Raw genomic sequence first — 54761 nt, 5'->3', positions numbered from 1 at the left:
AAACCTAAGATGTTGGGTGTGAAGGCCTTCGGCGGCCAGACCATCTCGGCGGGTTCCATCATCGTGCGTCAGCGCGGCACCAAGTTCCATCCCGGCACCAATGTCGGTATCGGCAAGGACCACACGCTGTTTGCACTGGTTGACGGCCAAGTGTCGTTCGCCATCAAGGGTGAGAAGAGCCGTCAAACGGTGTTCGTCACGCCGGTCTGATTGACCGCGTGTATCGCTGGCGGCAGCGCTGCAGCCGTTCGCCAGCGACCTGAAGCCCCGGCTCGCCGGGGCTTTTGCTTTTTGAGGCTGCGGCAGCGGGCGAGGTCGCGCAGGCCTTGCCTTACCATAGCCCTCAAAAGGCGCAGATAAGCATATGAAGTTCGTAGACGAAGCCACCATCGATATCGTGGCCGGCAATGGTGGTGCCGGTTGTGCGAGCTTTCGCCGCGAGAAATTCATCCCCTTCGGCGGACCCGATGGCGGTGATGGCGGTCGCGGCGGCAGCGTATGGGCCGTCGGTGATGTCAATCTGAATACCCTGATCGACTACCGCTACGCACGCCGCCACGAGGCCCGTAATGGCGAGGCCGGCCGCGGCTCCGACCAGTACGGCGCGGCTGCCGACGACATCGTGTTGCGCATGCCGGTCGGCACCATCATCAAGGATCTCGAGACCGACACCGTCATCGCCGAGTTGATCGAGCCGGGAGAGAAGATGCTGCTGGCCAAGGGTGGCGACGGCGGTTTCGGCAATCTGCATTTCAAGACCAGCACCAACCGCGCTCCGCGACAGAAGACGCCTGGCTGGCCCGGTGAAGCCAAGAAGCTCAAGCTGGAGTTGCGTGTGTTGGCCGATGTGGGGCTGCTGGGGCAGCCCAATGCCGGCAAGTCGACGCTGATCACGGCCGTCTCCAATGCCCGCCCGAAGATCGCCGACTACCCCTTCACGACCCTGCATCCGAATCTGGGTGTGGTGCGTGTTGCGCCCGAAAAGAGCTTTGTAGTCGCCGACATCCCTGGCCTGATTGAAGGCGCCTCCGAAGGGGCGGGCCTGGGCCATCAGTTCCTGAGGCATCTGCAGCGCACTCGGCTGCTGCTGCATGTGGTCGATCTGGCGCCGTTTGATCCCGAGGTCGATCCGGTTGTCGAGGCCAAGGCCATCGTCAACGAGCTGAAGAAGTACGACGAGTCGCTGTACAACAAGCCGCGCTGGCTGGTGCTGAACAAGCTGGACATGGTGCCGGAGGATGAGCGTGCCAAGCGTGTGAAGGATTTCGTCAAGCGCTACAAGTGGAAGGGCCCAGTGTTCGAGATTTCGGCGCTGACCCGAGAGGGCTGTCAGCCTTTGATCCACGCGATCTATGATCATGTGGCAGCCGAGCAGCGCGTCATCGTCGAGCCGGATATCCGCTTCACACCGGCGGAGGGTGGCGAGCGGGAGCAGGCATGAGCGGTCATGCGCTGAAGGACGCGCGTCGTATCGTCGTCAAGGTGGGGTCCAGCCTGGTCACCAATGAGGGGCGTGGTGTCGATGCCGAGGCCATCGGCAACTGGTGTCGGCAGCTTGCCGCACTCGCGGGTCAGGGGCGTGAACTGGTGATGGTGTCCAGCGGCGCAATCGCCGAAGGCATGAAGCGCCTGGGCTGGGCTACCCGGCCTAAGGAGATCCACGAACTGCAGGCTGCGGCTGCCGTCGGCCAGATGGGCCTGGCCCAGATGTACGAGACCAAGCTGCGTGAGCAAGGCATGGGTAGTGCCCAGGTCTTGCTCACGCACGCCGACCTGGCGGACCGCGAACGCTATCTGAACGCGCGCTCGACGCTGCTGACCTTACTGCAGCATCGCGTGCTGCCGGTCATCAACGAGAACGACACCGTCGTCAACGACGAAATCAAGTTCGGTGACAACGACACCTTGGGGGCCTTGGTGGCCAATCTGGTGGAGGCCGACGCGCTGGTGATTCTGACCGATCAGAAGGGCCTGTACTCGGCCGACCCGCGCAAGGACCCAAATGCGCGCTTCATCGACGAGGCGGTGGCCGGCACGCCTGAGCTGGAGCTGATGGCCGGCGGTGCAGGCTCGTCCCTGGGTCGCGGCGGCATGATCACCAAGATCTTGGCCGCCAAGCGCGCAGCCGGGTCGGGTGCGAGCACCGTGATCGCCTGGGGCCGCGAGCCCGATGTGCTGCTGCGCCTGGCGGCTGGTGAGGCCATAGGCACGGCCCTTCTGGCCAGTACGCCCAAGCTAGCGGCGCGCAAGCAGTGGATGGTGGACCATCTGCAGATGCGCGGTGCGGTGACGGTGGATGCCGGTGCGGCACTCAAGCTGCGCGAGGCCGGCAAGAGCCTGTTGCCCATCGGCGTCGTCGAAGTACAGGGCGAGTTTCATCGCGGCGATGTGATCGCGGTGCGCGATCCGGCCGGGCAAGAGCTTGCCCGCGGCCTGACCAACTACTCCAGCGCCGAGGCGCGCCTGATCTCGCGCAAGGCCTCCGGCGAGATCGAGCGGCTGCTGGGCTATGCCGCAGAGCCCGAGCTGATCCACCGGGACAATCTGGTGCTGGTCTGACGGCAGGCCGCTTGGGCTTCAGTCCCCCTCGGTACTGGTCTCCGGGGGCGGGGCGCAGGGGTCGGGCTGAGCGGCCGGGCCCGAATCGCGATGCTGCGGCCGCATGCCGGCACGCAGATAGCGGTTGTGGTGGTTGATCCGCGGCAGATAGCGGGCCAACTCGGTCAGTGCCATCTGATAGACGCCGCGTTTGAACTCGATCACCGCTTCCAGCGGTACCCAGTAATCATTCCAGCGCCAGGCATCGAACTCAGGGTGGTCGGTGGCGCGCAGATTCATATCGCAATCGCGACCCATCAACTGCAGCAAAAACCAGATCTGCTTTTGTCCGCGATAGTGACCGCGCGCATCGCGTCGTATGAAGTGCTCAGGCACCTCGTAGCGCAACCAGTCGCGGGTTCGCGCGACGATGCGCACATGGTCGGGCAGCAGCCCCACTTCCTCGTGGAGCTCTCGAAACATCGCCTGCTCAGGCGTCTCACCATGCTTGATGCCCCCTTGCGGGAACTGCCAGGAATGAGTGCGGATGCGCTTGCCCCAGAACACTTCATTCCTGTGGTTGAGCAGGATGATGCCGACGTTGGGCCGGAAGCCTTCACGGTCGAGCATAATCAACCTCAAATCTTTAGTTAGATCGATTATTGCATTGGGCCGCCCTTCGGGCATTACCCTCGCTAACCCTCACACCTTTTGACTCTGCTTGGCCTTGGGCCAGGCCTCGCTCTTGCCATGAAAGCCAGCCAGTTCTTCGTCTCGACCTTGAAAGAAGCGCCCGCCGATGCCGAGGTCGTTAGCCACAAGCTGATGATGCGCGCCGGCATGATCAAGCGCCTAGGCGCCGGTATCTACAACTACATGCCAATGGGGCTGCGCGTGATTCGCAAGGTCGAGGGCATCATCCGCGAGGAGATGAACCGCGCTGGCGCTGTTGAGCTGCTGATGCCCGTGGTCCAGCCGGCCGAGCTGTGGCAGGAGACCGGCCGCTTCGACAAGATGGGCCCGGAGCTGCTACGCGTGAAGGATCGCCACGACCGCGACTTCATCATCCAGCCAACCAGCGAAGAGGTGATCACCGATATCGCCCGCCAGGAGCTGCGCAGCTACAAGCAGTTGCCGAAGAACTTCTATCACATTCAAACCAAATTCCGCGACGAGCGCCGCCCTCGGTTCGGCATCATGCGGGGCCGCGAGTTCACGATGAAGGACGCCTACTCCTTCGACCGCGATGTCGAGTCGGCCGGTCGCAGCTACGAGACCATGTACGGCGCCTACTGCAAGATCTTTGATCGTCTAGGTCTGCAGTACCGTGCAGTCGCGGCCGATACCGGCGCCATCGGCGGCGACCGCTCGCACGAGTTCCAGGTCATTGCCGATACCGGCGAAGATGCCATCGTCTACTGCCCGACCAGCGACTTCGCCGCCAACATCGAGCTGGCCGAAGCCGTGGCCTTGCTGGCCACCCGTGGCGCTGCCACCCAGCCGCTGAGCAAGACGCCGACGCCGGGCAAGAGCACCTGTGCCGACGTGGCCGAGTTGCTGGCGTTGCCGCTTACCCAGACTGTCAAGTCCCTGGTGCTTGCCACCGACGAGCTGGACGACAAGGGCGACATCAAGAAGTCCACTGTCTGGTTGCTGCTGCTGCGCGGCGATCACGAGCTCAACGAGGTCAAGGCCGGCAAGCTTGAGGGCCTGAAGGCCGGTTTCCGTTTTGCCACCGTGACCGAGATCGAGGAGCACTTCGGTTGCAAGCCGGGTTATCTGGGCCCGATCAACCTGAAAAAACCGGTCAAGATCATTGCCGACCGCACCGTCGCCCATATGGCCGACTTCGTCTGCGGCGCCAATGAGGTCGACTTTCACTACACCGGTGCCAACTGGGGCCGCGACCTGCCCGAGCCCGACCTGGTGGCTGATATCCGCAATGTCGTGGTCGGCGACCCCTCGCCGGATGGTCAGGGCGTGCTGGCCATCCAGCGCGGTATCGAGGTCGGCCATGTGTTCTATCTTGGCACCAAGTATTCGCTGGCGATGAACGCCAACTTCCTCGACGAAACTGGCAAGCCCAAACCGATGGAGATGGGCTGCTACGGCATCGGCGTGACCCGCATCTTGGGCGCGGCCATTGAGCAAAACCATGATGAGCGCGGCATCATCTGGCCGGACTCGATGGCACCGTTCACCGTCGTCCTCTGCCCGATCGGCATGGATCGCAGCGAGGAGGTCAAGGCAGCCGCGACCCAACTGCATGATGAACTGCAGGCGCTGGGTGTCGATGTGCTGCTGGATGACCGTGGCGAGCGCCCGGGGGCGATGTTTGCGGACTGGGAGTTGGTCGGCGTGCCGCATCGCGTGGTGCTCTCGGACCGTGGGCTCAAGGAGGGGCAGGTTGAGTATCAGGGCCGTCGCGATGCCGAGGCTACCAAACTGGCGTTGAGCGAGGTGCTCGGCCTTCTGAAGGGCAAGCTCAAGCTTTGAGCGGGCTGCATCGACGCGGGCTGCTGCTGGGCGCGCTGCTGGCGCTGCCCGGTGGACGGGTGCTGGCGGGCGCCCAGGTCGAAGAGCCGCTGGCAGATGCTGTGCGCTCGGCCTTGTCGGCGGCCATCGCCAACAGTGCGCCGCCCAAACCTCGTTTCGATCGGGTCGAAGACCGGCTGGCCTATCTGCGCTGGCTGGGCGAGATGAGCGAGCGGCTCAAGCGCCGGCTCTCGGAGAGCCTGACCCGCATCGAGTTCCTCGAGACCCTGTGGTACGAGAGCAAGCGAGCGGGTCTGGATCCGGCCTTGGTGCTGGGGCTGGTGCAGGTCGAGAGTGGCTTCCGCAAGTACGCGATCAGCTCGGCCGGCGCTCGCGGTTATATGCAGATCATGCCGTTCTGGGCCCGTCTGATCGGCGATGGTCAGGCATCTCGGCTCTTCCATATGCAGACCAATCTGCGCTTTGGCTGCGTGATCCTGCGCCACTATCTGGATCGCGAGCGGGGCGACATGTTCCTGGCGCTGGGTCGCTACAACGGCAGCCGTGGCCGGGCCGAATACCCGAATGCGGTGTTCGGCAACCGCAAGCGCTGGCTGATGCCCGGGGAAGTCTAGGCCTTCAGCCCAGCCCAGGCCTTGGGCTTGGCACCAGTGACGCCGGCCAGTTCCAGCACCCGCTCGGCGCTTTCGTTCACCAGCTCCTCAATGCTTTGCGGGTGGTGATAAAAGGCCGGTAGCGGCGGGAAGACGATGCCGCCCATCTCGGTGACGGCCGTCATATTGCGCAGATGCGCCAGGTTGAAGGGCGTCTCGCGAACCATCAGAATCAAGCGGCGACGTTCCTTGAGCGTCACGTCAGCCGCGCGCGTCAATAGATTGTCGCCAAAGCCGTGGGCGATGGCCGCCAGGCTCTTCATCGAGCACGGGGCGATCACCATGGCTGCTGTGGCGAAGCTGCCGCTGGCCACGCAGGCGCCGACATCGGCCGGCGCATAGGAGAAGGAGGCCTCGGCCTCCAGTGCCTTGCGGTCCAGCCCGAGCTCATGGTGCACATTGAGCACGCCGGCCGGCGTGACGATCAGATGCGTCTGCAGGCCGAGCTCTCGGCCGCGGCGCAGCAGTCGCAGCCCGTATGCCGCGCCAGTGGCGCCGGTGATGCCGACGACCAGCCTCGGTTCGTTCATTGTGCGGGCGTCAAGACCTGCTGCAGTTCGCCAGCCTGGTACATCTCCATCATGATGTCCGAGCCGCCGACGAACTCGCCGTTGACGTAGAGCTGCGGAATGGTCGGCCAGTTGGCATAGTCCTTGATGCCCTGGCGCACGCCCTCGTCCTCCAGCACGTTGAAGGTCTTCAGATCGCTGACGCCGCAGGCCTTCAGTATCTGGATCGCGCGGCCCGAGAAGCCGCACATCGGAAACTGTGCCGTGCCCTTCATGAACAACACGACCCGGTTGTTCTTGACCAATTCGTCAATGCGTTGCTGTACGTCGCTCATATCGTCTCGCCTGAAGTGGTGGAAAGCGCGCCGACTCCGAGCCGGCACATGCCGCCCATTATCGGCGAGGGCGGCGATGCCTGCCGGCCCTGGGCTTTGCCCGCTCAGTAGCTGTAGCTCAGGCCCAGTTGCAGCACGGGTCGAAAGCGCATGTCCATCAGCAGGTCTTCCAGGCTCTGCGAGCCCAGCGCGCTGCGGCCCAGGCGCAACTCTTCGCGCGGACTTGACTTGGCGAGGCCGAGATCGGCACTGAAGCCCCAGCCACCGCGCAGCGACTGGCCGGTGTAGCCGATGCCCAAATAGGAGCGAGCATGGCCGGAATCGAAACCGGGGGGCAACGCGCTGCCAAGCAGGCTGACACTGCGCTGGCCCACCGCCAGGCTTTGGCCCATGCCCAGCGAGCTGTGACCCAGTGCGAGGCCGCCGCTGCTTTGCGACAGTGTTGGCGAGCCCATCAGCAGGCCACCGGTGGCACGCAGGCCGCCTTGGGTGTTGGGGCCTAGCAGGGAGCCGGTGAGGTAGTAGTCGCCCAGAAGATTGGCGCTGAGCACTCGCGAACTCCCGGTCACACTGTCCAGCTGGCTCAGTTGGACGCGAGTCTGCCAACGCAAGGAGCCCATCTCGGGGGCGGTGATCTTCAGGCCTTCCGCCTGGGCGCAAGTGCCAGCCATCAGCAACAGCGCCAATGGCATCAGCCAGCGCGGGTTCGCGGCAAGGACATGGGCGACGGTACTCATGGCGACCTCCTCGTGAGCTGGCGCCTGAGGTCCAGGCGTAGGTCATGCTAACCCGGTCAGCGAAAATCTGCAGACCGAACTGAGGCGCTATGGGCCGGCAGTTGTGGCTTTTTGGACAGTGTCAGCCCGGCCAGCGCCCGCCGCTGACGCGGGGCTGGCCGCCGAGGTCCCGGCGACACTCGATCCGCTCGAAACCCTGGGCCGCCAGGGCTTGGCCGACCGCCTCGGCCTGGTCGTAGCCATGCTCCAGCAAGAGCCAGGCACCGGGTCGCAGATGCCCGGGCGCGCCGGTGATCAGGGTCTGCAGCGCCGACAAACCGTCTCCACCGGGCGTCAGCGCGCCCTGCGGCTCGTGGCGCAGGGCTGGCAGATGTGGGTCGGTGCCGGCGATATAGGGCGGGTTGCTCACAATCAGGTCGAAGCGGCGGCCGCCCAGCGGTCGCCACCAGTCGCCTTGCTGGAACTCGACCCCCAGCCTCAGGGCGTGGGCATTGGCGCGGGCGACGGCCAGGGCGCCAGCGCTGAGATCGACTGCCGTAACGCGGGCCTGCGGATGCCGGTGCTTGAGCGCGAGCGCGATCGCACCGCTGCCGGTGCCCAGGTCGACCAAATCCGGCTGCGCCAGTCCGCGGGCCTGCAGCAATTCCAGCGCCCAATCGACCAAGACTTCGGTATCGGGCCGAGGCACCAAGGTGTCAGCATTGACCCGAAGGCGCAAGCCATGAAATTCCTTGTGCCCGCACAGATAGGCCAGCGGCACGCCCTGCAGGCGCTGCTCCAGCCAGTCCTCGAATCGGCTGGCCTGCTCCGCACTCAACAGGTCCTGGTCGTGCGTGATGAGCCAACTACGGTCGCGGTCGAGCAATTCGGCGAGCAGCAGCTGCGCTTCGAGCCGATCCAGCCCGCGCTCACGCGACAAAACCAGGGCGGTGGCCACGCTCAGACTCACCGGCCCTCCAGGCTGGCCAGTTGCTCTGCTGCCTGGGCCGCCTGCAGGCCCTGGAACACATCGTCCAGGTCCCCGTTCATGATGGCGTCCAGCTTGTAGAGCGTCAGATTGATGCGGTGGTCGGTCAGCCGGCCTTGTGGGAAGTTGTAGGTGCGGATGCGGTCGCTGCGGTCACCCGAGCCGATCAGGCTCTTACGCTGGGCGGCCTCCTTGGCGGCGCGCTCGTTCTTGTCCTTGTCGCGCAGCCTGGCGGCCAGCACAGCCATGGCCTTGGCCTTGTTGCGGTGCTGGCTGCGGTCATCCTGGCACTCCGCAACCAGGCCGGTAGGCAGATGGGTGATGCGGATCGCGCTGTCGGTCTTGTTGACGTGCTGGCCGCCGGCGCCACTGGCACGGAAAGTGTCGATGCGCAGCTCGGCCGGGTTCAGCTGGATCTCCTCGGCCTCGTCGGGCTCGGGCATCACCGCCACGGTGCAGGCGCTGGTGTGGATGCGGCCCTGGCTTTCGGTGGCGGGCACGCGCTGCACGCGGTGGCCGCCGGACTCGAACTTCAGCCGGCCATAGACCTGCTCGCCCTCGATGCGCACCACCAGTTCCTTGTATCCGCCAAGGTCGGAGTCGCTGGCCGAAAGGATCTCGGTCTTCCAGCCCTGGCGCTCGGCAAAGCGCAGATACATGCGGGCCAGATCGCCGGCAAAGAGGGCCGATTCGTCGCCGCCGGTGCCGGCGCGGATCTCCAGGAAGGCCGGGCGCTCGTCATCCGGGTCCTTGGGCAGCAGGGACAACTGCAGGGTCTCGTGCAGCCGGGCGATGTCTGCCTCGGCGGCCGCAATCTCCTCGCGCGCCATCTCCGCCATGTCCACGTCGGCCAGCATCTCGTGCGCCGTCGCCAGATCGGCCTCGCGCTGCTGGTACTGGCGATAGTGGCCGACCAGGGTCGATGCCTCGGACTGTTCCTTGCTCAGCGCGCGGTAGCGCTTCATGTCGGCGGCGACCGAGCCCTCCGCCAAGATGGTGTCCAGCTCGCTCAGGCGATAGGCGAGGCGTTCGAATTGCTGGCGCAGCGAGTCTTTCATGGGGGGCGATGGCGGTGGAGCTGAAGGGCCGGCAGCGGCTGCCGGGACGGGCCTCAGAACCGCTAATGCTCGGCCGCAGAGTCGAAAGTGCCGCGCGGGCTGCTGCGCAGGAACAGGCGAGAGACGGTCTGCGCGAGTTGCACGCGCTGCTCGCCGTCGCTGGCATGCAGTTCGGCCAGTGCGCCGTGCAGCATTTTCTGGGTCAGACCGCGCGACAGCGCTTCCAGCACCGCGTCGACATCCTCGCCGCGCGCTAGCAGCTTGCGGGCCCTGGCGATCTCATGGGCGCGCCACTCGTCGGTCTGTGCGTTCAGGGCCTGGATCAGCGGCACTGTGTGGCGCTGACCCAACCAGTGGACAAAGCTCTGCACGCCGCTCTCGATGATGGCCTCGGCCTGCTGAACGGCGGCCTGGCGCTTCTCGCCAGCGCTTTGCACCAGCGTCGAGAGATCGTCCACCGTGTAGAGATAGACATCGTCCAACTGCGCGACCTCGGGCTCGATATCGCGCGGCACTGCCAGGTCGACCATGAACATCGGCCGGTGCTTGCGGGCCTTCAGCGCGCGTTCGACAGCGCCCAAGCCGATCAGCGGGAGGCTGGAGGCGGTACAGGAAATCACCGCATCGAACTCATGCAGGCGCTGCGGCAGATCGGCCAGCCGGATCGCCTCGGCGCTCAGATGGCCGGCTAGCTTCTCGCCGCGCTCCAGCGTGCGGTTGGCCACGGCCATGGTCTTGGGTGCCTTGGCGGCGAAGTGTGTGGCCACCAGCTCGATCATCTCGCCGGCACCGACAAACAGCACCTTGATCTTGCTCAGGTCCTCGAAAAGCTGCGAGGCCAGGCGCACCGAGGCGGCCGCCATGCTGATCGAGTGCGCACCGATCTCGGTGGAGCTGCGTACCTCCTTGGCGACCGAAAAGCTGCGCTGGAACAGCTGGTGCAGCGTGCTGCCCAGGGTGCCGGCCTGGTCAGCCTCGCGCACCGCCTGCTTGAGCTGGCCCAGGATTTGTGGCTCGCCCAGCACCATCGAGTCCAGCCCGCTGGCAACGCGGAAGGCATGACGCGCGGCGGCACCGCCTTCCATCACATAGGCATGGTTCAGCAAGGCGCTGCTGCCGACGCCGCCGACCCGGGCCAGCCAGTCAACGGCCGGCTGCACCATGGCCGCACTGCCGGCCACATAGAGCTCGGTACGGTTGCAAGTGGAGAGCAGGGCGGCCTCGGTAACGGCTGCGGTTTTGCGCGTCTGCGCGCTTTGCAACTGATCCTTGAAGCCCAGCAAGGTCGGGGCCAGTTGTTCGAGCGAGAACGCAAAACGTCCACGCAGATCCAGCGGCGCGGAGTTGTGATTCAGACCAAGGGCGAACACGCTCATGATGGGATTATAAAATTCGGCGTTCGGCTGTGCCCCGGCGGGGCTGTTGTGGGGCGCACATGCGATTGATGTGCATCAATTCCAAGCCACTTTTTCTTCTTCTCTACTCTTTGGCAAGCCCAGGCTTATGAATCTGCTGGACGTCGTATGGCACCTGGGCAACTTCCTTGCGCCCGCTTGGTTTGTTGCCGCACTGACGGCGTTCGGACTCAAACTGCTGTGGCGCCGCGAACTCAGGACCCTGGCTTGGCGCCGCCTGGCGCTGTGGGGCGCGCTGGGCGGCTGCCTGGGTCTGGTCGCGGCCCTGTTGCTGCTGGGTCGCGACGGCAAGATGCTGGGCTATGCCTTGATGGTCGTGGCCATCGCGCTGCCGCAATGGGGACTGACGCTCAGGCGCTAGCGTCTTCGGTTATCAGGACCTCGGCGCGCAGCGAATGTGCAAAAGCCTGGGTAATGCGTACGTCGATCAGTTGGTTCATCAGCCGCGGTGCGCCCTTGAAGTTGACGATGCGGTTGCACTCGGTGCGCCCCATCAGCTCGCTGGCGTCCTTGCGGGCATTGCCGGTCACGAGGATGCGCTGGGTCGAGCCGACCATGGTCTCGCTGATCCTCACGGCATTGGCCTCTATTGCGGCCTGCAGTTCTTGCAGGCGACGGACCTTGACGTCGTACGGCGTCGTGTCCTCCAGGGCTGCGGCTGGCGTGCCGGGGCGCGGGCTGAAGATGAAGCTGAACGAGGCATCGAATCCGACCTCATGCACCAGCTTCATCAGCTTGGCGTGGTCGTCCTCGGTCTCACCGGGGAAGCCGACGATGAAGTCGCTGGCGATGCGGATGTCCGGCCGGATCGCGCGCAGCTTGCGAATCGTGCTCTTGAACTCCAGCGCGGTATAGCCGCGCTTCATGGCCATCAGGATGCGGTCACTGCCATGCTGGACCGGCAGGTGCAGGTGGTTGACCAGCTGCGGCACCTTGGCATAGGCCTCGACCAGACGCTGGCTGAATTCGTTCGGATGGCTGGTCGTGAAGCGCAAGCGTTGGATGCCAGGGATCTCGGCCGCGTATTCGAGCAGCAGGGCCAGGTCGGCGTACTCGCTGGTGTCGCCCATCTTGCCTCGATAGGCATTGACGTTTTGCCCCAGCAGATTGATCTCCATCACGCCCTGGTCGGCCAGGCCGGCGATCTCGGTCAGTACATCCTCGAAGGGGCGCGAGACCTCCTCGCCGCGCGTGTAGGGCACGACGCAGTAGCTGCAGTACTTGGAGCAGCCTTCCATGATGGAGACGAAGGCGCTGGCGCCCTCGACCTTGGCCGGCGGTAGATTGTCGAACTTCTCGATCTCGGGAAAGCTGATGTCCACCTGCGGGCGGCGCTGCTCGCGTCGGGCCTCCAGCATCTGCGGCAGGCGGTGCAGGGTTTGCGGGCCGAACACCACATCGACATAGGGCGCGCGCTCAATGATGGCCGCGCCTTCTTGCGAGGCGACGCAGCCGCCGACGCCGATCAGCACGCCCTTGTCTTTCAGATGCTTGACCCGGCCCAGGTCGCTGAACACCTTCTCCTGCGCCTTCTCGCGCACCGAGCAGGTGTTGAACAAGATCAGGTCGGCCTGCTCGACGTCCTTGGTCTCTTCATAGCCCTGGGCCGCGCCCAGCACATCGGCCATCTTGCCCGAGTCGTACTCGTTCATCTGGCAGCCAAAGGTCTTGATGAATACTTTCTTCGTGTCGCTCATGCTGGCCTCTCTCAGCGCTTGGTCCAGGTCTGTGTGGCCGGCTCGAAGGCCCAGCTCGCGGCTTCTTGCGGTGTGCGTGGCCAGGTCTTGTTGGCCAGCTCGGCCGGGTTCAACACCCAGACGTCCATCAACATGCCCGACGAGGGCTCCATCGTGTAGTGCACGATGAGCTTCTGGCCGGCGACGCTGGCGGGCTGCAGCAGCATATGGGTTTCGCCGCGCAGACGGGCGCCGGGCGCCAGCCGGGCGGGCTGGCCGTTAAGGCTGATCTGAGGTGTTTGCAAGACCACCAGCTCGCCGCGCAGCGCCTGCACGGGGAAGGGGCGGTGCACCTGGGCCTGAGCCGAGATGCAAACGGTGCTGGCCGCGAAGGCAAGAAGAGCACAGCGGTACATGGTATGTGTCCAGTGGCTGCGTTGATCGGATAAAGCAAAACGGCCCGAGGGTTGCTCGGGCCGTTCACTTATTTTGGTGGCGCTTCAGGGATTCGAACCCCGGACCTGCGGATTATGATTCCGTCGCTCTAACCGGCTGAGCTAAAGCGCCTCAAGCCCGCCATTCTAGCGAGCTTTTAGGAGACAATGCAAGCCCCTCCCGGCATGTTTTTGAAAAATGTGCCTTGCTCTCTAGAGAAGCGTATCGATGTTCAGTTTCTTCAAGAAGAAGTTTGGTTCTGCTTCGGCCCCTGCGCCGACGGAGGCGCCCGTGGTGGTGGCGGACGTGGCGGTCGAGCCCGTTGTTGAGCCGGTCACCGCCGAAGCGCCGCGCAAGAGCTGGTTGGACAAGCTGCGCCAGGGTCTGCGCAAGACCGGCTCCAGCATCGCCCAGGTCTTCACCGGCACTCAGATTGATGACGCGCTGTACGAGGAGCTTGAGGCCGCGCTGCTGATGGCTGATGCCGGTGTCAAGGCCACTGAGTTTTTGCTCGAGGATCTAAAGCGCCGCGTCAAGGAAGCCAAGGCTGCAGATCCGGCCGCTGTACGCGGCTTGCTGATCGAGGCGCTGACCGACCTGCTGCGCCCGCTTGAGAAGCCTCTGGCGGTGGGGCAGCACAGCCCGACTGTGATGATGGTGGTCGGCGTCAACGGGGCCGGCAAGACCACCAGCATCGGCAAGCTGACCCGCCATCTTGCCGACGCCAACGCCAAGGTGCTGCTGGCCGCGGCCGATACCTTCCGCGCGGCGGCGCGAGAGCAGCTGTCGGTCTGGGCCGACCGTGCCCAGGTTGAGATCGTCAGCCAGGAGGGCGGCGACCCCTCGGCCGTGACTTTCGACGCGGTGGTGGCCGGCCGCTCGCGCAACTGTGATGTGGTGCTCGCCGATACTGCCGGCCGCCTGCCGACCCAGTTGCATCTGATGGAGGAGCTCAAGAAGATCAAGCGCACCATCACCAAGGCCCAGTCCGATGCGCCGCACGAAATCCTGCTGGTCGTTGACGGCAACACCGGCCAGAACGCGCTGAGTCAGGTCAAGTCCTTCGACGATGCGCTGGGCCTGACTGGCCTGATCGTCACCAAGCTCGATGGCACGGCCAAGGGCGGTGTGCTAGCGGCGATTGCGCGCGAGCGCGCAATCCCGGTGTACTTCGTCGGCGTGGGCGAGAAGCTGGAAGACCTGCAGACCTTCAATGCCCGTGAGTTTGCACAGGCGCTACTGGAGTAGCTCGGTTTCTGGGTTCACTTCATGCCGGGCGGCATCATGCCCCCCAGGCCCTTCATGCCGCCCATCTTCTTCATCATCTTCATCAGGCCGCCGCCCTTCATCTTCTTCATCATGCCCTGCATCTGGTCGAACTGATTCAAGAGGCGGTTGACCTCTTGGATCTGCACACCGGCGCCCGCTGCGATGCGGCGCTTGCGGCTGGCCTTGCTCTTGCCGTCCATCAAAAGGCTGGGCTGGTGGCGTTCCTTGGCGGTCATCGCATTGAGGATGCCCTCCATGCGCTTCATATCGCGCTCGGCCTTGTCCATATCGCCCTGGCCGGCCTTGGCGGCCATCTGGGCGGGCAGCTTGTCCATCAGGCTTGACAGGCCGCCCATCTTCTTCATCTGCGAGATCTGGGCCAGGAAGTCGTTCAGGTCGAAGCCGTCGCCGCTCTTGAGCTTGTTGGCCAGCTTCTCGGCCGCCGCCATGTCCACGCCCTTGGTGACCTCCTCGACGAGGGCGACGATATCGCCCATGCCCAGCACGCGGCCGGCATGGCGCTCGGCGTCGAAGACCTCCAGCCCGTCGATCTTCTCCGACACACCGGCAAACTTGATCGGCGCGCCGGTGATCTGGCGCACCGACAGCGCGGCCCCGCCGCGCGAGTCGCCGTCCAGCTTGGTCAGCACGACCCCGGTCAGCGGCAGCGCATCCTTGAAGGCTTTGGCGGTGTTGATTGCATCCTGGCCCTGCATCGCATCGACGACAAACAGCGTCTCGACTGGGTTCAGCACCGCGTGCAGGTCCTTGATCTCGGCCATCAGGGCCTCGTCGATCGCCAGGCGGCCCGCGGTGTCGACCAGCAGCACCTCAAAGTGATGCTTCTTCGCGTAGTCGATCGCGGCCAGCGCGATGTCATGCGGCTTTTGATCGGGTGTCGAGGGGAACCACTCGGCGCCAGCCTGCTTGGTGACGGTCTTCAGCTGCTCGATTGCGGCCGGGCGGTAGACGTCGGCCGAGACCGTCAGCACCTTCTTCTTGCGTTTCTCGATCAGGTGCTTGGCCAGCTTGGCCGTGGTCGTGGTCTTGCCAGCGCCCTGCAGACCGGCCATCAGGATCACGGCGGGCGGCTGGGCTGCGAGGTTGATGTCGGCGATGCCCTCGCCCATCGTCGCGATCAGCTCCTTGTGTACCACCGAGACCAGCACCTGGCCGGGGTTCAGCGAGCCTACCACCTCCTGACCTAGCGCCTTCTCCTTGACCCGGGCGATGAAGTCGCGCACCACCGGCAGGGCCACATCGGCCTCCAGCAGAGCCATGCGCACTTCGCGCAGCATCTCCTGGACGTTCGTTTCAGTGATGCGGGCCTGGCCACGCATCGTTTTCACGAGCTGGCTCAGGCGATTGGTCAGATTGGAGGCCATCAAGGTTCGCACCGACCGGCAAGGCGGGCGCGCAAAAGTACACTGTGGCCATGATTTTATCGTTCGCGTCCGAAGGGCTGCCCGCCATGCTGTTGAGCTTGAGCAGTTTGGCTGCCTTGCTGGCCTATGCGGTGGCGGCCGGCATGGGTGAATCGGCGGAGGCGGGCGCCGGCCGCCTGCGTGCCGTGTTGCTGCTGGCCTGGCTCTTCCATCTGGGGGCACTGGTGCTGGACATCGCTGGCTTCGGCTTGGCAAGACCTGGCGCTCGCTTCGGATTTGCGCCGGCCCTGTCGATGACGATGTGGCTGGTGCTGGCGGTCTATTTGGTCGAAAGCCGCTTCGTACCGTTGCCGGGTGCGCGGCGCGTGCTGGCCAGTCTGGCCGCGCTTACCGTGCTGCTCGCCTGGAGCTTTCCGGGCGAGAGCCGCCCGCTGGCCGCCTCGCCCTGGGCGCCGCTGCACTGGGTGCTGGGCCTGGCTTCCTATGGTTTGTTCGGCGTTGCGGTGCTGCATGCGGTGATGCTGAACCGCGCGGAGCGGCAGATGCGGCTCAAGTCCTCGCGAGGGCCGGCGACCCTGGGCATGCCACTGCTGCGCCTGGAGCGGCTGACTTTTCAGTTCGTCGGCTCCGGTGTCGTCGTGCTGTCACTGGCCTTGCTGCTGGGTTGGTGGTTCACGCCGCAATGGCATTGGGACCACAAGAATCTGTTGTCCATGCTGGGCTGGCTGGTGCTGACTGGGCTGCTCACCGGCCGGCGTGTGTTCGGCTGGCGTGGCCGGCGCGCGACGCGCTGGCTCTACTTCGGCGCGGCACTATTGCTTCTGGCCTACGCCGGCACCCGTTTCGTGTTGGAGGTGCTGCTGCAACGCGGCACGGGCTATTGATATGAAGTACCTGCTGATCATCCTTGTCATCGGTCTGGTCTTCTTTATGTTGGGCTTCAAGCGCAGCCGTCCCGGTGTGAAGCCGCCTGCACCACCGCCGGCGCCGCCAGCGCCACCCGCTGTGCCGCAGCACATCGTTAGCTGTGCCCATTGCGGACTGCATCTTCCGCAGTCTGAGGCCCTGCCCGGGCTCGGGGGGGTGTTCTGCAGCGCCGCCCACCGGGCGGCCCATGAGGCCGACAAGACTCCATGAGCGAGGCGCGGTCGAACCGGGATCGCCGCGGATCTGACCGCCGACGTGGTGACCGTCGCCGCAGCGAGCGACGCGGGCCGATGGCCGATGGCCGCGACCAATCCTGGTTCGGTCCGCCGCAAGAGGGAGAAGGTGAAGCGGCCGCCGGCGTGGACTCGGCCGGCACCGCGGACGCGGCTGACTCGCAGTTCTTCTTTCAGCAGGCGCGCCGGCTTACGCACGCTGGCGGCAGCGCCTTCCAGCGCCTGTACCGGGCCTTTTTGGCGGCGCGCGCGGCGCTGGGCTTGGCCCTGGTCGGCGCGCAGGCGCTGGCGGCACTGTTGGGCTCGACCACACCGTTCTGGACCCTGGCGCTCAGCGGGGTCTATGCGCTTGAGGCTGTAGCGCTGTGGCTGTTGCCGCGCCTGCAGCGGGGCGCCTCGGCGCAGTCGCTGGCCCTGCTCAGCAGCCCGCGCTGGTGGCTCAGCATCGGACTAGACCTGGGCCTGTTCGGCCTGCTGCTGGCGCTCGATCGCAGTGCCGGGGTCAGCTACGGTGCGCTGTTCGTGCTGCCGGTGCTGATGGCCGGTGTGCTGACACCGCGTCTGCTGGCGCTGGCTACCGCCGCGATGGCGGCGCTGATGACCTTGGGCGTGGCCTGGTGGTCGGTGCTGCAGGGGGCTGATCCGGGGCTACGCATGACGCAGGCCGGCCTCGTGGGCGTCGGCTTCTTTGTGATCGGACTGCTGGCCAGCGAGCTGGCCAACCGGCTGGCGCGCGAGGAGCGCGCCGCGCGCGGCAGCATGGAGCTGGCGCGTCAGCAGGCGCAGCTGAACCGGTTGGTGATCGACGAGATGGCCGAGGGCGTGCTGGTGCTGGACAGGCGCGGCCATGTGCGCGCCGCCAATCCGGCCGCGCGAGGTCTGCTGGCCGAGCAGCAGATGGTCCGCACCGCGCCCTTTCAGCTGCGCGGCGTGCCGGCTTGGGAGCCGTTGGTGGTAGCGGTGGAGCAGGCCTTCTCGGCCGGCGGCTGGCCGGAGGAGGGACGCGACGTGGCCTTGGTGTTCAATGCGGCTGAGCGGCGCGCACTGCGCCTACGTATGCGTTTTACGCGCCGGCGCGAGGTGCATGGCACCGAGGACCTGTGTGTGCTCTTCGTCGAGGATGTGCGCAATCTGCAGGCACGCAGCCGCCAGGAGAAGCTGGCTGCAATGGGCCGTATATCGGCCGGCATCGCCCACGAGATCCGCAATCCGCTGGCCGCCATCGATCAGGCCAATGCGCTGCTGGCTGAGGATTGCGCCGACCCGCAGTCGCAGCGCCTGACGGCGATGGTCAGCTCCAATGTGCAGCGCCTCAAGCGCATCGTCGACGATGTGATGGAGGTGGCGCCAGGCGTGCCACCGCAGCCGGTGCCGGTGGATGCCAGTGCGCTGGTCAGCGAGGCCTGTCTGGACTGGGCCCGCACCAACAAGCTGCCGGAGGGACCGGACAGCCCGCTGGGCCTGAGCCTGCCGGTCCATGCGCTGCGCATCAGCTTTGAGCCCGAGCATCTGCGTCGCGTGCTGATCAATCTGTTGGACAACGCGCTTCGCCATGCGACACCAGGCCCGCGCAGCGTGCAGGTCAGCCTGCGCGCGCAGTCCGAGCAATGGGTAAGCTTGGGTGTGTTCAGCGCCGGCGAGCTGATCGCGCCCGAGGTCGAGCGCCATCTGTTCGAGCCCTTTTTCTCGACGCGCAGCCGGGGTTCGGGCCTGGGCTTGTATATTTGCCGCGAGTTGTGCGAGCGCTATGGCGGGCGCATCGATTACCGCAGCCAGCGCTCGGCCGCACTGGGCGGCAATGAATTTGTCGTGACCCTGCGTCGTCTGCCGGCCGACGCGCCTCTTGCCCCGACTTCTTCCTGATGAGCTCAGCCAATCCCGCCTTCAGCCTGCTGGTCGTCGATGACGAGCCGGATCTGCGCACACTTTATGAGCTGACCCTGCTTCGCGAGGGTTATGAACTGGAGACCGCCGGCACGGTGGAGGAGGCGCTGGCCCGGCTGGGGCAGCGCCGCTACAGTGCCGTTATCACCGACATGCGGCTGCCCGATGGCAGCGGCCTGGATGTGCTGGCCTGGCTGGAGCAGCAGGGCCGGCCTGAGAAGGCGCTGGTGATCACCGCCTATGGCTCGGCCGAGAACGCAGTCGAGGCGCTGAAGGCCGGCGCCTATGACTATCTGACCAAGCCGGTCGATCTGCGCCAGTTCCGCAGTGTCGTTGCCTCGGCGCTGGGGCGCCTGCCGCAGGGGCAGCCCTCGGTGGTGCCGGCGCAACTGCCGTCGGAACGCCAGTCGGTGTCCGAGCTCCCCAGGCCGGCCAAGGCCGAGGCACGGGCGTCAACGACGGCGACCTCGGCTGCCGCATCGCGCGCGCGCGCGGAGGATCCAGCATTGGCGCCCCCGGCCGGTGCGCTTCAGCGCCTGGCCGGCGAGTCGACCGCGATCCGGCAGGTCCGCTCGCTGATCGAGAAGGTGGCGCGCAGCATGGCACCGGTGCTGCTGCAGGGCGAGTCGGGTACCGGCAAGGAGCTGGTGGCGCGCTCCATCCACGAGAGCAGTGTGCGCGGCAGCCAGGCTTTCGTCGCGGTCAATTGCGGCGCGATTCCCGAACAGTTGCTGGAGGCCGAGTTCTTCGGCTATCGCAAAGGCGCGTTCACGGGCGCCAACGAAGACCGCGAGGGCTTCTTCCAGGCAGCCCATGGCGGCACCCTTTTCCTTGATGAGATCGGCGACCTGCCGCTGGCCATGCAGAGCAAGCTTCTGCGCTCGATCCAGGAGCGTTCGGTGCGGCCCGTCGGCGCGGTGGCCGAGGCGCCGGTCAACGTGCGCATCCTCAGCGCTACCCACAAGGACCTGGGCGCCGAAGTGGCGGCTGGGCGCTTCCGCCAGGACTTGTTCTACCGGCTCAACGTGATACAGATCCGTGTGCCGCCGCTGCGCGAGCGCATCGAGGACTTGGCTGCGATCAGCGAGCGGGTGCTGGAGCGCATCGCCCGCGATGCCGGCGTGTCGCCGGTGCCGCGGCTGACGCCGGCGGCGCTGTCGCAACTGGCGCGCTACGCCTTCCCGGGCAATGTTCGCGAGCTCGAGAACCTGCTGCACCGGGCGCTGGCGCTGTCGGGTGGCGAGCTGATCGACGCCGAGGATCTGGGTCTGCCCGAATCGCTGCTGGACGATTCGCAGTTGGGGGCGCTGGACGTGCTGGAGGTGCCGCCGGCGGCGCCACTGCCCAACCTGGCCGACGACCAGGCCGAACTGCCTCAAGACCTGGCCCTTTATCTTGACGAGGTCGAGCGAAGCATCTTGTTACGGGCTTTGGAGCGACACCGCTTCAATCGAACGGCCGCCGGTGCGAGTCTTGGCTTGTCGCTGCGCCAGATTCGTTACCGGATGGCACGGCTGGGCATCACCGAGGGCTCGACCTCGGCCGATGGCGAGGGCGCTGACGCCAACTGAGCGCCGCTCGAAGCGCAGTCATCAAAGCCTTTGCTGACGCGGCCTGGCGGGCGGTTTTGCGCTGCAGGCCACGACTGTCGCGGGGGTCTGATTTCAAACCCTGATCAATGCTGGGTGCAGGCGCGATGCGAGCGGTATCGATGCGACGCTGCAAGGCCTATTGCGGCGCGCGACTAGCGTGTGTGGGAGCGCCGGTCAACCGATTCGATATGCGGGTTTGACGCTAGCTGTAGTGCTTGAAGAGCTGGGTGGCCCCAGATATAGTGTTTCTTCATGCTATCCTTCTAGCCTCGGCAAAGCACTGAAATGCCCCACTCCTTCGCAGTCGTCTTGCCCAGCGTGACCGGCACAACGCCGTGTTTTGCCTGGCTCGCGATGCGGACGAAGGATGGCTCTGCGGCCCGCCCGGTGGGCTCGCGCAGTCGCACAGCCCCAAGCCCCGACGACAGCAATAACGAACGCAGATCCATGGCCGCCCTTGGCGTGTCGCGGACCTGCCATTTCTGATTCGAACAAGACAGACGAGGAATTATGCAAAGCACAGCAGCCCAGACCCGCTCGGACGTTCCCGCTGCCCCAGCGCCCGCCGCAGTGGCCGGCGTGGCCAAGCAGACCGCTTATCAGGCCTACCAGATCATCCGTCGCAATGGTGCGGTGGTCTCGTTCGAGCCCAGCAAGATCGCGGTGGCCTTGATGAAGGCCTTTCTTGCCGTGCATGGCACCAGCGGCGCGGCCTCGGCCAGCGTGCGCGAGACGGTCGATGGCCTGACCGAGAACGTGGTGCGCGCGCTGCTGCGATCGCGCCCGAGCGGCGGCACTTTCCATATTGAGGATGTGCAGGACCATGTCGAGCTGGGTCTGATGCGCGGTGGTCACCATGAGGTGGCGCGCGCCTATGTACTTTATCGCGAGCGCCGCTACCAGGAGCGCGTGGCCAAGGGTGAGGTGGCCCAAGCTGCCGCGTTGGAGTCCGGCCTGACGGTGATTGACAACGGCCAGCGCATTCCGCTGGACCTGGCGCATCTGCAAAGCCTGATCGTCTCGGCTTGTGAAAACCTCGGCGCTGATGTCAAGCCGGAGCCGATCCTGGCCGAGACCAAGCGCAATCTGTATGACGGCGTGCCGATCGATGAGGTCTACAAGGCATCGATTCTGGCCGCCCGCACCTTGATCGAGAAGGATCCCGGCTACAGCCGTGCCACCGCACGCCTGCTGCTGCACACGATCCGCCGCGAGGTAGTCGGCGGCGAGATCACGCAGGAGCAGATGCAGACCCGCTATGCCGAGTATTTTCCCGGCTATATCAAGAAGGGCGTCAAAGCCGAGCTGCTGGACGAGAAGCTGGCGCAGTACGACCTCGCCCGGCTGGGCGCGGCGCTGAAGGCCGAGCGCGATCTGCAGTTCGACTACCTGGGTCTGCAGACCCTGTATGACCGTTACTTCCAGCACATTGACGATGTGCGCATCGAGATGCCGCAGGCCTTTTTCATGCGCGTCGCGATGGGCCTGGCCCTCAACGAGATTGACCGCGAGACCCGCGCGATCGAGTTCTACGAGGTGCTGTCGAGCTTCGACTTCATGTCCAGCACGCCGACCCTGTTCAATTCGGGCACCCGCCGCTCGCAGCTGTCGTCCTGCTATCTGACGACGGTGGCGGACGATCTGGACGGCATCTATGAGGCGTTGAAGGAGAACGCCTTGCTGTCCAAGTTCGCCGGTGGACTGGGCAATGACTGGACCCCGGTGCGCGCGCTGGGCTCGCACATCAAGGGTACGAACGGCAAGTCGCAAGGCGTGGTCCCGTTCCTGAAGGTGGTCAACGACACCGCCGTCGCGGTCAACCAGGGCGGCAAGCGCAAGGGCGCCGTCTGCGCCTATCTTGAGTCCTGGCACCTGGACATCGAAGAGTTCCTGGAGCTGCGCAAGAACACCGGCGACGATCGCCGACGCACCCACGACATGAACACGGCGAACTGGATCCCCGATCTGTTCATGCGTCGTGTGATGGACGGCGGCGACTGGACCCTGTTCTCGCCGTCGACCTGCCCGGACCTGCATGATCTGTTCGGCACCGCATTCGAGAAGGCCTATGTCGAGTACGAGGCCAAGGCCGACCGCGGCGAGATCAAGCTATTCAAGCGCATGCCGGCCAAAGACCTGTGGCGCCGCATGCTGTCGATGCTGTTCGAGACCGGCCATCCCTGGATCACCTTCAAGGACGCCTGCAATGTGCGCTCGCCGCAGCAGCATGTCGGTGTCGTGCACTCGTCTAATCTGTGCACAGAGATCACGCTGAACACGAACGATAGCGAAATCGCCGTCTGCAATCTCGGCTCGGTCAATCTGGCCCAGCACCTGAAGGACGGTGGCATTGACCACGACAAGCTGCGCAAGACCATTTCGACCGCGATGCGCATGCTCGACAACGTCATCGACATCAACTACTACGCGGTCAAGAAGGCGCGCGACTCAAACTTGCGCCACCGCCCGGTGGGCCTGGGCCTGATGGGCTTCCAGGACGCGCTTTACGCGCTGCGCACGCCTTACGCCTCCAACGAGGCGGTCGAGTTCGCCGACCGTTCGATGGAAGCGATTTGCTACTACGCCTACCAGGCCTCCACCGAGCTGGCCGCCGAGCGGGGTCGCTATTCGAGCTATCGTGGCTCGCTGTGGGACCGCGGCATCTTGCCGATCGACTCGCTGGACCTGCTGGCCAAGGAGCGGGGCGGCTATGTGGAGGTCGACCGCAGCAGCAGCATGGATTGGGATGCGCTGCGCGCCAAGATCGCCCAGCACGGCATGCGCAACAGCAACTGCGTGGCGATTGCGCCGACCGCGACGATCTCCAACATCATTGGTGTCGACGCATCGATCGAACCTTGCTTCGGCAATCTGTCCGTCAAGTCCAACTTGTCGGGCGAGTTCACCGTGATCAATGAATCGCTGGTGCGCGACCTGAAGAAGTTGGGCCTGTGGGACGACGTGATGGTGATGGATCTGAAGCACTTCGATGGCTCGCTGCGCCGCATCGACCGCGTGCCGGAAGAGCTGAAGACCTTGTACGCGACCGCCTTTGAGGTCGAGACACAGTGGCTGGTCGAAGCCGCCGCCCGTCGCCAGAAGTGGATCGACCAGGCCCAAAGCCTGAACATCTATATGGCCGGCGCCTCGGGCAAGAAGCTCGACGAGACCTACAAGCTGGCTTGGCTGCGCGGCTTGAAGACGACCTACTACCTGCGCACGATGAGCGCGTCGTCGGCCGAGAAGAGCACGGTGACCAAGTCGGGTCAGCTCAATTCGGTGTCGTCCGGCGCAAGCGCTTCGATGTTGTCGGCACCCGTTTCGGCACAGTCCGCAGCGCCTGTTGCTGCGGCGCCGGTCGAGGCAGAGTTGCCTGCAACCGACATGAAGTTCTGCTCGATCGACAACCCGGATTGCGAGGCTTGCCAGTAAGGTCTTGAAGTTAAAGCACTGGCATCGCGAAAAGTCCATGTGCCCGCGATGCCAGTGTTCATCGGCTCAAACGCTGATGCATGGGTTTTCCTGCGAAGCAAATCCAGGCCTCAACGACTGACCCCCGAGGGCTTTGATCCACGTCCAATGCGATGCGACGCAGCAACGCGTATCGCGTGTTGATGTCAAGAAGTCCTTGGTGTTTGAACACAACACTCTGATAATTCGACACGATAGGAAGTCCACCATGTTGGTTTGGGAAGAAGACCTGAAGCCCTCGAACAGCGTCACCACGAATGCCGCGCCGCGCACTGCGCCGGTCGCGAGCGCAGCAGCCACCGCGTCGCCCGCCACAACGGCCGCCGTGAGCAGCACCCAAGCCGTCCCCGCGTCCGCCGCAACGGCTCAGGTTCTGGGCAATGGCGCGCGCGTCAAGGCTTCGGACAAGCGCATCATCAATGGTCAGACCGACGTCAATCAGTTGGTGCCTTTCAAGTACAAATGGGCTTGGGAGAAATACCTCGCCACCTGCGCTAACCACTGGATGCCGCAGGAGGTGAATATGTCGCGCGACATCGCCTTGTGGAAGGACCCGAACGGTCTGACCGAGGACGAGCGCCGCATCATCAAGCGCAATCTCGGCTTCTTCGTGACCGCCGATTCGCTGGCTGCCAACAACATCGTGCTGGGCACCTACCGCCACATCACGGCCCCCGAGTGCCGCCAGTTCCTGCTGCGCCAGGCCTTTGAAGAAGCGATCCACACCCACGCCTACCAGTACATCGTTGAGTCGCTGGGCCTGGACGAGAGCGAAATCTTCAACGCATACAACGAGGTCAAGTCCATCCGCGACAAGGACGAGTTCCTGATCCCTTTCATCGAGGCGATCATGGACCCCAACTTCCACACCGGCACAGCCGAGAACGACCAGACGCTGCTCAAGAGCCTGATCGTGTTCGCCTGCCTGATGGAGGGGCTGTTCTTCTACGTCGGCTTCACCCAGATTCTGGCGATGGGCCGTCAGAACAAGATGACCGGCGCCGCCGAGCAGTATCAGTACATCCTGCGCGACGAATCCATGCATTGCAACTTCGGCATCGACCTGATCAACCAGCTCAAGGCCGAGAACCCGCATCTGTGGACGGCCGAGTTCAAGGCCGAGATCAAGGCGCTGTTCCTGCATGCCGTCGAGCTCGAGTACCGCTATGCCGAGGACACGATGCCGCGTGGCGTGCTTGGCCTGAACGCCTCGATGTTCAAGGGCTATCTGCGCTATATCGCCAACCGCCGTGCCACCCAGATCGGACTGGAGGAGCTCTTCCCGAATGAAGAGAACCCCTTCCCCTGGATGAGCGAAATGATCGATCTGAAGAAGGAACGCAACTTCTTTGAAACCCGCGTCATCGAGTACCAATCCGGTGGCGCATTGTCCTGGGACTGAGTTGGAACTCAGAACGAGCTCTGTGGCTTGTTCTGAGCCTGGCAAAGGCCAAAGCAGCCTGCAAGCGGCTTGGCTGAGGCAGCAAGGCTGGTGCCGCATGCTGTTCAGTTCCCAGATTGTTGTGAGGTCAAGAGATTCGCGAGACCCAAGACCATGGCCCTAGAAATTTTGGCTGGTGCTCGCAACCCCATTCACCGTACCGGGGCGCTCCTCCTGGGCGACTTCCGGACGATGAATAACTGCGCTGTGGCGGACCGGTCTGCTGCGGGCAGTGCTTTTTCCACTTGATCAAGGAGAACTGAAATGGCAACTGCAAAGAAGGCAACGGCGAAGAAGGCCGCTCCCGCCAAGAAGGCTGCGGCTCCGGCCAAGAAGGCCGCCGCTCCGGCAAAGAAGGCCGCTCCGGCCAAGAAGGCCGCTGCTCCGGCAAAGAAGGCCGCTCCGGCCAAGAAGGCTGCTGCTCCGGCGAAGAAGGCCGCTCCGGCCAAGAAGGCTGCTGCGCCCGCCAAGAAGGCTGCTGCTCCGGCGAAGAAGGCCGCTCCGGCCAAGAAGGCCGCAGCGCCCGCTAAGAAGGCCGCTCCGAAGGCTGCTGCAAAGCCGCCGGCAAAGAAGGCTGCACCGAAGGCCGCTCCTAAGGCTGCTGCAAAGCCGCCGGCAAAGAAGGCTGCACCGAAGGCTGCTCCTAAGGCCGCTGCCAAGCCGCCTGCCAAAAAGGCTGCGCCCAAGGCCGCTGCCAAGCCGCCTGCCAAGAAGGCTACTGCCGCTGCTCCCAAGGCCGCTGCCAAGCCGCCTGCCAAGAAGGCAGCCAAGAAGCCTGCAGCCAAGAAAGCCGCCACGGCCCCTGCCCCTGCTGCCGCTGCCAAGCCGGCCGCTGCACCCGCCGCCAAGACGGCGCTGAGCCCGCAAGCGGCTTGGCCCTTCCCGACGGGCAGCAAGCCCTAAGAAGCCAGGGCCTTCCGGCCCTTGGCATCAAACCCGGCCTCGGCCGGGTTTTTTTACGCCCGCTTCGGCCGTGGTCTCAGGGATAGAAGATTTCGACGCTATAGCCGCTGACGCGGTGCCGACCGGTGCTGAATACGAGCTGCAGTTGCTGCTCGCTGTCGCCTTTCATGCTGAGCTGGCTCAGATTGAAGTCGGTAGGTTTGAGCATGCGTCGTGCAACTACGGCGCCACTGGCATCGGTCAAACTCAGATCGACCCAGGGCATGGCCAGCGCATAGGCGGCCTTGTTGCGCAGCTGCAGTGCGAGTTTGTAGCTATTGCCCGAGCCGGCCTGTGTCAGGCCACTGTTCTCGACAGCCAGTGCGTCAATGCGCCGCCAAGGCTGCAGCTCGCAGCCGGCAACACCGCACAGCGATTGCAGCAGCGGTGTGCTCGGCGGGTAGAGGGCCGCGATGGCATTGCGCAACTGCAGGCCTATCTGCAGCAGCAGGGCTGCTAGCAGCAGCAGGGCGCTCACGCCTAGCGCGATGCGCACGCGCGGCTGCTGCCAGCGTGCGGTGGACGAGGCCTGGCGTAGAAAGCTGGCCTCGACCGCCTTGTGCTCGGGTGTGTCGTGGGCGGCCACCTCCGCGGCCAGCGCCGCCAAGCGGGCATCGACCAGCACGTCAGGGGCCGAGCTGGCCTCGGGGGCGGCGGTGGAGGCAATCGGTGCGGCCTCGAATTCGGGCAGCACGGCCGGCTCGGGGCTTGCCTCGACGCTGATGGCGTCGTCCCAGATGGGCTCGCGGCGCGGCTCTGCGCCGCCAACGGCAAAGTGCGGCAGCGGTGCTGGTTCGTCCTCTCGTGAGGTTGGGGCGGGCTCGTCCTCGAACTCGCGGGGCACGACCCAGGTGGTGGCGTCGGGCGGCGGCGCACTGACAGCCATCGCTTCGACGGGTTGCACTTCGGCCAGCGGCTGCGGCTCGGGTTCCGACGCAGGCGCGACCGCAGCAGGCCAGGGCGGCGGCAGTTCGCGGTCGATGTCGAACAGCTGCTCCTGGGCATCGAAGACCTCCGCGCAGCGGCCGCAGCGCACCCAGCCTTCGGAGACGCGGAGTTGATCCTGCACCACCCGAAAGATGGTGCCGCAAGCGGTACAACGGGTGGCAAGACTCATGAGCTGAATCATGCCATGAGCGCAGGGCTCAAACCCGTTGCGCGCTCATCAGAATCCAGCCTTCTTCGCTGTCGCTGACCTCCAGCTTGAGCCATGGCGCATAGGCCGCCTTCAGATCCTCGGCCTGGCGCTCCAAGATGCCGGCCAACACCAGGTGCGCGCCGGGGGCCAGGTGTTGACACAGTAGCGGCGCCAGCAGCTTCAGTGGCGTGGCCAGGATATTTGCCAGCACCAGCGGGTACTCACCCTGGGCCGCGTCGGGCAGGGCGGCATTGACCGCCACCTTGTTGTCGCGAGCGTTCGAGACCGTGGCTGTCACGGCCGCCGGGTCGATGTCGACCGCGTCGACATTGGTGGCGCCATAAAGCGCCGCTCCGATCGCGAGGATGCCGGAGCCGCAGCCATAGTCCAGCACCCGCGTCCAAGTCGGGGCCAGATCTTGATGCGCGGCGATCCAGCGCAGGCACATGCGGGTGGTCGGATGGGTGCCGGTGCCGAAGGCCAGTCCCGGGTCCAATCGCATCACCTTGCTGGCCTGCGCAGGGGCCTCATGCCAGGACGGCACGATCCAGAACTCGGGCGTGATCTCCACCGGAGCGAACTGCGACTGCGTCAGCCGCACCCAGTCCTGCTCGATCACCGCCTGGATCGTCTGCACATGGACGTCGCCGGCCCAGTCCTGGCTTAGCAGCAGGGTCGCGGCCTCGGTGGCCTCGGCTTCGCCAGGGAATAGGGCCTTGACGACCGAGCGCTGCCAGCCGCCGCGTGGTGCCGGCATGCCGGGCTCACCGAACAGGGCCTTCTCGGCATCAGTGTCGGCGTCGGCGTCCTCGACCGAGACGGCCAGCGCGTCGAGCTCGACCAGCGCATCGCTGACGGTCTCGACCTCGTCCTCGCCGCAGATCAACACCAGCTCGTGAAGGTCGGGTGTGCTCATCGCTTGTGCTCGCTCATCCAGCTTTCAAGATAGTGAATGCTGGTGCCGCCTTCCATGAACTTCGCGTCGACCATCAGCTCGCGGTGCAGCGGGATATTGGTCTGAATGCCTTCGACCACGGTCTCCGACAGTGCGATGCGCATGCGTGCCAGCGCCTGCTCCCGCGTGTCGCCGTGCACGATGATCTTGCCTATCATCGAGTCGTAGTTCGGCGGCACGTAGTAGTTGGTATAGGCATGCGAGTCGACGCGCACGCCCGGACCGCCCGGGGGGTGCCACATCGTGATACGGCCGGGCGAGGGCGTGAACTTGACTGGATCTTCGGCATTGATGCGGCACTCGATCGAGTGGCCACGCATCGTGATATTGCGCTGGGTGAAGGGCAGCTTCTCGCCGGCCGCCACCTTGATCTGCATCTGCACGATGTCGATGCCGGTGACCATCTCGGTGACCGGATGCTCGACCTGTACGCGCGTGTTCATCTCGATGAAATAGAACTCGCCATTCTCGTAGAGGAACTCGAAGGTACCGGCACCCCGGTAGCCCATCTTGCGGCAGGCGGCCGAGCAGCGGTCGCCGATCTTCTCGATCACACGGCGCGGGATGCCCGGCGCTGGCGCTTCCTCGATGATCTTCTGGTGGCGGCGCTGCATCGAGCAATCGCGCTCGCCCAGCCAGACGGCATTCTTATGGCCGTCGGCTAGCACTTGGATCTCCACATGGCGTGGGTTCTCCAGGAACTTCTCCATATAGACCTGCGGATTGCCGAAGGCTGCACCGGCTTCCGTGCGGGTGGTCTGCACCGCATTGACCAGCGCGGCCTCGGTGTGAACCACGCGCATGCCGCGGCCGCCACCACCACCGGCCGCCTTGATGATGACCGGGTAGCCGATAGCGCGAGCGATCTTGACGATTTCCTTTGGGTCTTCGGGCAGGGCGCCCTCGGAGCCAGGCACGCAGGGCACGCCGGCGCGGATCATGGCCTGCTTGGCCGAGACCTTGTCGCCCATCAGGCGGATGTTGTCGGAGGTCGGGCCGATGAAAACGAAGCCGCTGCGCTCGACGCGCTCGGCAAAGTCGGCGTTCTCGCTGAGGAAGCCGTAGCCGGGATGGATGGCCTCGGCATCGGTCACCTCGGCGGTGGCGATGATGGCCGGCATGCTCAGATAGCTCTGGGCCGAGGCCGCCGGGCCTATGCAGACGGCCTCGTCGGCCAACTTGACGTACTTGGCATCACGGTCGGCCTCGGAATAGACCACCACCGACTTGACACCTAATTCGCGGCAGGCGCGCTGTATGCGCAGGGCAATCTCCCCGCGGTTGGCGATAAGAATCTTCTTGAACATCGCGAGGCCTTATTCGATGACGAACAAAGGCTGGCCGAATTCCACCGGTTGGCCGTTCTCGACCAGGATCTTGGTGACCGTGCCGCTCTTGTCGGCGTCGATCTCGTTCATGATCTTCATCGCCTCGATGATGCAGATCGGCTCGCCTTCCTTGATCTGCTGGCCGAGTTCGGCAAAGGACTTGGCATTGGGGCTGGAGGCGCGGTAGAAAGTGCCGACCATCGGTGACTTGACGATATGGCCGGTCTCGACCGCCGGCGCCGGCGCGGCGGCCGGGGCTGCAGCGGCCGCTGGGGCGGCGGGCGCGGCAGCAGCGGGGGCCACGGCGGGGGCTGCCACCAGCGGCGCGGCGACCGAACCGTCGGACTTGACGATGCGCACTTTGCCGTCGGCCTCGGTGATTTCAAGTTCAGAAATATTCGACTCGGACACCAGGTCGATCAGGGTCTTGAGCTTGCGCAGATCCATAAGGCTTCTCCAACAGAGATGATGATTGTTATGTTTCAGTGTGCGGCCGCTGCTGCGGCGCGCCGATGACGGGCTTGATCAGCCCGCCCCCTCCGACTTGCTCTTCAATGCCGTCAGCACGTACTGCAGGGCCAGTTGATAGCCCTGGGCACCCAGCCCGCAGATCACGCCGTCGGCGAGTGCAGAGAAAAAACTGTGGTGCCGGAAAGGTTCGCGCTTGTGGATGTTCGACAGATGTACTTCAACGAAAGGCACCGCCACGGCCGCCAGCGCATCGCGCATGGCTACGCTGGTGTGCGTGTAGGCCGCCGGGTTGATGATGATGAAGCGGCAACCATCGCGGCCCGCTGCCTGGATGCGGTCGACCAAGGCACCCTCGTGGTTGCTTTGGAAGGATTCCAGCTTGACGCCAGCTTCCGTTGCGATCTCTGCGAGATCAGCATCTATCTGGGCCAAAGTCCGCGAGCCATAAACCCCAGGCTCCCGGCTGCCCAGAAGATTGAGATTGGGTCCGTGAAGTACAAGAATCTGCATCTGCAGCGTGCCTCAGGCATTAGAGCTTGGACACTAGAAGCGATAAAGGCTGGACTTTACGCTTTTTAGAGTCTGTTCAAGACAGCTGGCTAAAAATATATCGCTTGACCTGACTCCGCGCTTGGGCTTGCCCACTCAGGTCTGACTGCGCCCCAGTTCGCGCAATTCTGCCAGATCGGTCGCACCCAGCTTGCGCCAGAATGGCTCGCCTGAAGCATCGAAAGCTACGCTGAAGGGCAGTCCGCCTTGCAGATTGCCCAGTGTGCGGGCCAGCTCGGTGCCGGTCAATCCGGCGAGGCCAATGGTGAAACTTACCGGCAGCTTCTTCAAGAACTCGCGCACAGGCGTCGGAGCATCGACCGCCAGCCCGACCAATTGCCAGCCCGGATGCTCGCGCGCGAACTGGTCAAGCTCGGGCATTTCCTTGACACAAGGCGCGCACCAGGTGGCCCAGAAATTCAGCAGCAGCGGCTTGCCCCGCAGGCTGCTGGCCTGCAGGAGACCACCCTCGGGGCGCTCGAAGCTCGATGACCAAAAAGTGTTGGCGGCGGCTGAAACGGGTTCGGGGCGATTACCGCGCAGCCCATAGCCGACGCCGAGCGCCGCGGCGCTCAGGCCAGCGGCGCCGATCAGCAGCCGCCTCTTGTTGATCGAGGTCAAGACGAGTCCTCCTTGAGCAGTTTGCGCAAAGCGCCTAGATCGCCGCGTTCGCTGCGGCCCTTGGCGTCGGGTTTGAGTGCGCCGCGCACATCATCGAAATCCAGAATGCTCAGCGCCACCGTGACACTTTCGCCCAGTGTTTTGCAGGGGGCTGCAAGCGTCAACACATCGATGGGTTGGCCACGCGGGCCCGTGATCGAGCCGACTTCGTAGTCGACGCGCCAGTTCAGCAGAGCGATCTCGGCCGACTTGCTGTCGTCGCAGAACAGTTGCAGATGAATATTGGACAGCCGGGTGGCCGTGCCCCGCCAGACCGCGCCGCACAGATAGGGCCGGAACTCGGCCAGCCGCTCCATCCACAGCGCCGCCAGCTCACGCAGCGCGGCCAGCTCGGCCGGTTGCGTATCGGCGCAGAATAGGGCCAGATAGTCGCGCACCTGCTCTTCCAGCTCGTCATTGCCTGGCAGGGCGGTGCGTTTGGGCAGGCCCAGAACTTTCAGCGCGCGCTGCTTGGCCGGCCCATATTCCAGCCCCTCCTCGACCACAAGCCGGGCGGCGGTGGCGGCGATCTCCTGACTCAGACTGCTGAATTCGTCCATTGTTTGGGCTTCAATCGGGCAGCTCGACCGCGCCCATGCGTGCCGCTATCGTCGCAGCTCGCGAAAGCACATAGGGCGAGGCGGGGCGTTTTTCGAAACGCTTGGGCGCCGGCAGCATCACCGCCAGCCGGGCAGCCTGGCCGGCGGACAGCCGGGCTGCATCGACGCGGAAATAGTGGCGCGCGGCGGCCTGGGCGCCGAACACGCCCTCGCCCCATTCAACATTGTTCAAATAGATGGTCAGGATGCGCTGCTTACTCAGCAGGCCCTCCAGCATCAGGGTTAATACCAGCTCCTGGCCCTTGCGCAGCAGATCGCGTTCGCCGCTGAGGAACAGATTCTTGGCCAGCTGCTGGGTGATCGTTGAGCCGCCTACGATCTTTGGCTTGGGCGCCGAGCGGCCGCGCTGCTCGGCGCGCTCGACCCGGGCCTCGGCCTTCTGGTTGCGCTCCCAGGCTTTTTCCAGCGCGTCCCAGTCCACGCCGGCATGCTCGGCAAAGCCGGCGTCCTCGCTGGCAATCACCGCGCGGCGCAGGTTCTTGGACAGATCGGCCTCATCCACCCACTGCTGGCTCCACAAGACCTGCCCCTTCTCGCTGGCCAGACGCCAGATCTCCGAGCGCTGGAAACTGGTCGACTGCGGGTCCAGCACATTCATCAAGAGGATGCGAGCGGCGAAGTAAAGCTGCAGGGCCAGCAGGCCCAGCAGCAACAGGGCTAGCAGCCGGGTGAATTTGCCCATCATGGGGCGGCTGCCATCTGTGCGCGCAGCGCGGCCAGCACCGGCGCAGTGTCTGGGCGCTGCCCGCGCCAGATCAAAAAGGACTCGCCGGCCTGCTCGACCAGCATGCCCAGGCCGTCGCGGCCCGCGAAACCATGGGCAGCTGCCCAGTCCAGAAAGTCCTGGGCGGCTGGCCCATACATCATATCCATCGCCAGCGCGCCGGGCTTGAGCACGGCGGCCGACACCGGCACCGCCGCGCCGCCCAAGCTGGCGCTGGTGCCGTTGATCAGCAGGTCGAAGCCGCCCGCGTTCCCGCAGCCGTCCAGCCCGCTGGCGGCCAGGCGAACGCCATGCTGAGTGGCCCAGGCGGCATGGCTGTCGACCAGCGCCTGAGCCTTGTCGGTCGAACGGTTGGCCAGATGAATTTCGGCCGGCCGCGCCGCGATCAGGCTGCCCAGCACGCCGGCCGAGGCGCCACCAGCGCCCAGCAGCAGCACGCGCTGCCCCTTCAGCGGCCGTGCCGCGTTGTGCTCGATATCTCGCACCAGGCCCAGACCGTCGCTGTTGTCGCCGAACCAGCCGCCTTGCTCGTCGGTGTCGAAGCGCAGCACATTGACCGCGCCGGCTAGCGCCGCACGTGGGCTGCGCCGCGCCGCTAGGTCATGGGCCTCGAATTTGAAGGGCACGGTCACATTGCAGCCGCGTCCGCCTGACGCAGCAAATCCACGCAGGCTGGCTTCGAAGCCGTCCAAGGGGCACAGCAGGCGTTCATAGATCAGGCGCTCGCCGGTCTGGGCGGCGAACATCGCATGAATGTCCGGCGAGCGGCTGTGGGCGACCGGATTGCCGGCTACCGCATAACGGTCGGTGGGTGCAGTACTCATGGTTGGGCAGACAAGGTGGTTTCCAGGCCGTCCTCGCGGGTGAAACGAAAACGCGATGTGATCACAAGCACCTCGGCGCCCTGACGCATCGCGGCGCTGAAGGTGCCGAAGGGACCAGCGGCGCGCACGATGGCCACCGCACGCCGGTCCAACACCGCGTTGCCGGAGGACGCAACGATATCGGTCTCGATCACGCGGCCGCGCAAGTCCACATGGATGTTCAGCGTCAGCTCGCCATAGAGCTTCTTGCCTCGATGCTCGGGGAAGTCGCGCGTGCCGCGCGCCTCGATGCGCCGGCGCAGTTGGTCGTAATACTGGGCATAGACGACCTCGCGGGTGGCCGGGCTGATGTAGCGCTTCTTGGGCCGGGCATTCTCGTCATTGACCCGTTTCTCGATCTCTGCCAGCAGCTGGATCAGGCGGCGGCGTTTCTCTGCCTGCTCGATCGCCTCGGGCTTGCTTTGGTCGCGCTGCGGGTCAGGCGGCGGCAGTAGGGCCAGCGCGCGTCGCAACTGGGCCAGCAGCTGTTGCTGCTGCTCCTGCAGCTGTGCAATCTGGGCGCGCTGCAGCTCGGCACTGTCGCCGCTCTCGGGCTGGCGAGAAGGCGGCAGCGGCGAGGTGGCGCGGCCGAAGTCGGCCTCGCCGCCGCCGGCCAGATTGGCCTGGGCCAGCGCCTGGGCCTTGACGGGGGCCTCGTTGCCGCGGCTGTTGACCAACACTACCTCCAGCGGCGTGTCGCGGAAGATGCGATCAAAGCCCTCCGGATCGGCGATGCGCAGGGTCAGCAGGCCGCCATGCAGGCCTACGGACAGCAGCAGCGCAATCTGCAGATTGGAGAGCCGCAGCGCCATCGTCAGGGGCTGCTGGCCTCGATGGCGGCGGCCTCGCCTTCGGTCGGCGTCAGATCGATGGCCAGGGTCAGCGCGCCGGCCGGTTCTTCGTCCTCATCTTCGGCTTCGGGCTGCTCGGCCGTCTCGGCCACATCATCGAGTCGAGCCAGTAAATTGGCATGCACGTCCAGAGTCATCTCGTCCAGGCCGGTGATGCGCACCCGCACATGGGCGCCACGCGGCAGGGCCTCGCAGCCCAGGGTCTTGAAGACCAGGGGCAGATCGTCGGCGCGCACCAAACCGTCCTTCATTACCGCCGCGTTCAGCTCGGTGATGCCTTGCTGCTGCAGATAGCGCAGGGTCCAGAAGCGCTCGATGCCGCTCTGGAAGCCGTTGTAGGCGCTGTAGGCGGCGTCAAAGCCCGAGATGATGGAAAACAGCTGCGCGTCCTTGGGCTTGAACGGGGCCACCAGCGCGGCCGTGCGGCCGTGGCGGGCGCAGGCAATGATCTGCCATTGGTTGACCAGATCCACATAGCGGCGCAGCGGCGAGGTGGCCCAGGTGTATTGCGCCACGCCCATACCGGCATGGGGTTGAGCCCGCGTGCCCATGCGCACCTTGACTCCCGGAGCCATGCTGGCCTGGCTGCGGTAGATGCCAGGCAGGCCCAGTTCATGCAGCCAGCCGCCCCAGGTCGAGTTAGCGAGGATCATCGCCTCGGCGACGATCAGATCCAGCGCCGAGCCGCGCTGCCGGGTCGTGATGCTGACCTGCTCGCTGCCGTCTGGCTCATGGCCGGTACTGCTGTCGAGGCGGAAGTTGTAGTCGGGCCGGTTGAAGTTCTCCGGTTTTCCGCGCACGACTTCGCGCTGCGCCTTCAGCACCTTGGCCAGGCGCATACACAGCGCCAGTTCGGCCGCGAAAGCGTAGTCGGCTGGGGCTTCGCCGTTCAGCGAGGCCTCGGTGATGATGCCGTCGAGCTTGTCGTGGCGCAGATTGGCCACGATGGGCACGCGTTCGAGCTTGGTCTCGCTGCGCTTGACCGCCAGCGTCGCCTCGTCGAGCGTGAAGTAAATGGATACCGCCGGGCAGTCCCGTCCTTCGATCAGCGTGTAGGCCTGCACCACCTCGTCGGGCAGCATGGTCAGCTTCCAGCCCGGCATATAGACGGTGGATAGGCGCTCGCGCGCCACCTTGTCGACGGCCGAGTCCGGCTGGAAGGCAAGGCCCGGCGCGGCGATATGCACGCCGAAGATCACCTCGCCCGTGCCCAGGCCCTGGACCGACAGCGCATCGTCGATCTCCGTGGTGGCCGAGTCGTCGATCGAGAAGGCTTGCACCGCGGCCAGCGGCAACTCGTCCTTGATTTGCGGGGCCTGCAGCGCCGGGAAGCCCACGCCCTTGGGGAATTGCTCGAACAAGAAGCGCTTCCAGTGGAACTGATAGGGGCTGGAGATCGCGCCGGCATCCTTCAGCAGATCCAGAGGCGCCTTGTGGGCGCGCCGCGTGGCTTCGACCACAGCCTTGTATTCGGGGCCGTTCTTGTCGGGTTTGAACAGGATCTTGTAGATCTGTTCCTTGATCGGCGCCGGGCACTGGCCAGCGGCCAGCTCCTCGGCCCAGGCCTCGATCTGCAGCGCCTGCTGGCGCTTGCGCTCGATGCCCAAGAGGGCAGCCTTGACGATGTCCTCAGGCGCTTTCTTGAACTGGCCCTTGCCGGCACGGCGGAAGTAGTGCGGCGCTTCGAACAGGCGAAACAGCGCCGCCGCCTGGTGGGTGATGCCGGCTTTGGCGTCGAAATAGTCGCGCGCCAGGTCTGCAAAGCCGAACTCGGCCTCGGGCGCAAACTCCCAGGCCAGATCGAGATCGATCTCCTGCGCCAGCCGCTGGCCCTCGGCGATCAGCTCGGCCGGGACCGGTTTTTCGAACTTCAGCAGCACATTGGCTGACTTCACTTTGACGCGCTTGCCGGACTCCAACTCGATCTGCATCGAGCTATCGGCTTCGGACATCACGCGGCCGGCGAGGAATTTTCCGGCTTCATCGAACAGAGCAAACATAGGGGGATTGTCACCGATGCGGCAGCGGCTGCGGCTGCGAGCGCCGGCAGATCACCCCGGGGCCTCAGGGCCGGGCAGCTTGCCGGGGCAGCCACTCGACGCGGGTGCGGCGCACCAGCTCCTGGTAGCTGATAGGCCGGGAGGCCTGTTCGTCGTCGCGGTTGGCCTGCCAATGGGCCCAGGCCTGCCCGGTGTGGCTGTCATACACCAGCTTGAACAGATGGCTGGGCACGCGCACGCCGTTGGGGCCGATGCGCGGGCTGCTATTGGCGAATACCGGCGCGGTGATCACATAGACATCACCGGCGGCGCGCTGCACATACTTGCGAGTGTCCTGTTCGATCTTGGCCCAGGCGCCCGAGTTGTGGCGTATCGCCTGGGGCACCATATTGGCCAGAGAGAAGGATTGCGCCATCGCATCCTCGGTGGCCATATCGCCGGACGGGGCCAGATGGCCGCGCGAGTAACCGGAGCGTTTGTAGTCCTCCAGCTCCGCACGTTCCAGGCGCGGCAGCCGAGCATCTGCAAAGAAGCGGTCAGACTTCTGCCGCTTTACCCCGCCCAGGGCCTTGCTATTGAGCCGTTGCGCCACAAAGACCGGGGTCTTGCTGTCGCCGCTGTGCAGCACCGCGAAGCCGTTGAAGCAAAGCTCACGCTGGCGCGGGGCCCGCGGCACCGCTGGCGCTTGCTGCCCGGCGAAGAAAGCCCGGCAACTGCTAAAGGAAGTCGGGAGCTTGGCGAGCTCGGCGGTAGGGTAGGCGCTGGCCTGGGCGGCGCACGCCAGCAGGACCCAGCACAGGCTGCTGGGCCGACGAAGCAAGAACATCACGCAAGGAAGGGGGACGGTGGAGAAAAAGCCGTCGAAGGCCGACGGCGTTGAGGGGAGGGCAGAACGCAGGCCGAATTTACACCGTCATCCCGCCTGAAACCTCCAGCACCGCGCCATTGACATAGCTGGCCTCGTCACTGGCCAGGAAGGCGTAGACGTTGGCGATTTCCTCGGGCTTGCCCAGACGTTTGAGCGGCACATGGGCTTGCATCTGCTCGATGACCTTGTCGGGAATGGTCGACAGGATGGGCGTTTCGATGAAGCCCGGCGCGACCGCGTTGACCCGCACGCCCTTGGGTCCCAACTCGCGGGCCCAGGTCTTGGTGAAGCCGATCACGCCGAACTTGGCCGCGGCGTAGTTGGTCTGGCCGAAGTTGCCATAGATACCCACGACCGAGCTGGCGTTCAGGATCACGCCCGAGCCCTGTGCACACATGATGTCGGCGACCGCCTGGGCGCAGTGGAACACCCCGCGCAGATTGACATCGATCACCGCGTCGAACTGGGCCAGCGTCATCTTCTGCAGCCGCGCGTCCTTGGTGATGCCGGCGTTGTTGACCAGTACATCAATGCGGCCGAAGGACTCAAGCACCGACGCCACCATCAGGTCCACCGATACGCGGTCGGTCACGTCGACGATGTGGCCCTGGGCCGTGCCGCCGCCGGCCTCGCAGGCCTGGACCGCCGCCGCCACGCCCTCGGGCTTGAGATCGCAGACGATGACGGTGGCGCCTTCGCGGGCGAATTTCAGCGCGGTGGCCAGGCCGATGCCCTGGGCGGCGCCGGTGATGATGGCAATCTTGTTCTGAAGTCTCATAGATGGAGGAAGTCGCTCAGTTCGTGGAGGTAGTCGTCGAAATCGGACAGGCCGTGGTCACTGCCTTCCAGCAGCTTGATGCGGCAGCCGGCGTAGCGCTGATGCATCTCGCGCCAGTCCAGCAGCTCATCGCCCTTGGCGATCACTGCCAGATAGCGCGACGGATGGTTCAGCTCACCGGGCGCGAGGGCGCGCAACTCGTCGACGAATTCGGGCTTGAAGTAAAACAGCTGGCTCGGGTCCTGCCAGCAGACCTGTTCTCCCAGGTAGCTCGCCAGATCTCGCGCCGGATCGACCGCCGGATTCAGCAGCACGGCCGGGCATCCCAGGCGCTGGGCCAGCACCGTGGCATAGAAGCCGCCCAGCGAGCTGCCCATCAAAGCCATGGATTCGCGAGGCCAGCCGGCCACCAGTGCCTCTGCCAGAGCCAGTGCCTCGGATGGAGAGGGCGGCAGCTGCGGGCAGGCGAAGACCAGATCGGGTCGGTGCTCGGCCACCCAGGACGCCATACGCTGGGCCTTGGCCGAGCGTGGCGAGGAGCGAAAGCCATGCAGATAGAGCAGGTGAGTGGTGATCTTGGCTTCGGGCAACATGGCGGCGAAGTCTAGCGATTTGCGTCGCCGCAACTGTCCGCTGCGCGTCTTTGCGGTCCATTTGTGCGATTCTCGCCCGAATCCATGCGATGAAGCACGGTTTCCGAAGGCCGGCTGGCGTTCTGCCGCATTGACTGCGGACGGGCGTCAAGAGACAGTTGCCGACTTTCCTATTTCTCTGCCTATCAACCCCGCTGGCCGTGGGGGCCCACCGGCCCCGGCCGGCCGCCAGTGAGTGCCGAATGAGTGTTGCGAAGAAGTCTGTGAATAAGCCCGCGCCCACCAGGCGCGAGGGCCTGGGCCTGTCGGCGGTGGCTGCCGCCATCGTCTTGCTGAGCGGTTGCGCCAGCCTTGAGACTCCGAAGACGGCTGCCCCAGCGCCTGCTGCGACGACCGCGGCCCCGGCCGCCACACCGAACTTCCCCGGCGCCGCCGCCAGCGCGCCGGCCGGGACTGCAGCCGCTGCCAAGCCGCCGGTAGACCCGAGCGCGCCCAAGCCCTTCGCCGAGGTCAGCAAAGGCGCCACCCAGCAGGACGGCTTGTTCCCGATCTGGCGCAAGGACGACAAGGTCTGGATCGAGATCCCGAAGGCGATGCTCAACAAGCCGGTGTTGTTCACCGTCAATATCGCCAACTCGGTCGGCGAGCGCGGCCTCTATGCCAGCCAGATGGGCTCGGACTGGATGGCCGAGTTCCGCCTGGTCGGCAAGCAAGTGCAGTTGATCGCACTGAACACCAAGTTCCGTGCGGTGGCCGAGCAGGGCTCCAAGCGCGCCATTGAGCAAGCCTTCTCGCCCAGCCTCTTGGGCTCCGGCGCGGTGGCCAGCGCCGAGCATCCTGAGCGCAAATCGGTGCTGGTCGATGCCGGCTTCCTGCTCAGCGACATTCCGGGCTACTCGACCCGGCTGGAGATGGCCTACCGCCTGCCCTATGCGATCGACCGCGCGAACTCCTCGATCGAAAGCAGCCGTGCCGAGGCGGCGCTGTCGACGCTGACCGCCCGCATCCACTTCGCGACGCCGCGCATCCCCGCACCGCCGCTGGTGCCCGCGCCCAGCCCAGTGCCGCCGCCGACGCCGCCGCAGTCCACGCCGGACCCGCGCAGCTTCTTCGTCGACTATGTCTACAGCTTCGCTGCCCTGCCCGAAACGCCCATGGCGGTGCGCCATGCCGACCCGCGTCTGGGCCACTTCATGGAATCCTTCACCGACCTGGGCGGCGATCTGAAGGCCAACCCGCGCCTGCACTATGTGCAGCGCTGGCGCCTGGAAAAGCAGGACCCGACTGCCGCGCTGTCAGAGCCGGTCAAACCCATCACGTTCTGGATGGACAAGAACATCCCGGTCAGGTACCGGCCGGCGGTCGAGGCCGGCATTGTTGAATGGAACAAGGCCTTCGAGAAGATTGGCTTTAAGAATGCCGTGGTTGCCAAGCAGCAGCCCGACGATGCCAACTGGGACAATATGGACGCCGGCCATGCGTCAATCCGCTGGTTTGTCGGCGCGGATGTCGGTTTCGCGATTGGCCCCAGCCACACCGACCCGCGCAGCGGCGAGATTCTGGATGCCGACATCGGCATGAGCGATGTGTTCGCGCGCGGCTCGCGCCGCATGATTGTCGAAGACGTCGGCCTGTCGAGCGAGCAGCGTTTGGCCCAGCTAAGCCAGAACTGGCAGGGGCTGCAGGTGGGCGAGGCGCCGGCCCAGTGCCACTACGCGCAGGAGGCCGCCGCCGAGATGAACTTCGCGCTGGACCTACTCGAAGCGCGCGGAGATATCGCGCCCGACAGCCCCGAGGCCGAGGCCTTTGTGCAGGCGGTGATCAAGGACACCATCATGCATGAGGTGGGTCACACACTGGGCCTGAAGCACAACTTCAAGGCATCGACGACCATCACCCGCGAGCAGCTCAAGGACAAGGCCTTGACTGAGGCCAAGGGCATCTCTGGCTCGGTGATGGATTACAACGCCTACAACCTCGCGCTCAAGGGCGAGACCCAGGCCGCGTTCAACAACAGCACGCTGGGCGCTTACGACTACTGGGCCATCGAGTACGCCTACAAGCCGATCGCGCCGGAGCAGGAGAAAGCCGAGCTGGCACGCATCGCCGCTCGCAGCACCGAGCCCGCCCTGGCGTATGCCGACGATGCCGATGCCGGTGGCTTCGGCCCGTATGACGGCCTGGACCCGATGGCCAATCGCTTCGATCTCGGCGACGACCCGCTGGCCTACTACAAGAAGCGCCTGCAGCTCTCGCAGGAGCTGTGGACCCGCGTGCAAGACCGTAAGCCCGAGGCCGGCGACGACCCGCTGCGCCAGCGCCGCGCGCTGCTGGCCGGCTTCAACCAGCTCTACCGTGCGGCCGAGCTGGTGGGTAAGTATGTCGGCGGCATGCATGCGCTGCGCGATCTGCCCGGCAGCACCGGCCGCCCGGCCTTCCAGCCGGTCGAGCCGGCCAAGCAGCGTGAAGCCCTGCAGTTCTTGTCGACGGGGCTGTTCAGCGAAAGCAGCTTCCGCTTCCGTCCTGAGCTTCTGGCCAATCTGACCCTGGACTACAACGAGTGGGAGCGCGGCGTGCCGGTGAATCTCTCGGCCGCAGTCGCTCGCGTGCAGCTCGTGGCGCTGGATCGCCTGCTCAGCGCCAACACCGCGACCCGGCTGCTCGACACCCCGGCTTATCTGGCGCCGGCCCAGCGCAAGAACATGATCTCGCTCAATGAGGTCTATGCGACGGTGCAGGGCTCGGTCTGGAGCGAGCTCAAGAGCGGGGCCGAGATCGACCGGCTGCGCCGCAATCTGCAGCGTGAGCATCTGAAGCGCCTGCAGACACTGCTGACTCGGGGCTCGGCGAGCCTGCCGCCCGATGCGCTGAGCTTGCTGCGCTACAACGCGACCCGGCTGCAGGCCGAGCTGCGTCAGGCCTCGGGCAATGGTGCGTTGTCGGTCGAGAGTCGTGCCCACCTGGCCGAGAGCTTGGGCAGCTTGACTGAGGCCTTGCGCGCGACGATGACGCGCAGCTGAGCCGCCGCGGCCCGCCCCTCACAAAAGCCGGCCGCGTGCCGGCTTTTGTTTCCAAGGATTCACGCACGAAATTGCTCCAGATGACACGCTGCCACCATCCTCTGTCGGCCTTGCTGCTGGCCCTGCTGCTGAGCAGCGGCGTCAGCCTGGCCCAGACGCCGCCATCCGCCGCAACTGCGGCGGCCCCCAAGCCCTTCGCCGAGGTAATTGAGGGCGCCAGCCAGGACGCGGGCCTGTTCCCGCTTTGGCGCAAGGATGACAAGGTCTGGATCGAGGTGCCGAAGGCGGCGCTGAACAAGCCCTTTTTGTTCAGCGTCAACTTTTCCAACTCGGTCGGCGAGCGCGGTCTGTACGCCAGCCAGATGGGCCCGGCCTGGCTGGCCGAGTTCCGGCTGGTCGGCAAGCAACTGCAATTGTTCGCGCTGAATACCCAGTTCCGCGCGGTGGCCGATCAGGGTTCCCGGCGCGCCATCGAGCAGGCCTTCTCGCCAAGCCTGCTGGGTGCCGGCACGCTGGCTAGCGCCGAACACCCCGAGCGCAAGTCTGTGCTGGTCGACGCGGCCTTCCTGTTGTCCGACATCCCAGGCTACTCGACCAAAGTGGAGGCGGCCTACCGCCTGCCCTTCACGCTGGACCGCGCCAACTCTTTCATTGAGGCCGCGCGTGCCGACGCCGCCCTGTCCACGCTGACCGCCCGCATCCATTTCGCGACACCGCGCATCCCGGCACCGCCGCTGGCGGCCGGCCCGGCCCCGACGCCACCGCAGGCCACGCCCGACCCGCGCAGCTTCTTCGTCAGCTATGTCTACAGCTTCGCGGCCCTGCCCGAGACGCCGATGGCACCGCGCCTGGCCGATCCGCGCCTGGGCCATTTCAGCGACGCCTTCAGCGATCTGGGCGGTGACCTGAAGGCCAATCCGCGGCTGCACTACATCAAGCGCTGGCGGCTTGAGAAACAGGACGAGACGGCCGCGCTGTCGGAGCCGGTCAAGCCGATCACGTTCTGGCTGGACAAGAACATCCCGCTGAAATACCGCCCCGTGGTGGCCGAGGCCATCCTGGAATGGAACAAGGCCTTTGAGAAGATCGGTTTCAAGAACGCGCTGGTGGTCAAGCAGCAGCCCGATGATGCCGATTGGGACAATATGGACGCCGGCCATGCCTCGGTGCGCTGGTTTGTCGGCGCGGACATCGGCTTCAATATCGGACCGAGCCGCAGCGACCCGCGAAGCGGTGAGATTCTGGATGCCGACATCGGCCTGAGCGACGCCTTCGGTCGTGGCGCACGGCGCCAGATCGTCGACGATATTGGCCGCTACAGCCACCAGCACGCTGACGGCTCGGTCTGTATGGATGGCGAGTTCAGCGCTGCCGAGGCCGAGTTCGCGCTGGATCTGCTGGAAGCACGCGACGAGATCGCGCCCGACAGCCCCGAGGTGGAGGCCTTTGTGCGCAGCACTATCAAGGGCACGATGATGCACGAGGTAGGCCACACTCTCGGGCTCAAGCACAACTTCAAGGCCTCCACCGGCATTACTGCCGCACAGCTGCAGGACAAGGCCTTCACCGATGCCCACAGCATCTCCAACTCGGTGATGGAGTATGTGGCCGTCAATATCGCGCTCAAGGGCGAGCCCCAAGCCGGCTTCCACCGCTCGACCCTGGGACCTTACGACTATTGGGCCATTGAATACGCCTACAAGCCGCTGCCCAGGGAGGGCGAGGTGGCTGAGCTGGCGCGTATCGCCGCGCGCAGCACCGAGCCCGCGCTGGCCTATGGCGACGATATCGATGCCGGCACCAGCGGTCTGTACGACGGCATGGACCCGAGCGCCAATCGCTTTGACCTCAGCAACGACCCACTGGCCTACTACAAGAAGCGTCTGAAGCTTTCGCAGGAACTCTGGGCACGCGTGCAGGACCGTAAGCCTCTTCCTGGCGACGACCCGCTGCGCGCGCGCCGCTCGGTGCTCGCTGGCCTGACCCAGCTGGCCACCGTGGCCGAGCTCAGCGCCAAATACGTCGGCGGCATGACGGCATTGCGCGACCTGCCGGGCAGCACTGGCCGGCCCAGTTTCGCGCCAGTAGATCCGGCCAAGCAGCGCGAGGCCTTGCAGTTCCTAGCCAGCAGCATCTTCAGCGCCGACAGCTTTCGCTTCCGGCCCGAGTTCATGTCCAGCCTGGGCCTGGATTACAACGAACGCGATCTGCGCGGCCTGCCGCTGAGCATCCCTTCCTCGGTCGCCCGGGTGCAGCTGGGGGCGCTGGACCGCCTGCTGGGCGCACCGACGGCGCAGCGATTGCTTGATCTGCCGGCTTATGTGGCCGTTGAGCAGCGCCGGGGTCTTATTTCGCTCAGCGAGGTCTATGCGAGCTTGCAGGGCGCAATCTGGAGCGAACTCAAGAACGGCGCCGAGATCGACCGGCTGCGCCGCAACCTGCAGCGGGAGCATCTGAAGCGGGTACAGACCTTGCTGACGCGCGGCTCGCCCAGCCTGCCGCCCGACGCGCTGAGCCTGCTGCGCCATCACGCCACTCGGCTGCAGGTCCAGCTGCGCCAGGCTGCGGGCCGCAGCGGCCTGTCGGTCGAGAGCCGCGCTCATCTGGCCGAGAGTCTGAGCCTTCTGACGCAGGCGCTGAACGCGACGATGACGCGGGCCTGAGTTCGGCCGCGTCTTCAGGCAGTCTTCAGGCGGACATGCTCCAATCGCAGCGCTCATGAACATCCTGCTGCTCGAAGACGATCTGGACTTGGGGGACGCGGTGCGCCTGGCTTTCGAGGCCGAGGGCTACCGCGTGGTCTGGGTGCGGCGCCTGGCCGACGCGATCGCGGCGCTGCGCGGAGTCCTGCCCGACCTGCTGGTGCTGGATCTGGGGCTGCCCGATGGTGACGGCCATGAGCTACTGGCCTGGCTGAAGCAGGAGTCGGCGGCTGTGCCTGCTCTGATACTCAGTGCGCGCGACGGCCTGGATGAGCGTCTGCGCGGGCTGGACGGCGGCGCCGACGACTATCTCGTCAAGCCTTTTGCCTTGCAGGAACTGTTGTCCCGGGTGCGGGCGTTGGCACGGCGCAGCTATGGCCTGGATAGCGGACAGCTGAGCCTGCGCGGTCTGCTGCTGCACGAGGCCTCGATGCGGGCGACGGTGGATGGCCGGCTGCTGGAGCTCTCGCCCAGCGAGTTCCGTCTGCTTGCGGCTTTGCTTAAGCGGGCCGATCGGGTGCTGACCCGGCGCTTTCTGGAAGATCAGGTGCTGGCCGGCAGCGCGGCCGAGAGCAATGTGCTTGATGTGCATATCTCCAGCCTGCGTCGCAAGATCGGCGACGGCTATATCCGCACGATACGAGGCCTGGGCTATGTGATGGATCGTCAAAGCGTTGCGACCCGATGAAGGGCTGGTGGCGCCGGCTGGTCGAGCCCTCAGTGCTGCGCGGCCTGCTGCTGGCGCAGATCGCGCTGGTCAGCCTGGTCTGGCTGGGCCTGGTGCTGCTGGTGGTCCGGGAGAGCCAGCAGGAGACGGCGCTGCGCCAGTCGGTGCCGGCGATGGAGGCCCTGGTGGCGACGGCCGAGGCTCTGGTCGACCAGCCTGAGGCCTTGCACCGCGTGCTGGGCAAGGTCGATGAGTGGAACCGCATGGGGGGCGGCGAACAGGACGACCCGATGCTGCGCACCGGCATGCTGGTCTGGCGCGGCACGAGCCAGGTCTTCGCCACCGACGGCCTGCATCCCTCGCTGTATCAGCGCCATCCCGAGGGGCTCAAAGAAATCGAGATCGACGATGGCCGCTGGCAGGTGCTGACCGTGCACTCCAGCAGCGGCAGCAATGTCGCGATCAGCTTCATCTACCCCCACGGCATCATGGCAGTGATGGTGGCGCTGAACAGCCGCGGCTACCTGCTGTTGCCTCTGATCGTCAGCCTTCCGCTGCTGGTGCTGCCGGCCTGGTTGTCGGTGCGCTGGGCGCTGCGGCCCTGGCGCCGGCTTAGCGCCGAGGTGGCGCGGCGCGACGAGCAGGAGCTGTCGCCGATCACACTGCCGGCGCGCGAGCGCGAACTGCGGCCGCTGCTGGATTCCATCAACCGGCTGCTGGGCCGGTTGCGTGGGGCGCGCACGCGAGAGCGTCAGTTCGTGGCCGATGCAGCCCATGAGCTGCGCACGCCGCTCAGTGCGATGAGTCTGTATGCCGAATCGATGCAGCGTCTGGCGCTGCCGCCACCGGCTGCGCCGCTGCTTGACGGCATGCTGCGCAGCAGTGCCCGTGCCACGCGCCTGATCAACCAGCTTCTGACCTTGACGCGAAGCGAGGCCGAGGCGCAGGCGCCGGCCCGGCGCCTCGACTTGACGGCTCTGGTCGGCGAGGTGCTGGCCGAGACGGCCATCCTGGCCCAGGGGCGGCGCGTGCAAATGGACTGCGAGCTGCCGGACTCGCTCTGGCTGGATGGCCAGGCAGAGGGCCTGGGCTCGCTGTTCGGCAATCTGATCGAGAACGCGATCAAGTACAGCCCCGAGGGCGGGCGCGTCAGCTTGAGCTTGTGGCGCGAGGCGGGCGAGATCTGCGCCCGCCTGAGCGACCAGGGACCTGGCATCGCGCCTTCCTGGCGCGAGGCGGTGCTGCACCGCTTTGCGCGCATGCCCGACCAGAGCCAGGCCGGCAGCGGTCTGGGGCTGGCCATCGTGGCAAGCGTGCTGCAGACCCATGGCGGTAGGCTGGCACTGGAAGATGCGCCGGGCGGCGGGCTGTTGGTGCGCCTATGGCTGCCGGCGCCCTCGCGCGCTTGAGCACATCTCGGGCTCGGATCCGGCGATCGCTGCAGTCCTCAGGACGTCGACTGCTTGCTACGCTCCAGCCATTGGCGCGGCGACAGGCCCAGACGCTGGCTGAACAGACGCGACAGCGCCGGTGCGCTGGCGTAGCCCAGCTCGTCGGCGATCTGCTTGACCTGGCGGCCCTGGCGCAGCTGGGTCTGGGCGAGGCTGAGCCGCCAGCCGGCCAGATAGTCGGCCGGCGGCTGCCCGACCCCGGCTTTGAAGGCTGCGGCAAAGGAGCTGCGCGACATGCCGGCTTCGGCCGCCATCGCCGCCAGACTCCAGGGCTCACCGGGGCGCTCATGCAGGGCGACCAGCGCGCGGGCCAGGCGCGGGTCTGCCAATCCGCTCAGCAGGCCCGGGCTGATGCCGGCCTCGGCCGGATGATCGATCAGCCAGCGCAGCAACTGGATCAGCACCACCTCGAACAGCCGGTCGGCCAACAGGCGGTGGCCGCAGCGCAGCCGTTCAGCCTCGCTGAACAGCAGAGCCAGAGCTGGTTCTAGGCCCTCGACGCACGCCAGTGGCAACACGATCAGCGGCGGCAGTGCGCGCACCAGCGGGTTGTGGTCGCCGCCATCGAATTCCAGTTCGGCGCAGACGAAGTCAGAGCCGTCCTCGGGAGGGTTGCGAAACTCGTGTGTCAGCGGTCGTGGATAGAACAGCAGGGTTGGCTCGGTCACCAACAGCCGGCGAGGCAGCTCGGTGTGCTTCGCGCCGTGGCGCAGCTCCAGCTCGCCGCGCCGCATCACATGCAGGAAACCACGCCCCGGCTCGGCCGGGAAACGACTGATGCCGCACAGCGGGCCGTGGTGGAACAGCCGTGCCCGCACCTTGAACTGCTCCATCAGGCCGGACAGACGATCGAGCGGCAATCGATTCATGTCGGACGAAAAGGTATGTAGTTTGGACGATAGATGTCCAATGGTACGGCAAGGCCGCGCACACTGTCACCCAGCAGCTGCCAGATGCCTAGTCAAGACAAACCCGTTCACCGTTCCCCTACGAAAGGAAATCCATCATGTCCCGCATTGAACTGATCGATCCCGCCCAGACCAGCGGCGAGCGCAAGCTCGTGCTCGACCAGATCCACGGCGCCTTCGGTGCCACGCCCGCGATGTTCCGTGCCGTCGCCAACTCCACCGCCGCGCTGAAGAGCATGTGGGGCAGCTTCGGTGCCCTCGGCGCCGGTGTGATCCCTGCCAAACTGGGCGAGCAGATCGCCGTGGCGGTGGCCGACAGCAACGACTGCGAATACTGTCTGGCCGCCCACACCGCGCTGGGCCGCAGGGCCGGCGCGACGCCCGCCGAGATGGCCGCAGCGCAGCAAGGCGAGTCCACCGACCCCCAGACAGCTGCAGCGTTGCGCTTCGCGCTCAAGCTAGTCAAGGACCGTGCCCAGGTCAATGATGCCGATGTCCAGGCGCTGCGCGATGTCGGCTTCGACGACGGGCAGATCGTTGAGATCCTGGCCCATGTGGCACTGAACTTGTTCACCAACTACGTCAACGTGGCCTTCGCCGTGCCGGTCGATTTCCCGGCAGTCAAGCTGCGCCGCCAGGCCGCCTGATGATTCAACGGCCCCGCCGCCCTTGGTGGTGGGGCCATGGAGAGCCCTATGTTTGCGACCCCCCTCTTGTCTGTCTCCTCGCGCGACTTGCAGCCGGTCCCGCCGCTGCAGGTCGAGCAGTGGTTCAACACGCCACGGCCGATCGCGCTGCAAGAACTGCGCGGCCGTGTCGTCGCGCTACACGCCTTCTAGATGCTGTGCCCGGGCTGTGTGTCCCATGGGTTGCCGCAGGCTGCGCGCATGCATGAGCTGTTCCCTGCGGATCAACTGGCGGTGAACCTAGCATGTGTGCACGCTCCATGATCGGGAAGGCGACTACGCCAATCACGCCGAAGCGCAGGCCGACATCGCTGACTACATCACCAATTTCTATAACCCCGTGCGACTGCAGTCGACGCTGGGCTATCGATCCCCCAGCCAGTACGAGCAACAACGCGCTGCCGCCCATTGACTATCGAAGTTCCCTTATTGAACCGTCCGAAAAAGCTTGACCACGACAGTCTTTGCAATCATGGAAAGTTCAAGTCCAAGCCAAGCCTGGTGCCAACGCTGAAGGTGACGAGCAACAGGACGACGACCAACACCACAAACAACGCGGCGAGCTTCAGGCTCGTGCGAAGTACCGCACGCTGCGTCTCTGTCCCCTTCTTCTGTCCTTGGTCGTAGTGCCACTTGACCGCGTAGAACATGCCAATGCTCAGCACGCCGACCTTGAATGCGATGAAGACCGCTGGGACCCATTCCATGATTTCGATATGCCAGTAGCGTGCTTTCTCACGAGCCATGACTGTGCGCTGTATTGCACAAAAAATACAGGACCAGATTCTTGGAAAAGAGACCGGGTCAGATGGATGGCCATCGCCCTTTAGCGTCAGCTTTTGGTTTTCGATTTCGCTAGTTTGGCCGTCTGCTCAGGGTGTACGCCGTGAAAAGGCGGCACTCTCCAGTGGTTGCAAGCCCCGCCCGGCAACCGCTCCGGCCGGAAGTAACCGGAGCACGCATGGGGGTGACGAAAAGTCCGAAGCCTTCGGGCGCCCCTTGCCTCAATGCTGAGGGGTGAGCCTGATGCTCTCCAGTCTCCTGCCCATAGCAGTCATCCGCAGTTGCCGATGTCGTTAGGCGGTACCCGAGGCTATCGGGGAGTTGTCGCGCTTCGTTGGGGTTCCCCCCAGGCTTTTGCCGATACGTTTTGCGTGCTGGCAAGTTCATCTTCCACTTTCAGTGCATCTTGCAAGTCCTTATTTTTGAATGCATTTGCTCGCAAGAGAACTCGAACTTAAGAATGTAAGTACTTGATTTCATTGAGAAAACATCGAGTTTCACCTTGACCGATGGTGACTCGATGAGTAAAGTGGTGAAAAGTGCAATTTAGTGGGTCGCTGTGGCGAATTTTGTGTTTCAAGGGGCGAGCGCCTTGGCAATGGATGCCAAGGGGCGTTTGGCCGTCCCGACACGCCACCGCGAAGTGCTGCAGGCGCTGTGCGCCGGCCAGCTGACCATCACCAAGCATCCCGAGGGTTGCTTGATGGTGTTCCCGCGTCCTGCCTGGGAGAGCTTCCGCGACCGCATCGCCGCGCTGCCGATGGCGGCTTCAGGCTGGAAGCGCGTGTTTCTGGGCAATGCCCAGGACGTTGAGATCGATGGCGCCGCCCGCGTGCTGATCTCGCCGGAGCTGCGCGCGGCCGCCGGTCTGCAAAAGGACGTGATGCTGCTGGGCATGGGCAGTCATTTTGAACTCTGGGATGCCCAGGCCTACTCGGCCCACGAGGCGCAGGTGATGCAGTCCGAACTGCCGGACGCCCTCAAGGACTTCAGCTTCTAATGGACACCGCCACCCCCGAGTTCTCCCACACCACGGTGCTGCTGCATGAGACCGTCGATGCGGTGCTGACCTCGCCCGATGGCATCTATGTCGACGGCACCTATGGCCGCGGCGGCCACTCGCGTCTGCTGCTGTCCAGGCTCGGGGAGAGTGGGAGGCTGATCGCGATCGATCGCGATCTCGAAGCCATTGCGGCAGCCACCTCGGGCGATACGCGGGTCGATGACCCGCGTTTTTCCATCTGTCACTCGGCCTTTGCCGAGATGCGGGCACAGCTCGCGGCGCTGGGCGTCGAACAGGTGCAAGGCATTCTTTTGGATCTAGGGGTCTCCAGCCCGCAGATCGACAACCCCGAGCGCGGGTTCAGCTTCCGTTTCAGCGGACCGCTGGACATGCGCATGGACACCACCCGCGGCGAAAGTGCTGCGGATTTCCTGGCCCGCGCCGATGAGCGCCAGATTGCGGAGGTCATACGCAACTATGGGGAAGAACGGTTTGCTTCACAGATTGCAAAGGCGCTTGTTGCTCGCCGGGAAATCGGGAGTGCTGTTCGAAGCACCGACGAGCTTTCCAAGGTCGTGGCTGGCGCGGTCAAAACCCGCGAGCCGGGCCAGGACCCTGCAACGCGCACATTTCAAGCGCTTCGGATTCACGTCAACGCCGAGCTTGAGGAGCTCGAACAAGGGCTAAACGCGGCGCTGCGACTGCTGGCTCCCGGCGGCCGATTGGCGGTGATCAGCTTTCATTCGCTTGAAGATCGCATCGTCAAAAACTTCATCACTGCCCACAGCAAGGAAGTGTTCGACCGCCGCGCGCCGTTTGCCGAGCCTCAGGCGCTGGCGCTGACGGCGCTGGGTCGCATCAAGCCCAGCGAGACCGAGGTGCGCGCCAATCCGCGCTCGCGCTCGGCAATCTTGCGCGTGGCCGAACGCACCGAGGCGCCGCTGCCCATCGAGCATCAGCGCCACAAGGGAGGCAAACGATGAGCCGGCTGAACCTGCTGCTGCTCGTTGCTGTGCTGGTTAGCGGCATGCTGCTGGTTCGCAGCGCCTATGACTCGCGCCGCCTGTTTACTGCTCTGGACCGCTCGCAGGCCGAGGCTCGGCGCCTGGAGGCCGATAGCCAGCGGCTGCAGGCAGAGCGCCATGCGCAGGCGACCAATCTGCGTGTCGAGCAGGTGGCCCGCGAGCGCCTGCGCATGCAGACAATCACTCCGGCGCTGACCCAGGTGGTCGAGGGTGGCCGTGCCGCCGCTTCTGGGGTGCAGCGATGAGCTGGTGGCGCCCCGACACGGGCGGCGGCGCTCGCTCGCTCAACACCCGTAGCGTCAGCTATTCCAGCAGCCCGCTACTGGCGTCAAAGACGCCGCCCTGGCGTTCGCGCTTTCTGGTCGCACTGGTCGGGCTGGGCTTTGTTGGTTTGCTGGGGCGGGCCGTCTATGTGCAGTTCGTCGCGGCCGATTTCTATCAGCGCCAGGGCGAGGCCCGTTATGCCCATACGATGGAGCTGCCTGCCAGCCGCGGGCGCATTGTCGATCGCAAGGGTCAGGTGCTGGCCACCAGCGTCGCCGTGCCCTCGGTCTGGGCGATCCCCAAGGAGGTCGATGCCGACCCGGCCAAGCGCCGCGCGCTGGCCAAGATTCTCGGCATCAGTGCCAAGGAGCTGGAAAAAAAACTCGATCCGGCCACCCGTTTCGTCTGGCTCAAGCGCCAAGCCGATGATGACACCGCAGCCCAGATCAAGGCCCTGGCGCTGAAGGGCGTATTTCAGGACCGCGAGTACAAGCGCAAGTATCCGGAAGGTGAGGCCGCCGCCCATGTGGTGGGGTTCACCAATATCGAGGAACGCGGCCAGGAGGGCATCGAGCTTGCCTTCCAGAAGGATCTGCAGGGGCGTGACGGCTCGCGCTCGGTGGTGCGTGATCGGCTTGGCCGAGTCGTCGAGGACTTCGGCGAGAGCCTGCCTGCCGTCAACGGCCGCGACATCGATCTGTCGGTCGACTCCAAGGTGCAATTCTTCGCCTACCAGAGGGTGCGCGATGCGGTAGCCGAGCACAAGGCCAAGGCCGGCTCGGTGGTGGTGCTGGATGTGCAGACCGGCGAAGTCCTGGCCCTGGCCAACTACCCCAGCTACAACCCTGGTGATCGCAAGAACCTCAGCGGCGCCCAGTTGCGCAACCGCGCGCTGACTGACATCTTCGAGCCCGGCTCGACGATGAAGCCGTTTATCGCCGCGCTGGCGCTGGAGAGCGGCCGGGTGCGGCCCGAAACCATCATCAATGTCGCACCGCGCAGCGTCAACATCAGCGGCTGGTCGCCGACCGACGCCCATGTGTACGGCGACCTGACGGTGGCCGGCGTGATCCAGAAGTCCAGCAACATCGGCACGGTCAAGATGGCCATGCAGATGCCGGCGCGCGAGATGCACGAGATGTTCACCGCCATCGGCCTGGGCCAGCGCCCGCAGCTGGCCTTCCCCGGCGCGGTGACCGGCAAGCTGCGGCCCTACAAGAGCTGGCGCCCGATTGAGCAGGCGACGATGAGCTACGGTTACGGCCTGTCGGCCTCGCTGTTCCAGCTGGCGCGCGCCTACACGGTGTTCGCGCGCGATGGCGAGGTGCTGCCGGTCACGATGATCAAGCAGCCTGAGGGTGAGGTTGCCCACGGCATCAAGGTGTTCTCGCCCAAGACCGCACAGCAGGTGCGCGAGATGCTGCAGCTGGCGGCCGCGCCCGGCGGCACCGCGCCGATGGCCCAGGTCAGCGGCTACAGCGTCGGTGGCAAGTCAGGCACTGCGCACAAGCAAGAAGGCAAGGGCTATACCAACAAGTACCGCTCCTGGTTTGTCGGCATCGCGCCGATCTCCAAGCCCCGCATCGTCGTCGCGGTGATGCTGGACGAGCCCAGCACCGGCGTCTATTTCGGAGGCAGGGTGGCCGGTCCTGTATTCAGTCAGGTGGTGGCGCAAAGCCTGCGGCTGCTGAATGTGCCGCCCGATCTGGAGGTCAAACCGCAAATCATGGCCAAGCATGAGCTGGCCGTGGACGAGAGCTTCTGACCATGCCCATCACCCGACTCAAATCTCCCGAGGCTGCGGCCCGCTGGCTGCGCGAGTGGACCACCGGTCAGCTTCGCAGCGACAGCCGGCTGGTCGCGCCGGGCGATGCCTTCATCGCCTGGCCCGGTTATGCGCAGGATGGCCGCGCTCATGTGCGTGCGGCGCTGGCTGCCGGCGCCGCGACCTGCCTGGTCGAGGCCGAGGGTGTCGAGGCCTTTGACTTCAATGACGCCCGCGTCGCCGCACTGCCGGGCTTGAAGGCGTGCACCGGCCGCATCGCGGCCGAGTACTTCGAGCATCCCAGCGCGGCGGGCCTGCAGGTGATCGCCAGCACCGGCACCAATGGCAAGACTTCGACTGCCTGGTGGGTGGCGCAGATCCTGGGTGCCCTGGGCCGGCGCTGCGGCGTGGTCGGCACCTTGGGCATCGGCGAGCCGCCGTTGGGCGGCGCGCCGGGCCATATCGTCAACACCGGCTTGACAACGCCCGACCCGGTGCAACTGCAGGCGGGATTTCGCCGCATGCTGGATGCCGGCTTTACGGCCTGCGCGATCGAGGCCTCGTCGATAGGCCTTAATGAGCAGCGCCTGGCGGGCACGCGCATCGAGGTGGCGCTATTCACGAATTTCACCCAGGACCATCTGGACTACCACGGCTCGATGGCTGCCTATTGGGAGGCCAAGCGGGCGCTGTTCGACTGGCCGGGCCTGCGCGCAGCCGTGCTCAATCTGGACGACCCCAAGGGCGGCGAGCTTGCCGCTGCGCTGACCAATAGGCTCGATGTCTGGACCTATGCGGTCAACGGCACGGCGCGCTTGTCGGCCCATGGGCTGCATTACCGCGATGGCGGCCTGGCCTTCGAGCTGCATGACGGCCCGCAAGTGTTGACGGTGCAGACCGGCCTGATCGGCGACTACAACGTGGCCAATTTGCTGGCTGTGATCGCGGGTTTGCGTGCGCTGGGCGTGGATCTGGCAGACGTCGTCGGCGCCGTGTCCCAGATCAGCCCGGTGCCCGGTCGCATGCAGCGGGTGGGCGACGGATTGGGCAAGCCGCAGGCGGTGGTCGACTACGCCCACACGCCCGACGCGCTGGACAAGGCGCTCTCAGCGCTGCGCCCGCTGGCGGCGGCCCGCGGCGGCCGGCTCATCGCTGTCTTCGGCTGCGGGGGAAACCGCGATCCTGGAAAGCGCCCCTTGATGGGTGCGATCGCCGGCCGCCTCGCCGATGCCGTCGTGCTGACCAGCGACAACCCACGCAAGGAGCCGCCCTCGCAAATTCTGGCCCAGATAGGCGAGGGCTTGAGCGGCGTGGCGCACCGGGTCGTCGAGGACCGGCGCGCGGCCATTGCGGCGGCGATGGCCGGGGCCGATGCGCGCGATGTCGTGCTGATCGCTGGCAAAGGTCATGAGGACTATCAGGAGATCGCCGGTGTGCGCCAGCCCTTCTCCGATGTGGCCGAGGCGCAGCAAGCGCAGGCCAGCTGGACGGGAGAAAAACAATGAGCGCAGCCCTGATGACACTGGCCCAAGCCCACCACCTGCTGCAGGCGGCACTGCCGCAGGCACGGCTGATCGGTGACGGCCAGATCGAGGTCGCCCGAGTGCACAGCGACACCCGCACGCTGCGCCCCGGTGACTTGTTCGTCGCGCTGCGCGGCGAGCGCTTCGATGCGCACGACTTCCTGCCCCAGGCAGCGGCTAGCGGCGCAGTGGCCGTGATCGCCGAGCGCGGCTTGGCCGAGGCCTGCCTGTCCGGCATCGAGGTGCCCGATGCCAAGCAGGCCCTGGGCCTTCTGGCTACCGCCTGGCGCGGCCACTGCCATTTGCCGCTGATAGCGGTGACGGGCAGCAATGGCAAGACCACGGTGACGCAGATGATCGCCAGCATCCTGCGTGTCTGGCTGGGGCCGGCTTCGCTGGCCACCGAGGGAAACTACAACAACGACATCGGCGTGCCGCTGACGCTCTTGCGCCTGCGCCAGGACGATGCTGTCTGGCATCGTGCCGCCGTGGTCGAGCTAGGCATGAACCACCCCGGCGAGATCGCTCCGCTCGCGGCGATGGCCCGGCCGACGGTGGCGCTGGTGACCAACGCGCAGCGCGAGCACCAGGAGTTTTTGCAGA

General features: G+C 65.4%; 52 protein-coding genes, 1 tRNA gene and 1 pseudogene (2 of these 54 cut by a window edge). 27 read left to right on the top strand and 27 right to left on the bottom strand.

Annotated elements, in window-relative coordinates; all coding sequences use genetic code 11:
- From rpmA to proB, 3 genes are all read left to right on the top strand, one after another.
- On the top strand, positions 1–210 hold the 3' portion of the coding sequence (gene rpmA, locus OOZ63_RS05770) for a 50S ribosomal protein L27 (RefSeq protein WP_124447444.1). It extends 48 nt beyond the left edge of the window; the window shows 210 of its 258 coding nt (coding positions 49–258); the start codon falls outside the window, past its left edge; its stop codon occupies positions 208–210.
- Between the two features lie 154 nt (positions 211–364).
- Positions 365–1441 carry a GTPase ObgE gene (obgE, locus tag OOZ63_RS05765; protein ID WP_266004469.1) on the top strand — a complete coding sequence of 359 codons (1077 nt, stop codon included), beginning with the start codon at positions 365–367 and terminating at the stop codon, positions 1439–1441.
- Positions 1438–2559 carry a glutamate 5-kinase gene (gene proB, locus OOZ63_RS05760; RefSeq protein WP_266004468.1) on the top strand — a complete coding sequence of 374 codons (1122 nt, stop codon included), beginning with the start codon at positions 1438–1440 and terminating at the stop codon, positions 2557–2559. Before obgE ends, proB begins: the two co-directional genes overlap by 4 nt.
- Positions 2560–2577: 18 nt before the next feature.
- Here proB and OOZ63_RS05755 read toward each other — a convergent pair whose 3' ends face one another.
- Entirely contained in the window at positions 2578–3168 is a 591-nt protein-coding gene (locus tag OOZ63_RS05755; RefSeq protein ID WP_262971270.1) for an RNA pyrophosphohydrolase, read from the bottom strand.
- 120 nt (positions 3169–3288) lie between these two features.
- Here OOZ63_RS05755 and OOZ63_RS05750 point away from each other — a divergent pair, with 120 nt between their 5' ends.
- Positions 3289–5034, top strand: coding sequence for a proline--tRNA ligase (locus OOZ63_RS05750; RefSeq protein WP_266004467.1), 1746 nt, complete (start codon positions 3289–3291; stop codon positions 5032–5034).
- Positions 5035–5039: 5 nt separating this feature from the next.
- Positions 5040–5648, top strand: coding sequence for a lytic transglycosylase domain-containing protein (locus tag OOZ63_RS05745; RefSeq protein WP_266004713.1), 609 nt, complete (start codon positions 5040–5042; stop codon positions 5646–5648).
- On the opposite strand, the gene OOZ63_RS05740 is transcribed toward OOZ63_RS05745, so the two are convergent.
- From OOZ63_RS05740 to hemA, 6 genes are all read right to left on the bottom strand, one after another.
- Positions 5645–6217 (bottom strand): UbiX family flavin prenyltransferase, encoded by a 573-nt coding sequence (locus OOZ63_RS05740; RefSeq protein ID WP_266004466.1) that lies wholly within the window; start codon positions 6215–6217, stop codon positions 5645–5647. The genes OOZ63_RS05745 and OOZ63_RS05740 overlap by 4 nt on opposite strands.
- Entirely contained in the window at positions 6214–6531 is a 318-nt protein-coding gene (gene grxD / locus OOZ63_RS05735) for a Grx4 family monothiol glutaredoxin (RefSeq protein ID WP_266004464.1), read from the bottom strand. The genes OOZ63_RS05740 and grxD overlap by 4 nt, the downstream gene beginning before the upstream one ends.
- Before the next feature lie 104 nt (positions 6532–6635).
- Positions 6636–7268, bottom strand: coding sequence for a hypothetical protein (locus OOZ63_RS05730; protein WP_266004463.1), 633 nt, complete (start codon positions 7266–7268; stop codon positions 6636–6638).
- 121 nt (positions 7269–7389) lie between these two features.
- Positions 7390–8211 (bottom strand): peptide chain release factor N(5)-glutamine methyltransferase, encoded by an 822-nt coding sequence (gene prmC / locus OOZ63_RS05725; protein WP_266004712.1) that lies wholly within the window; start codon positions 8209–8211, stop codon positions 7390–7392.
- 2 nt (positions 8212–8213) lie between these two features.
- Positions 8214–9293, bottom strand: a complete 1080-nt coding sequence (prfA, locus tag OOZ63_RS05720) for a peptide chain release factor 1 (RefSeq protein ID WP_266004462.1) — start codon at positions 9291–9293, stop codon at positions 8214–8216.
- A gap of 62 nt (positions 9294–9355) precedes the next feature.
- Positions 9356–10669 carry a glutamyl-tRNA reductase gene (hemA, locus tag OOZ63_RS05715; protein WP_266004461.1) on the bottom strand — a complete coding sequence of 438 codons (1314 nt, stop codon included), beginning with the start codon at positions 10667–10669 and terminating at the stop codon, positions 9356–9358.
- A gap of 127 nt (positions 10670–10796) precedes the next feature.
- Here hemA and OOZ63_RS05710 point away from each other — a divergent pair, with 127 nt between their 5' ends.
- The gene (locus tag OOZ63_RS05710) at positions 10797–11069 is read left to right on the top strand and encodes a hypothetical protein (protein ID WP_266004460.1); all 273 of its coding nucleotides are present in this window, start codon (positions 10797–10799) and stop codon (positions 11067–11069) included.
- Here OOZ63_RS05710 and miaB read toward each other — a convergent pair.
- The 3 genes from miaB to OOZ63_RS05695 form a co-directional block, all read right to left on the bottom strand.
- Positions 11059–12405, bottom strand: a complete 1347-nt coding sequence (miaB, locus tag OOZ63_RS05705) for a tRNA (N6-isopentenyl adenosine(37)-C2)-methylthiotransferase MiaB (protein ID WP_266004459.1) — start codon at positions 12403–12405, stop codon at positions 11059–11061. The genes OOZ63_RS05710 and miaB overlap by 11 nt on opposite strands.
- Positions 12406–12416: 11 nt before the next feature.
- Positions 12417–12800 (bottom strand): hypothetical protein, encoded by a 384-nt coding sequence (locus OOZ63_RS05700; protein ID WP_266004458.1) that lies wholly within the window; start codon positions 12798–12800, stop codon positions 12417–12419.
- A 74-nt stretch (positions 12801–12874) separates the two neighbouring features.
- Positions 12875–12951, bottom strand: a tRNA-Met gene (locus OOZ63_RS05695).
- Between the two features lie 96 nt (positions 12952–13047).
- Here OOZ63_RS05695 and ftsY point away from each other — a divergent pair.
- Entirely contained in the window at positions 13048–14067 is a 1020-nt protein-coding gene (gene ftsY / locus OOZ63_RS05690; protein WP_266004457.1) for a signal recognition particle-docking protein FtsY, read from the top strand.
- Positions 14068–14081: 14 nt separating this feature from the next.
- On the opposite strand, the gene ffh is transcribed toward ftsY, so the two are convergent.
- Positions 14082–15473 carry a signal recognition particle protein gene (gene ffh, locus OOZ63_RS05685; RefSeq protein ID WP_266004456.1) on the bottom strand — a complete coding sequence of 464 codons (1392 nt, stop codon included), beginning with the start codon at positions 15471–15473 and terminating at the stop codon, positions 14082–14084.
- 86 nt (positions 15474–15559) lie between these two features.
- On the opposite strand from ffh, the gene OOZ63_RS05680 reads away from it, so the two are divergent.
- The 7 genes from OOZ63_RS05680 (at position 15560) to OOZ63_RS05650 (ending at position 25924) form a co-directional block, all read left to right on the top strand.
- On the top strand, positions 15560–16357 hold the full coding sequence (locus OOZ63_RS05680; RefSeq protein WP_266004454.1) for a cytochrome C assembly family protein: 798 nt from the start codon (positions 15560–15562) through the stop codon (positions 16355–16357).
- 1 nt (position 16358) lies between these two features.
- Positions 16359–16610 carry a PP0621 family protein gene (locus OOZ63_RS05675; RefSeq protein WP_266004452.1) on the top strand — a complete coding sequence of 84 codons (252 nt, stop codon included), beginning with the start codon at positions 16359–16361 and terminating at the stop codon, positions 16608–16610.
- A gap of 80 nt (positions 16611–16690) precedes the next feature.
- Entirely contained in the window at positions 16691–18496 is a 1806-nt protein-coding gene (locus tag OOZ63_RS05670; protein ID WP_266004451.1) for a sensor histidine kinase, read from the top strand.
- Positions 18496–20088: a sigma-54-dependent transcriptional regulator gene (locus tag OOZ63_RS05665; protein ID WP_266004450.1), complete on the top strand. Its 1593-nt coding sequence runs from the start codon at positions 18496–18498 to the stop codon at positions 20086–20088. Before OOZ63_RS05670 ends, OOZ63_RS05665 begins: the two co-directional genes overlap by 1 nt.
- Positions 20089–20619: 531 nt before the next feature.
- Positions 20620–23541 carry a ribonucleoside-diphosphate reductase subunit alpha gene (locus tag OOZ63_RS05660; protein WP_266004448.1) on the top strand — a complete coding sequence of 974 codons (2922 nt, stop codon included), beginning with the start codon at positions 20620–20622 and terminating at the stop codon, positions 23539–23541.
- 247 nt (positions 23542–23788) lie between these two features.
- A complete protein-coding gene (locus tag OOZ63_RS05655; RefSeq protein ID WP_266004446.1) occupies positions 23789–24982 on the top strand; it encodes a ribonucleotide-diphosphate reductase subunit beta in 1194 nt (397 codons plus the stop codon).
- A gap of 303 nt (positions 24983–25285) precedes the next feature.
- Positions 25286–25924 (top strand): histone, encoded by a 639-nt coding sequence (locus OOZ63_RS05650; protein ID WP_266004444.1) that lies wholly within the window; start codon positions 25286–25288, stop codon positions 25922–25924.
- A 76-nt stretch (positions 25925–26000) separates the two neighbouring features.
- Here OOZ63_RS05650 and OOZ63_RS05645 read toward each other — a convergent pair whose 3' ends face one another.
- The 14 genes from OOZ63_RS05645 to OOZ63_RS05580 all read right to left on the bottom strand — a co-directional run bounded on the left by OOZ63_RS05645 (position 26001) and on the right by OOZ63_RS05580 (position 38361).
- A complete protein-coding gene (locus OOZ63_RS05645) occupies positions 26001–27080 on the bottom strand; it encodes a zinc-ribbon and DUF3426 domain-containing protein (protein WP_266004443.1) in 1080 nt (359 codons plus the stop codon).
- 28 nt (positions 27081–27108) lie between these two features.
- A complete protein-coding gene (prmA, locus tag OOZ63_RS05640; protein ID WP_266004442.1) occupies positions 27109–28017 on the bottom strand; it encodes a 50S ribosomal protein L11 methyltransferase in 909 nt (302 codons plus the stop codon).
- A complete protein-coding gene (accC, locus tag OOZ63_RS05635) occupies positions 28014–29363 on the bottom strand; it encodes an acetyl-CoA carboxylase biotin carboxylase subunit (protein ID WP_137941577.1) in 1350 nt (449 codons plus the stop codon). The genes prmA and accC overlap by 4 nt, the downstream gene beginning before the upstream one ends.
- A gap of 9 nt (positions 29364–29372) precedes the next feature.
- Complete coding sequence (accB, locus tag OOZ63_RS05630; protein ID WP_266004441.1) at positions 29373–29831, bottom strand: acetyl-CoA carboxylase biotin carboxyl carrier protein; 459 nt, start codon at positions 29829–29831, stop codon at positions 29373–29375.
- A gap of 78 nt (positions 29832–29909) precedes the next feature.
- Positions 29910–30365 (bottom strand): type II 3-dehydroquinate dehydratase, encoded by a 456-nt coding sequence (gene aroQ, locus OOZ63_RS05625; RefSeq protein WP_266004440.1) that lies wholly within the window; start codon positions 30363–30365, stop codon positions 29910–29912.
- Between the two features lie 135 nt (positions 30366–30500).
- Complete coding sequence (locus OOZ63_RS05620) at positions 30501–31025, bottom strand: TlpA family protein disulfide reductase (protein WP_266004439.1); 525 nt, start codon at positions 31023–31025, stop codon at positions 30501–30503.
- Entirely contained in the window at positions 31022–31624 is a 603-nt protein-coding gene (locus tag OOZ63_RS05615) for a hypothetical protein (RefSeq protein ID WP_266004438.1), read from the bottom strand. Before OOZ63_RS05615 ends, OOZ63_RS05620 begins: the two co-directional genes overlap by 4 nt.
- 10 nt (positions 31625–31634) lie before the next feature.
- The gene (mtgA, locus tag OOZ63_RS05610) at positions 31635–32366 is read right to left on the bottom strand and encodes a monofunctional biosynthetic peptidoglycan transglycosylase (protein ID WP_416234700.1); all 732 of its coding nucleotides are present in this window, start codon (positions 32364–32366) and stop codon (positions 31635–31637) included.
- Positions 32366–33232, bottom strand: a complete 867-nt coding sequence (gene aroE / locus OOZ63_RS05605) for a shikimate dehydrogenase (protein ID WP_266004436.1) — start codon at positions 33230–33232, stop codon at positions 32366–32368. The genes mtgA and aroE overlap by 1 nt, the downstream gene beginning before the upstream one ends.
- Positions 33229–34083 (bottom strand): TonB family protein, encoded by an 855-nt coding sequence (locus OOZ63_RS05600; protein WP_266004434.1) that lies wholly within the window; start codon positions 34081–34083, stop codon positions 33229–33231. Before OOZ63_RS05600 ends, aroE begins: the two co-directional genes overlap by 4 nt.
- A gap of 2 nt (positions 34084–34085) precedes the next feature.
- The gene (locus OOZ63_RS05595) at positions 34086–36122 is read right to left on the bottom strand and encodes a ribonuclease catalytic domain-containing protein (RefSeq protein WP_266004433.1); all 2037 of its coding nucleotides are present in this window, start codon (positions 36120–36122) and stop codon (positions 34086–34088) included.
- 64 nt (positions 36123–36186) lie between these two features.
- Entirely contained in the window at positions 36187–36948 is a 762-nt protein-coding gene (locus tag OOZ63_RS05590) for a DNA/RNA non-specific endonuclease (protein WP_266004432.1), read from the bottom strand.
- Positions 36949–37027: 79 nt separating this feature from the next.
- Positions 37028–37768, bottom strand: a complete 741-nt coding sequence (fabG, locus tag OOZ63_RS05585; RefSeq protein ID WP_266004431.1) for a 3-oxoacyl-ACP reductase FabG — start codon at positions 37766–37768, stop codon at positions 37028–37030.
- Entirely contained in the window at positions 37765–38361 is a 597-nt protein-coding gene (locus OOZ63_RS05580; protein ID WP_266004430.1) for a YqiA/YcfP family alpha/beta fold hydrolase, read from the bottom strand. The genes fabG and OOZ63_RS05580 overlap by 4 nt, the downstream gene beginning before the upstream one ends.
- A gap of 242 nt (positions 38362–38603) precedes the next feature.
- Between OOZ63_RS05580 and OOZ63_RS05575 the strand changes: the two genes are divergently transcribed.
- The 4 genes from OOZ63_RS05575 to OOZ63_RS05560 all read left to right on the top strand — a co-directional run bounded on the left by OOZ63_RS05575 (position 38604) and on the right by OOZ63_RS05560 (position 46159).
- A complete protein-coding gene (locus OOZ63_RS05575; protein WP_266004429.1) occupies positions 38604–41381 on the top strand; it encodes a zinc-dependent metalloprotease in 2778 nt (925 codons plus the stop codon).
- An 80-nt stretch (positions 41382–41461) separates the two neighbouring features.
- Positions 41462–44044 (top strand): zinc-dependent metalloprotease, encoded by a 2583-nt coding sequence (locus tag OOZ63_RS05570; protein ID WP_266004428.1) that lies wholly within the window; start codon positions 41462–41464, stop codon positions 44042–44044.
- Between the two features lie 55 nt (positions 44045–44099).
- On the top strand, positions 44100–44771 hold the full coding sequence (locus OOZ63_RS05565) for a response regulator transcription factor (RefSeq protein ID WP_266004427.1): 672 nt from the start codon (positions 44100–44102) through the stop codon (positions 44769–44771).
- Positions 44768–46159: a sensor histidine kinase gene (locus tag OOZ63_RS05560; RefSeq protein ID WP_266004426.1), complete on the top strand. Its 1392-nt coding sequence runs from the start codon at positions 44768–44770 to the stop codon at positions 46157–46159. Before OOZ63_RS05565 ends, OOZ63_RS05560 begins: the two co-directional genes overlap by 4 nt.
- A gap of 38 nt (positions 46160–46197) precedes the next feature.
- On the opposite strand, the gene OOZ63_RS05555 is transcribed toward OOZ63_RS05560, so the two are convergent.
- On the bottom strand, positions 46198–47070 hold the full coding sequence (locus OOZ63_RS05555) for an AraC family transcriptional regulator (RefSeq protein WP_266004425.1): 873 nt from the start codon (positions 47068–47070) through the stop codon (positions 46198–46200).
- A 137-nt stretch (positions 47071–47207) separates the two neighbouring features.
- On the opposite strand from OOZ63_RS05555, the gene OOZ63_RS05550 reads away from it, so the two are divergent.
- The 3 genes and pseudogenes from OOZ63_RS05550 to OOZ63_RS05540 all read left to right on the top strand — a co-directional run bounded on the left by OOZ63_RS05550 (position 47208) and on the right by OOZ63_RS05540 (position 48207).
- Positions 47208–47756 carry a carboxymuconolactone decarboxylase family protein gene (locus OOZ63_RS05550; RefSeq protein ID WP_266004424.1) on the top strand — a complete coding sequence of 183 codons (549 nt, stop codon included), beginning with the start codon at positions 47208–47210 and terminating at the stop codon, positions 47754–47756.
- A gap of 48 nt (positions 47757–47804) precedes the next feature.
- A pseudogene (locus OOZ63_RS05545) lies at positions 47805–48032 on the top strand (hypothetical protein); the annotation flags it as partial.
- A gap of 10 nt (positions 48033–48042) precedes the next feature.
- Positions 48043–48207, top strand: a complete 165-nt coding sequence (locus OOZ63_RS05540; protein WP_416234692.1) for an IS3 family transposase — start codon at positions 48043–48045, stop codon at positions 48205–48207.
- A 58-nt stretch (positions 48208–48265) separates the two neighbouring features.
- Here the strand turns inward: OOZ63_RS05540 and OOZ63_RS05535 are convergent, their stop codons facing one another.
- On the bottom strand, positions 48266–48541 hold the full coding sequence (locus tag OOZ63_RS05535; RefSeq protein WP_266004423.1) for a hypothetical protein: 276 nt from the start codon (positions 48539–48541) through the stop codon (positions 48266–48268).
- A 608-nt stretch (positions 48542–49149) separates the two neighbouring features.
- Between OOZ63_RS05535 and mraZ the strand changes: the two genes are divergently transcribed.
- The 6 genes in view from mraZ to OOZ63_RS05505 are tightly spaced (at most 2 nt apart) and all read left to right on the top strand, a layout consistent with a single transcriptional unit that may run on beyond the window.
- A complete protein-coding gene (gene mraZ / locus OOZ63_RS05530; protein WP_266004422.1) occupies positions 49150–49578 on the top strand; it encodes a division/cell wall cluster transcriptional repressor MraZ in 429 nt (142 codons plus the stop codon).
- A complete protein-coding gene (gene rsmH / locus OOZ63_RS05525) occupies positions 49578–50564 on the top strand; it encodes a 16S rRNA (cytosine(1402)-N(4))-methyltransferase RsmH (RefSeq protein WP_266004421.1) in 987 nt (328 codons plus the stop codon). The genes mraZ and rsmH overlap by 1 nt, the downstream gene beginning before the upstream one ends.
- Positions 50561–50851, top strand: coding sequence for a cell division protein FtsL (gene ftsL / locus OOZ63_RS05520; protein ID WP_266004419.1), 291 nt, complete (start codon positions 50561–50563; stop codon positions 50849–50851). The genes rsmH and ftsL overlap by 4 nt, the downstream gene beginning before the upstream one ends.
- Complete coding sequence (locus OOZ63_RS05515) at positions 50848–52635, top strand: peptidoglycan D,D-transpeptidase FtsI family protein (protein ID WP_266004418.1); 1788 nt, start codon at positions 50848–50850, stop codon at positions 52633–52635. The genes ftsL and OOZ63_RS05515 overlap by 4 nt, the downstream gene beginning before the upstream one ends.
- A 2-nt stretch (positions 52636–52637) precedes the next feature.
- Positions 52638–54140, top strand: coding sequence for a UDP-N-acetylmuramoyl-L-alanyl-D-glutamate--2,6-diaminopimelate ligase (locus OOZ63_RS05510; protein ID WP_266004417.1), 1503 nt, complete (start codon positions 52638–52640; stop codon positions 54138–54140).
- Positions 54137–54761, top strand: partial view of a UDP-N-acetylmuramoyl-tripeptide--D-alanyl-D-alanine ligase gene (locus OOZ63_RS05505; protein WP_266004416.1) — the start only. The gene runs 827 nt beyond the window's last position; the window shows 625 of its 1452 coding nt (coding positions 1–625); its start codon is at positions 54137–54139; the stop codon falls past the right edge of the window. Before OOZ63_RS05510 ends, OOZ63_RS05505 begins: the two co-directional genes overlap by 4 nt.

The sequence above is a fragment of the Paucibacter sp. PLA-PC-4 genome, from assembly GCF_026241155.1.
Classification (GTDB): Bacteria; Pseudomonadota; Gammaproteobacteria; order Burkholderiales; family Burkholderiaceae_C; genus Roseateles_E.
The sequence above is the reverse complement of the archived record's forward strand: the minus strand, read 5'-3'. Positions and strand labels throughout refer to the sequence as shown.

What these genes read in the sequence shown, in the direction of transcription:
- obgE (WP_266004469.1), top strand. Translation starts at nt 365, where the DNA reads ATGAAGTTCGTAGACGAAGCCACCATCGATATCGTGGCCGGCAATGGT.
- proB (WP_266004468.1), top strand. Translation starts at nt 1,438, where the DNA reads ATGAGCGGTCATGCGCTGAAGGACGCGCGTCGTATCGTCGTCAAGGTG.
- OOZ63_RS05755 (WP_262971270.1), bottom strand. Translation starts at nt 3,168, where the DNA reads ATGCTCGACCGTGAAGGCTTCCGGCCCAACGTCGGCATCATCCTGCTC.
- OOZ63_RS05750 (WP_266004467.1), top strand. Translation starts at nt 3,289, where the DNA reads ATGAAAGCCAGCCAGTTCTTCGTCTCGACCTTGAAAGAAGCGCCCGCC.
- OOZ63_RS05740 (WP_266004466.1), bottom strand. Translation starts at nt 6,217, where the DNA reads ATGAACGAACCGAGGCTGGTCGTCGGCATCACCGGCGCCACTGGCGCG.
- grxD (WP_266004464.1), bottom strand. Translation starts at nt 6,531, where the DNA reads ATGAGCGACGTACAGCAACGCATTGACGAATTGGTCAAGAACAACCGG.
- OOZ63_RS05730 (WP_266004463.1), bottom strand. Translation starts at nt 7,268, where the DNA reads ATGAGTACCGTCGCCCATGTCCTTGCCGCGAACCCGCGCTGGCTGATG.
- prfA (WP_266004462.1), bottom strand. Translation starts at nt 9,293, where the DNA reads ATGAAAGACTCGCTGCGCCAGCAATTCGAACGCCTCGCCTATCGCCTG.
- hemA (WP_266004461.1), bottom strand. Translation starts at nt 10,669, where the DNA reads ATGAGCGTGTTCGCCCTTGGTCTGAATCACAACTCCGCGCCGCTGGAT.
- OOZ63_RS05710 (WP_266004460.1), top strand. Translation starts at nt 10,797, where the DNA reads ATGAATCTGCTGGACGTCGTATGGCACCTGGGCAACTTCCTTGCGCCC.
- miaB (WP_266004459.1), bottom strand. Translation starts at nt 12,405, where the DNA reads ATGAGCGACACGAAGAAAGTATTCATCAAGACCTTTGGCTGCCAGATG.
- OOZ63_RS05700 (WP_266004458.1), bottom strand. Translation starts at nt 12,800, where the DNA reads ATGTACCGCTGTGCTCTTCTTGCCTTCGCGGCCAGCACCGTTTGCATC.
- ftsY (WP_266004457.1), top strand. Translation starts at nt 13,048, where the DNA reads ATGTTCAGTTTCTTCAAGAAGAAGTTTGGTTCTGCTTCGGCCCCTGCG.
- ffh (WP_266004456.1), bottom strand. Translation starts at nt 15,473, where the DNA reads ATGGCCTCCAATCTGACCAATCGCCTGAGCCAGCTCGTGAAAACGATG.
- OOZ63_RS05680 (WP_266004454.1), top strand. Translation starts at nt 15,560, where the DNA reads ATGCTGTTGAGCTTGAGCAGTTTGGCTGCCTTGCTGGCCTATGCGGTG.
- OOZ63_RS05675 (WP_266004452.1), top strand. Translation starts at nt 16,359, where the DNA reads ATGAAGTACCTGCTGATCATCCTTGTCATCGGTCTGGTCTTCTTTATG.
- OOZ63_RS05670 (WP_266004451.1), top strand. Translation starts at nt 16,691, where the DNA reads ATGGCCGATGGCCGCGACCAATCCTGGTTCGGTCCGCCGCAAGAGGGA.
- OOZ63_RS05665 (WP_266004450.1), top strand. Translation starts at nt 18,496, where the DNA reads ATGAGCTCAGCCAATCCCGCCTTCAGCCTGCTGGTCGTCGATGACGAG.
- OOZ63_RS05660 (WP_266004448.1), top strand. Translation starts at nt 20,620, where the DNA reads ATGCAAAGCACAGCAGCCCAGACCCGCTCGGACGTTCCCGCTGCCCCA.
- OOZ63_RS05655 (WP_266004446.1), top strand. Translation starts at nt 23,789, where the DNA reads ATGTTGGTTTGGGAAGAAGACCTGAAGCCCTCGAACAGCGTCACCACG.
- OOZ63_RS05650 (WP_266004444.1), top strand. Translation starts at nt 25,286, where the DNA reads ATGGCAACTGCAAAGAAGGCAACGGCGAAGAAGGCCGCTCCCGCCAAG.
- OOZ63_RS05645 (WP_266004443.1), bottom strand. Translation starts at nt 27,080, where the DNA reads ATGAGTCTTGCCACCCGTTGTACCGCTTGCGGCACCATCTTTCGGGTG.
- prmA (WP_266004442.1), bottom strand. Translation starts at nt 28,017, where the DNA reads ATGAGCACACCCGACCTTCACGAGCTGGTGTTGATCTGCGGCGAGGAC.
- accC (WP_137941577.1), bottom strand. Translation starts at nt 29,363, where the DNA reads ATGTTCAAGAAGATTCTTATCGCCAACCGCGGGGAGATTGCCCTGCGC.
- accB (WP_266004441.1), bottom strand. Translation starts at nt 29,831, where the DNA reads ATGGATCTGCGCAAGCTCAAGACCCTGATCGACCTGGTGTCCGAGTCG.
- aroQ (WP_266004440.1), bottom strand. Translation starts at nt 30,365, where the DNA reads ATGCAGATTCTTGTACTTCACGGACCCAATCTCAATCTTCTGGGCAGC.
- OOZ63_RS05615 (WP_266004438.1), bottom strand. Translation starts at nt 31,624, where the DNA reads ATGGACGAATTCAGCAGTCTGAGTCAGGAGATCGCCGCCACCGCCGCC.
- mtgA (WP_416234700.1), bottom strand. Translation starts at nt 32,366, where the DNA reads ATGGGCAAATTCACCCGGCTGCTAGCCCTGTTGCTGCTGGGCCTGCTG.
- aroE (WP_266004436.1), bottom strand. Translation starts at nt 33,232, where the DNA reads ATGAGTACTGCACCCACCGACCGTTATGCGGTAGCCGGCAATCCGGTC.
- OOZ63_RS05600 (WP_266004434.1), bottom strand. Translation starts at nt 34,083, where the DNA reads ATGGCGCTGCGGCTCTCCAATCTGCAGATTGCGCTGCTGCTGTCCGTA.
- OOZ63_RS05595 (WP_266004433.1), bottom strand. Translation starts at nt 36,122, where the DNA reads ATGTTTGCTCTGTTCGATGAAGCCGGAAAATTCCTCGCCGGCCGCGTG.
- OOZ63_RS05590 (WP_266004432.1), bottom strand. Translation starts at nt 36,948, where the DNA reads ATGTTCTTGCTTCGTCGGCCCAGCAGCCTGTGCTGGGTCCTGCTGGCG.
- fabG (WP_266004431.1), bottom strand. Translation starts at nt 37,768, where the DNA reads ATGAGACTTCAGAACAAGATTGCCATCATCACCGGCGCCGCCCAGGGC.
- OOZ63_RS05580 (WP_266004430.1), bottom strand. Translation starts at nt 38,361, where the DNA reads ATGTTGCCCGAAGCCAAGATCACCACTCACCTGCTCTATCTGCATGGC.
- OOZ63_RS05575 (WP_266004429.1), top strand. Translation starts at nt 38,604, where the DNA reads ATGAGTGTTGCGAAGAAGTCTGTGAATAAGCCCGCGCCCACCAGGCGC.
- OOZ63_RS05570 (WP_266004428.1), top strand. Translation starts at nt 41,462, where the DNA reads ATGACACGCTGCCACCATCCTCTGTCGGCCTTGCTGCTGGCCCTGCTG.
- OOZ63_RS05565 (WP_266004427.1), top strand. Translation starts at nt 44,100, where the DNA reads ATGAACATCCTGCTGCTCGAAGACGATCTGGACTTGGGGGACGCGGTG.
- OOZ63_RS05560 (WP_266004426.1), top strand. Translation starts at nt 44,768, where the DNA reads ATGAAGGGCTGGTGGCGCCGGCTGGTCGAGCCCTCAGTGCTGCGCGGC.
- OOZ63_RS05555 (WP_266004425.1), bottom strand. Translation starts at nt 47,070, where the DNA reads ATGAATCGATTGCCGCTCGATCGTCTGTCCGGCCTGATGGAGCAGTTC.
- OOZ63_RS05550 (WP_266004424.1), top strand. Translation starts at nt 47,208, where the DNA reads ATGTCCCGCATTGAACTGATCGATCCCGCCCAGACCAGCGGCGAGCGC.
- OOZ63_RS05535 (WP_266004423.1), bottom strand. Translation starts at nt 48,541, where the DNA reads ATGGCTCGTGAGAAAGCACGCTACTGGCATATCGAAATCATGGAATGG.
- rsmH (WP_266004421.1), top strand. Translation starts at nt 49,578, where the DNA reads ATGGACACCGCCACCCCCGAGTTCTCCCACACCACGGTGCTGCTGCAT.
- ftsL (WP_266004419.1), top strand. Translation starts at nt 50,561, where the DNA reads ATGAGCCGGCTGAACCTGCTGCTGCTCGTTGCTGTGCTGGTTAGCGGC.
- OOZ63_RS05515 (WP_266004418.1), top strand. Translation starts at nt 50,848, where the DNA reads ATGAGCTGGTGGCGCCCCGACACGGGCGGCGGCGCTCGCTCGCTCAAC.
- OOZ63_RS05510 (WP_266004417.1), top strand. Translation starts at nt 52,638, where the DNA reads ATGCCCATCACCCGACTCAAATCTCCCGAGGCTGCGGCCCGCTGGCTG.